This is a genomic window from Facklamia sp. P12937, assembly GCF_050409505.1.
Classification (GTDB): Bacteria; Bacillota; Bacilli; order Lactobacillales; family Aerococcaceae; genus Facklamia.
In genome coordinates this window covers 1-45053 of the sequence record NZ_JBNUPI010000015.1, presented here as the reverse complement: position 1 = coordinate 45053, position 45053 = coordinate 1, and the positions used below count along the sequence as shown (strand labels likewise).

Below are 45053 nucleotides of genomic sequence, written 5' to 3'. Positions count from 1 at the left end.
GAATTAGCTCAGCTGGGAGAGCGTCTGCCTTACAAGCAGGATGTCGGCGGTTCGATCCCGTCATTCCCCACTCTTGACTCGTTAGCTCAGTCGGTAGAGCAACTGACTTTTAATCAGTGGGTCGCAGGTTCGAATCCTGCACGGGTCATATTCCTAAATGAAAACATCAAGGAATTTTAATTTGCGGGTGTGGCGGAATTGGCAGACGCACCAGATTTAGGATCTGGCGCCTTCGGGCGTGGGGGTTCAAGTCCCTTCACCCGCACTTGCATTTTGATCACTTATGATTTATAATTGGAAATCCTAAGTTATATTATGCCGGCTTAGCTCAGTTGGTAGAGCATCTGATTTGTAATCAGAGGGTCGAGGGTTCAAGTCCTTTAGCCGGCACTTTTGCGGAAGTAGTTCAGTGGTAGAACACCACCTTGCCAAGGTGGGGGTCGCGGGTTCGAACCCCGTCTTCCGCTTTGCCAAGATACATTTAGGCTTTTAAAGCCGGGGTGGCGGAATTGGCAGACGCACAGGACTTAAAATCCTGCGGTGAGTGATCACCGTGCCGGTTCGACTCCGGCCCTCGGCATTTCACTTTATTGTGAATGATAAAATATTTTGCACCCGTGGCTCAACTGGATAGAGTACCTGACTACGAATCAGGCGGTTGCAGGTTCGAATCCTGCCGGGTGTATTAGAGTAAAACGGGAAGTAGCTCAGCTTGGTAGAGCACTTGGTTTGGGACCAAGGGGTCGCAGGTTCGAATCCTGTCTTCCCGATTTGTTTATTCTTATATGGGGGATTAGCTCAGCTGGGAGAGCGCCTGCTTTGCACGCAGGAGGTCAGCGGTTCGATCCCGCTATTCTCCATTTTTTGGCGGTGTAGCTCAGCTGGCTAGAGCGTCCGGTTCATACCCGGGAGGTCATGGGTTCGATCCCCTTCGCCGCTATCTAAGGCCGGACCTTTAGCTCAGGTGGTTAGAGCTCCCCGCTCATAACGGGGTGGTCGTAGGTTCGAGTCCTACAAGGTCCATTATGCATTATGGATTTTGCCATTGGTTAACGGAGGATTACCCAAGTTCGGCTGAAGGGAACGGTCTTGAAAACCGTCAGGCGTGTAAGAGCGCGCGTGGGTTCGAATCCCACATCCTCCTTTGAGAATATGCGGGTGTAGTTTAGTGGTAAAACCACAGCCTTCCAAGCTGTTGTCGGGAGTTCGATTCTCCTCACCCGCTTTATTGATAATGGGCCTGTAGCTCAGCTGGTTAGAGCGCACCCCTGATAAGGGTGAGGTCGGTGGTTCGAGTCCACTCAGGCCCATAGCAATAATTAATTGTTATTTTGAATTGGCTCATGGGGAAGTACTCAAGTGGCTGAAGAGGCGCCCCTGCTAAGGGTGTAGGTCGGTTTATACCGGCGCGAGGGTTCAAATCCCTCCTTCTCCGTTATTCTTATATACTTGCCAATGAGTTTTGATATTGGCCCGTTGGTCAAGCGGTTAAGACACCGCCCTTTCACGGCGGTAACACGGGTTCGAGTCCCGTACGGGTCATTACAATTTAATGGAGGATTACCCAAGTCCGGCTGAAGGGAACGGTCTTGAAAACCGTCAGGCGTGTAAAAGCGCGCGTGGGTTCGAATCCCACATCCTCCTTTTTAATATTATCGCGGGGTGGAGAAGCTGGCATCTCGTCGGGCTCATAACCCGAAGGTCGTAGGTTCGAATCCTACCCCCGCAATTTTTTTACTTTTTATCTTGGTCCGGTGGTGTAGGGGTTAACATGCTTGCCTGTCACGCAGGAGATCGCGGGTTCAAATCCCGTCCGGACCGTATATTTGCGGGTGTAGTTTAGTGGTAAAACCACAGCCTTCCAAGCTGTTGTCGGGAGTTCGATTCTCCTCACCCGCTTACTCAGACTCTAAAGTCTTTTTTATGTCTAAAAAGAGTTTCTTTCTATTTTACTACTCCCCCTAATTCCGTATCCGGATTAAGGGGGTTTTTAGTCTCTATGGGCTCTATGTCCAATAGGGTTGATGCTATCCAAGGAGATTAAGCAATTAACGGTTGCTTAGTCTCCTTTTCTTTTCTTCCTGACACATATAATCTTGATATTAAAGGTATTCTATTTTTGAAATGGGAGTTGTTTTTATAGCCATAAGCATGGCGTTTAAGCACTTTAATCTTGTTATTAATCCCTTCAATAGGGCCATTAGTCAGTGTGTGATAATGAAAGGAATTCTTAATGTATTGTTTAAACTTAGTAACTATTCTTAAGACTCTCTTAAGCCTTGGTGCAAGCGATTGATTTGAAGGCTGATAAAGGGTAGTCATAAACATAAGAGGGTCTGATTGATCGAGAGAGAAACGAAGGTCTTGGACCGCACGATAGACGTTTTTAAGGACTTCTAAAACAAGCAATCTATTATAGAGAAAGGTTGAAAGTATTGAAGAATGAGCTGAAACGATTTAAGGATATATTGAATGTTACAAGCATTAAGAATTAAACTAAAATTAAACGGCTTGTCTCCTATCCGATACAGGTTACAAGCCGCTTAAAGATTATTTGATTAAAGTGACGTATTTATGGGTTCAGTACATTTTAAAAATAGAAGGGGGTTTTCTTTTTTTTACTCTAAAATAAATAACTAAGACTATAAAAAACAATGAAAATTATACTTATAGCACCCTGATAATTCAGCTTGTTTTGAATACGGTGATGTTTCTTGACAGGGATTAAGCTTGGTAAGTAAATAGCAAGTGTAACTACAAAGAATAGAATTTGAACGAGGTAGAAAGACTGAGTGGGTAGTGAGGTGTAAACTCCTGTAATACTCGCTAGTACTAGCATTGAAAAGACTATGTATGTAATCTTTACGGGTATTTTTCTTTCAAGTATCTTAAAATTATATATTCCTTTAAGAAACTGCTGATTTATTTCTAAAGCTGTCATCAATATAATAAGGGGTATAAAAGATATCATTGCTTTATTGTTTAAAGTATTCGCCTGTGAATAGTAGGCGATAATATTTAGTAAAAAGCCAGTAAAATAACTATTTAATAGTATATGATAAATGGTCTTAACTAAAGGGACAAATTGGTACTGAACCACTATTATGATAATGTATATAATTAACAAAATATTTATAATGTAGTGCTGGTTTATCATAAAGAACAAAGCGGCTGTCAGCAAGCCTATTAATAAAAGATAGTATATAATAGGTGATTTAGCCTTGGGATCTTTTAAAATATGATGATAATAATTGTAATGGTTAGTCATATTGCTTAAGATAACAACTAGTGCTAAAAGCCCAAGATCTAACCAGTCGACTTGCTTCACTGAATAAATAGCGGTAGTTAGTCCAAAACCAATCCACGACAAAGGATAGCCTACTAACTGCATCAAAGGATGTTTAAGTATGTTATTAATTGTGTTCATTGAGTTTCCTTTCAAGAGGATTTTATAATTGAAATTGTTTCTATTAGTATTCTAAGGTATAATTTACAACGTTACAACCAAAAGTTCCCGATAGGGTTCACGATTCATCGATTGTGAATTTGCCTTGTAACCAATATAAAAAATGGGGGAAGATAAATGAAAGCTTCAGAGAAAAGATTATTTACATCAGAGTCAGTTACAGAGGGACATCCAGACAAGATTGCAGATCAAATTTCTGATTCAATTTTGGATGCCATCTTGAAACAGGATCCGATGGCCAGAGTAGCCTGTGAAACAGCTGTTAACACTGGCTTAGTTATGGTGTTAGGAGAAGTTACTACGAGTGCCTATGTGGATATTCAAAAAATTGTTAGACAGAAGGTTGATGAAATTGGTTATAATCGTGGCAAATTTGGTTTCGACGCCGAAAACTTAGCCATTATTGTTTCTTTAGATGAACAATCAGCTGATATAGCTATGGGGGTTGATTCAGCTATTGAAACAAGAGAAAACCAAGAAAATGTACAAGAAATAGGAGCGGGTGACCAGGGATTGATGTTTGGTTATGCTTGTGATGAGACGCCAGAATTGATGCCTTTACCGATTTCTTTGGCGCACAAATTAACACGTAGACTGACTGAAGTAAGAAAATCTGGACAGTTGGACTATTTAAGACCGGACGGTAAGGCTCAGGTAACTGTAGAATACGACGAACAAGATCAACCCGTTAGATTAGAGGCAATAGTCGTTTCAACTCAGCATAGCGAGGAAGTGTCATTAGAAGAGCTTAGAGGAGCTATTTTAGACCTTGTTATTAAACCAACTATTCCAAACGAATTATTGGATGAAGAAACTAAGATTTATATTAACCCCACAGGACGTTTCATTATAGGCGGTCCAAAAGGAGATGCAGGCCTCACCGGACGCAAAATTATAGTGGATACATATGGAGGGTATGCTCGTCATGGAGGAGGCGCATTTTCAGGAAAGGACGCAACCAAAGTGGACCGATCAGCCTCCTATGCTGCACGCTATATTGCTAAGAATATAGTGGCTGCAGGAATTGCAAAAAAAATAGAAATTCAAATTGCTTATGCGATTGGAGTGGCTCAACCAGTATCTGTTAGTGTGAATACCTTTGAAAGCTCCGATCATTCAGATGCTGAAATTGTTCGGGCCATTCGTCAGGTTTTTAAACTTACACCTAAGGGAATTATTGATATGTTGGATTTGAGGAAGCCAGTTTTCGCCAAAACAGCAGCCTATGGCCATTTTGGCAGAGAAGAAGTTGGATTCACTTGGGAACGTACAGATAAGGTTGAAGAACTAAAGTCTTTACTAATGTAAGCTATTAGGTTGTACTTATCTATTATTTTTAGTAATATATGCTTAGTTAGAATAATTATAAATAACAATTCGGAGGGATTAGAATGAAGTATGTTGTAGTTGGAACATCACACTTTGGTTATGAGTCGGTTCAGACTTTATTAAAGCGTGACCCAGACGCTGAAATTCATTTATTTGAGGCGGGAGAAGAGTCATCCTTCATGGGGTGAGGTTCTCAATCATACCTGGAAGGTATATCTAAAGAGTTGTCAGAGTTACATTTTGCCAATAACGCCTCCTATAGTGAACAAGGTATTATCATGCATCCTGCCAGCCAAGTAATAGGAGTCAACCCAGAAGAAAAAACAGTAACGGTTAAGACAGAAGAAGGAGAGCATCAAGAGTCTTATGATAAGTTACTATTGAGTCCAGGTGGGTTTGCACCACTTCCTCAGTTTGAAGGATATGATTTAGAAAATGTTCACACTTTTAGAGGACCAGAAGATACGCAAGTAGTATACGATCGTATGAAAGAAACTAACCACTTAGTAGTGATTGGTTCTGGTTATATCGGAGTGGAAGTGGCAACGGCATATGCAGAAGCGGGTATAGATGTTACAGTTATTGATATGGAAGATCGTATTTTGCCTGCTTATTTAGATGAGAACATTTCAAAATTACTAGAAGCGCACGGTGCTGATAAAGGCTTACACTTTAAGGGTGGAGAAGCTGTTAAAAAACTATTAGGAGAAGGCAATAAAGTCAAAGCTGTTGTGACCGATAAGGGTGAATATCCTGCTGATACAGTTGTAGTAGCTGTAGGTGTTAAGCCAGCAACTGACTGGTTGAAAGGCACTCTGGAAATGGATGATCATGGCTTTATTCAAACAAACGAATACCTAGAAACATCCGCAAAAGACGTATACGCTGGTGGAGATGCAACTTATATTCCTTTTGCACCAACGGCTGATAAGACAAATATTGGTCTTGCTACCTTAGCGAGAAGACAAGGAATCGTAGCCGCTCTTAACGCCTCAGGAACTCAATTCAAGATGCCTAGTGTATCTGGAACTTCTGCCTTGAGATATTTTGACTATACGATTGCTTCAACTGGCTTATCAATGGTCAATAAAGATTTATATGAAGGTAAAGTAGCTTGGAAATATGTAGAAGAAAAAGTTTATCCTGATTTCATGCGTAAACCAGGCACTGTTCATATGATGATTTTCTATGATGAAGATAGCCATATCATTTTAGGTGGACAGCTAGTTTCTAAATTTGATGTAGCCGATTCAATTAATGTGCTTTCAACAGTCATTAATGCCAAATATACGCTTGAGCAACTAGCGTTGTTAGACTTCTTCTTCCAACCTAACTATGACCGTCCATGGCATTATTTAAATGTCTTAGCGATTGAAGCCTTAGGTAATACTGTTGGGGGAGCAGATAAATTACTGTTCTAATAATCATTAAAAAAACTAGTCCATGCTAAAATGGGCTAGTTTTTATTTTAAATTAAATTTCTTTAATATTTCTCTTATAATTTAAGAAGCCGTTGAAGAAAGCGTTTAATTTGTGTAAGATAGGAGTACAGAGATTGAAATTTAGTATATCTAGGAGGCAATCACATGGCTTATGATTTTAAAACGTGTGTCGATCGCACACAGCAAGGTTCTAAAAAATGGTTATTAATGAGAGAGTCTAATAAGAATATTCCTGAGGGGATCGCTCCGCTTTCAGTAGCAGATTTAGACTTCCCAATGGCACCCGGTATCATTGAAGGCTTAAAAAAAGATTTGGACGAACTTGTCTTAGGCTACACCGTACCGAATCAAGCCTATTATGAAGCCGTTAAGAAATGGATGAAAGACCAGCACCAATGGGATGTTAAAGAAGAGTGGATGGTTACCGCACCTGGAGTTGTTCCAGCAATTAATGTTTTCGTTAATGCTTTTACACAAAAAGGCGATGGTATCATTATTTTAGAGCCTGTTTATGGACCTTTTACGGCAGCTATTGAAAATAATGAGCGTAAGAAGATTAATGTTGAGTTAATTAATAATGAAGGATACTACACCATAGATTTTGAAGCATTAGAATCAGCAGCAAAAGAGGCTAAAGCAATGATTTTCTGTAGCCCTCACAATCCAGTCGGGCGTGTATGGAAGAAAGAAGAACTGGAAAAAGTTGCTAAAATTTGTAAGGAAAATGACCTATATCTATTTTCAGACGAAATTCATTTTGATCTAGCCCATAAAAATTTCAAACATAATGTCTTTGCTAATTTATCTGACGATATTGCACAGCGTGTAGTCGTGGCTACTGCGCCTTCTAAAACGTTTAACTTAGCGGGTTTACAGACATCAAATATCTTCATCGTGAATCCTGAATGGCGTCAACGATATATCGAAACAGCTGAAAAAATGAATTTGCTTTCTGTTCCAGTCTTAGGTCTTTATGCCTGTAAACATGCCTATAATGATTGTTTAGATTGGAAAGAAGCATTAGTAGAATTAATCGAAGAAAACTATCAAATGGCAAAAGCGATGATTGAAGATCAGCTGCCTGAAATTGTAGTAACACCAATGGAGGCTTCCTATTTATTATGGTTGGATTTAACTCCATTAAATATGGAATGTGAGAAAATTATTAGGCTGTTAGAAGCACATCATGTTTATATCAATAATGGTGTGATGTTTGGCTCTTGTGGTGAAGGTTTTATTCGTATTCATTTAGCCCTACCTAAGGAAATAGTCAAAGAGAGTATCGAACGGTTTATTGAAGCCATTAAGAGCAGATAGATTATAAGCTTAAATTGAAATTAAACTAATAAAGATAAAACAAAGAAGCAGTCATTCATGATTGCTTCTTTATTTCTTTTCGATAGTAATTAAAAGAGGAGGGTGATTTCTTTGATTTAAAAAATCAAGAATAGAGATTGTAAACTGATCTTGCGACCATAGCGTTAATTGTTTTATTAATTCTTCTTTTTCAATCGCTCCCTCTTTATGTCCTGAATAAACAACAATAAATATTTTCCCTTTTGAAACTAAGCGCTGAGCAATTTGATTGAGTGCTTGTAAGGTTGTGGAAGCTTTAGTAGTGATTTGATGGCTGGCTCCAGGTAAATAGCCTAAATTAAAAATAGCTCCATGAACTTTAGCTAAGGTTGAAAAACTGAGAACTTGATCAAAATGCTGGTGTCCATTGTTAAAAAGTTGGAAAGAATCGGATGAAAAGATTTTTAGCTTTTGTTGAGCTATTTCCAGTGCTTGAACTTGAATATCGAAAGCAAAAAGTTTTCCAGAAAAAGCCGGGTGGCTTAATATAAAAAAACTGTCATTTCCTTTTCCGAGAGTAGCGTCAATATAATTTCCAGCAGGGAATCTTTCAATTAATTTTCCTAAAGCATCATGACTAGACTGTAAGGCATTCTTCATTATTCCACTCTTTCTAATAAAAGTTGACTGCCATCTGAGGAAGTGAGTATGGTAGTCGTACCCTTAAACTTTATTTCATATTGCTTTGCTTGGTGCGCTGATTGAATAAGATTTAAATAGTTTCCTTCTAAATAATAACGCGCTGTAAAATTTAACTCCTCTTTTTTATCAATCAGCAAATCCCTTGTTTCTTGTAGAGATAAATCCAACTCTTGTTCGGCTTGTTCTAGGAAATTATCTTCATTCAGTTGAAAGTGAACAAGCTCATCTTGAAAATCTACTTGATAAATAAGTGAATCATTTAAAGTAACTTGCCAACAGTGATTTTCAAGTTTTTTTTCATTTAAGAAAGAACATCCTGACAGAAGAACAAATGAAAGGATGAGTATATGTTTTAAATAGGACTTCAAAAAAATCGCTCCTCTATATTGTGGCCATTTATTCATACTATACTCGCTAATGTATTTAATTAAAAGTAGTCAAACCAATATTGATATATTTCATTTATGTTACTTATGTTAAAAATCCAATAAAAGTAACGATAAAGGAACATTTTTTATTAGAGATGGCATATAATACAGTATGTATCCGTATGGAAATTTATTTAATTTGGAGGCTGAAGGATGATTCAACAGCGAAATCGGAGAATGCGTCAGCAAGAAAAAATCCAAAGACGCAAACTATTTAAGAAAATTTTCACCAATATTAATGTTGGTGTAATGTTACTGTCAACAAGTGTGTTAACACAAGTTCAATCTGAAAATGCCATTGTTCATGCTCAGAAATCTCAAAAGAAATTCTCTCCACAAGAATTTATCAATAGTATCGGGCAATCTGCGAAAGAAATTGCTGCTAAAAATGATTTATATGCTTCTGTTATGATAGCCCAAGCAGCGTTAGAGTCCGGCTGGGGAAGTTCAACACTTGCTCAAGCACCTAACTATAATCTGTTTGGAGTCAAGGCAGGAAAAAAGGATAAAAAAGTGGAAATGGATACTCTAGAAGATGATGGGACAGGATCTTATTATCAAATTAAAGATAACTTTAGAAAGTATGATTCTTATGCTGATTCATTATTGGATTATGCTAGAGTATTAACTGGTGAAGGATCTGCTTGGAGAAAAAGCTATTATCAAGGAGCTTTAAAATCCAATACAACTTCGTATCAAGAGGCAACAGAACATTTAACTGGACGTTATGCAACAGATACACGCTATGGCGGAAAATTAAACCAAATAATTAGCCAATATCAATTGGATCAATTTGATGGCCCCAATCAGTCCACTACAATTAAACCTACTACATCACCAGAAACAAGCATTGTAGACGAAACTGTTTCAAGTGAAATCGTTTCAACCAATGGAAGCTATAAAGTCCAGCCGGGTGACGGATTTTATAAAATAGCCAAGAAATTAGGCGTAAATGTTGATGACTTAATAAAAGTTAATGGAATGACGATTCAATCAGTTATCCATCCCAATCAAGTTTTAAGGATACCTGGTCAAACTCAAGTTACTAGTCAAGTAAATAAATTATCTATCAGCAAGCCTTCTGCAAGCAAGCCGGTTGAAAATACGAATGAACCTGTTGATAAGAACACTGTAAGCTCAACAACTAAAGGGCTTTACACTATTAAAGCGGGCGATTCTTTATATGCTATTGCGAAAAAGCATGGTGTGCGTATTAACGACTTATTATTAGCTAACGGCATTCACTTAAATACTGTTATCCATCCCAATCAAAAATTGATAATTCCTGGAAGCAATATGGGTGAAGCGTCTTCTCATCTTGTTAATAAAAAGCCAGTATCTACGCCAAAAGAAAATCTAGTAGTTACAGATAAAACTCAAGAAATTAAACAAAATACAAGTGGGGATTATATAGTAAAAGCAGGTGACTCTTTATGGGCCATTGCAAATCGCCATGGAATAACATTAGCTAGCTTATTAGAAGCAAACAATCTACAAGTTAACAGTCTAATTATTCCAGGCCAAAAATTAAATATTTCCACTAAAACTTCATCAAGTCAAGCCCTAGCTCGTCAAGCAACGAAGTTAGAAACTAAAGTAGAAGTTATTAAGCAAGATGACGTTTCAATCGAATCTTCAGTAACTGTTTCTACTCCATTAAAGTCTGAAACGGTTAACTTAAGTCAAACAATTAATGAAGAATCAAATGAAAGCACTAATGAAGTAGTTTCAACGGGTTCTTATGTTGTAAAGGCTAATGATACTTTATATGCGATTGCACGTCGTAATGGCTTAGATGTTAATGATCTGATTGAAAAAAATGGTGGAACAACCATTTATATCGGACAAATTATTAATTTTTAAAAATTTAAAAATGTAGGACCTAGTAAATTGTGGATCATCTAAAGAGAACTTACATTTGGTGAAAGTAAGTGTTGAAAAGCTTTTGAACTCTTCCTTTTAATGCTCGAGCTAAGCGTAAAGTGTTAACTTGAGACGTTTGCTGCGTTAAAGCATAGAGCATTAGCTCTCAGCTAATGAAATAATAGGTGGTACCGCGCGATTGCGCCCTATGAAGTTGTCTTTGAGATGATTTCATAGGGCTTTTTTGTATAAAAGATTAGATAATTGGAGGAAAAGAATATGACATATCAGCATCGAGTAATTGAGAAAAAGTGGCAAGATTATTGGGATAAAAATGAAACTTTTAAAACTAAGGATAGAGCAGACCGAGAAAAATATTATGTATTAGACATGTTTCCATACCCTTCAGGTCAAGGACTACACGTAGGTCATCCAGAAGGTTACACTGCTACTGATATTATGGCCAGAATGAAAAGAGCACAAGGTTATGATGTTCTTCATCCAATGGGGTGGGATGCTTTTGGTTTACCAGCTGAACAATATGCCTTAGATACTGGTAACGATCCAGCAGATTTTACAGCAAAAAACATCGCCAACTTTAAACGTCAAATCAAATCTCTAGGCTTCTCTTATGACTGGGAGCGAGAATTTGCTACTACCGATCCATCCTATTACAAATGGACTCAATGGATTTTTACCAAACTTTATGAAAAAGGATTGGCTTATCAAGCGGATGTTACCGTTAATTGGTGTGAAGCTTTAGGAACAGTATTAGCTAACGAAGAAATTGTAGATGGTGTGTCAGAACGTGGCGGTTACCCTGTAGTCCGTCGTCCAATGAAGCAATGGGTATTAAAAATTACAGCCTATGCCCAGCGTTTACTTGATGATTTAGAAGATTTGGATTGGCCGGATTCAGTTAAAGAGATGCAACGCAATTGGATAGGCCGCTCTGAGGGAGCTTTAATTGATTTTGAAGTAAAAGATAGTCCTTCAATCATTACAACTTATACTACCCGTCCAGACACTTTGTTTGGTTTGTCTTATATCGTTTTAGCACCAGAGCACGAGCTCGTTAAAGACTTAACGAGTCCAGAACAAAAGACAGAAATAGAAAGCTATATTGCTGCTGCTTCGATTAAAACGGATTTAGACCGTACTGAACTTGCTAAAGATAAAACGGGTGTATTCACTGGCTCATACGCCATCCATCCTGTAACAGCTAAAGAGATACCTATTTGGATTGCAGACTATGTATTGGCTTCTTATGGAACAGGTGCGGTCATGGCGGTCCCAGCTCATGATCAAAGAGACTATGAGTTCTCACAAAAATATGATTTACCAAGATATGAAGTGATTAAATCCGAAGAAGGAATTCAAAATGAGGCATATGTAGAAGATGGAATGCATATTAATTCTGAATTTTTAGATGGTTTGAACATAGAAGCAGCCAATCAAAAAATGATTGAGTGGTTAGAAGCTAATGCTAAAGGACAAAGAAAAGTTAACTTCCGCTTAAGAGACTGGGTCTTCTCTAGACAAAGATATTGGGGAGAGCCTATTCCAGTTATACATTGGGAAGATGGTACAAGCACAGCGATTGCTGAAGAAGAACTACCTTTACTTTTACCTAAGACAGACCGCATTAAACCTTCTGGAACAGGCGAATCTCCATTAGCCAATGTTAAAGATTGGCTGGAAGTTGAAGATCCCAAAACAGGCATGAAGGGCCGAAGAGAAACAAATACTATGCCACAATGGGCAGGTTCTTCCTGGTATTTTTTACGTTACATGGATCCAAATAATACTGAAGCGATTGCTTCTGAAAAGGCATTAAACAAATGGCAAAATGTCGATCTCTATATAGGTGGAGCGGAACATGCTGTTTTACATCTTCTTTATGCCCGTTTTTGGCATAAGTTTCTTTATGATTTGGGGGTCGTTCCTACTAAAGAACCTTTCCAAAAACTCTACAATCAAGGAATGATTTTGGGTGAAAACAATGAAAAAATGTCTAAATCGAAGGGAAATGTGGTTAATCCAGACGATGTAGTTAATGAATATGGCGCAGATACATTGAGAGTATATGAAATGTTCATGGGCCCCTTAGACGCATCGATCGCTTGGTCAGAAAATGGCTTGGAAGGTTCAAGACGTTTCTTGGATCGCGTATGGCGTTTATTTATTGAGGAAACGACGGGTCAAATAAGTTCAGCTATTCAAGAGTCTGAAGATGATCAATTGACTAAGATTTACCATCAAACAGTCAAAAAAGTGACAGAAGATTTTGAGCAGTTACATTTTAATACAGCTATTTCTCAACTAATGATTTTCTTAAATGAAGCTAGAAGCGTCGATGTATTGCCTAAGAAATATGCCAAAGGCTTTGTTCAGTTGTTAGCTCCAATTGCACCGCACTTAATGGAAGAGTTGTGGCAAAAATTAGGGCACTCTGAATCATTATCAGAAGCAAGCTGGCCAGAATATGATGAGTCACTCATTAAAGATGAAGTTGTTGAAATTGTCATCCAAATTAACGGTAAAGTTAAAGCAAAACTCGATATAGCTTTGGATTTAGAAAAAGAGGCTATGGAAGAGTTAGCTCTTGCAGAAGCAAGCATAAAAAAAGAGTTGGATGGTAAAACAGTTCGTAAAATCATTGCTATTCCTAACCGTTTGGTTAACATAGTGGCTAACTAGTTAAAGTGCTAAGAAATCGTTCTTGATATAGATACATGTTATATTAGAGACGAAATATCAATAAAAGGGGTGTAGTAAGTGTCTGATAATCAATTTGATGATAAAAATCAGGGATTTAAAAATGATTACGACCGTTTTGATACACTAGAATTTACAGAAGAAGATCTCGAAAAACTGAGACATTCTAATCCTCGGCCAATGGATTCAGATTATTTTGACCGAGAGATAAAAGCTGATCCTAATACAAATCAACCGATCGAAAATTTAGTAGATCATCAATTGACAGAAAATGAAAAAGAGTCAGCCATTAACAATCAACCTACTGAAGAACAAGCAGGAGAATTACTTGAGCAATTTGAAGATAATTCAGAGGAAGTAATTGAAGCCGAGGAAGAAATCGCAGACAATCAAATTGAAGTTAGTTCTCTAAGTTCAATTGAGGATACTGATAAAGAAAGGGAATTCTCACAGTTAACTCAAAAAGTTGAAATTATGAAAGATCCAGCTAATCATCTTAAGGAAACACTGGAATTAGAAATAGAACCAGATCTTTTTACTCGTCATGATTTTGAAAAACAAGATGGTCATGGAAATGAAAATGAGAACCCCTTCCAGTATCGATCGATTGAGGAAAGCCTAAGAAAAGAGCATCGAAACAAGCGAGCTGCTAATGTTAGACCTGGATTCTTTCAAAGAGTTTTCCAGATAGTTTTTTCAACGCGTGATGAATTTGAACCCCTTACTTCTGAAGAACGAGAAGATGAAGAAGTTGTGCATGAGTCTCTCAACACCAATACTTTTGAAGTTGAATCCTATGATTCAGACGAAGCATTGATTGATAATTCTTTAGCGAGTGAGGAAGCAGTTAGTCTAGAACAAGAGTCTCTTAACGAATTGGACGTAATTAATAATAGCCATCCAGCTGAAGATATTGAGGATAATAGTCAAGCTGAAACTGAAAGTCTCTCTCAAACTCCTAATTCAAGTTTAAAGAGTAGTTCAAATTCTCTTGAGGAAGCATTGACTGATGGGGAATCGGCAGAAAGTTCACAAGCTGAAAATATAGACGAAGGGAGGGAAGATAAGGAGTTTGAGTCACAATCTTTATCGCAAGAAAAGACTCAAGATAGTAACAATCGTCAATCTCAAGAAGAGCAGAATTCTTCCTCTGTCGAACCTGCTTTTTCTAAAGTTAATTTCAATTCCAAGACCAATGAAAGTTCTTCTGATGAAAAAGATTTAGAATCGCAAAAGTCATCGCAAACTCAAATGTATAATGATGAAGAAATAGAAGCTTTAGCATGGGACATCTTGCCTGAAGATCATTATAAACAAGAGCAAATAACTCCTAAAAAAGGATCTAATTTATTAGATAAGGTTAAAGTCAATTCACGCAATGCCTGGGCTAAAATTGCAGCTAATTCTACAAAGCTGTTAGAGAAAACCAAGCAGTCAACCAGTCAAATGCTACAAACGGTTCAAAATCATGATGATAAAGACAGTGAAGTTGAAGGAGAAAAAGAGACACCAACTGAAAAACAAGCGCCTTTAGATGCGATTCTTGAACAGGAATCTTCTGATGAAAATGAACAAGCTGCAATCATTAATAATGATGACCAAGAGTCAATAAATGAAGAAGAAAAACCCAAGGATAGGGATAATTTATCTGAAGAAGAGTCCATTGCAGAAGAAATTTCGCAAAAAACTTCTTATTACGAAGCGCCAATTTTAACGGATGTCCTTCTTGAAGACACCTTAGATGCTAATCTTTTTGAAGCAGAAAAAGCTCAGCAAGAACTGAGTGAACAAGGCCATTCTGAAGATAAATCTAAATTTGTTGTTGGTGCTGCTTGGTTGTCAATGGGACAAATACTATCCCGAATTATTGGGGCTTTATATATTATTCCATGGGCAGCTTGGCTAGGGGCAGAATATTCTCAAGCAAACTCTCTTTATGCTGTTGGATATAATCCATACGTATTTTTCTTATCAATTGCAGTAGCTGGTTTTCCTGCGGCGGTTGCTAAGCAGATAGCCTTTTACAGCACTAAGAAAGAATTTAAAGTGGTCGACAAGCTCTTTAAATATTCACTGGGAATTATGGCCTTCTCAGGTATCTTAATTGCTGCAATCTTTTATTTAATCGCACCTGTATTAGTAGCTAATTCACCAACAGATAACCAAGAAGCGGCAATCATTGTCGTTCGTTCATTAGCACCGGCTCTCTTGATTTTACCTACTTTAAGCCTATTTAAAGGATATTTCCAAGGTTATAGTCAAATGATACCGCTAGCCCTTTCTGAGGTTCTGGAACAAATTATGCGAGTTCTTTATATCTTAGGTGCTACTTACCTGATTATGATGGTTTACGAGGGATCGATTACAGACGCGGTTGCTCATTCAACTTTTGCAGCCTTTGTTGGAGCCTTAATTGCCTTGCTCTTCTTGGTTGGTGCTTATATTATTCATAATCGAAAAATGAAAAGTATTAAAGAGACATCCTTAAATAAGATGGATATCGATTTCATGGATAGCCTAAAAATTATGCTACGTGATTCGATTCCTTTCATCTTGCTTGGCTCAGGTATAATTTTTGCACAAAATATTGATACCTATACCTTTAAACAAATCCTTGTTCGTACCAGTGTGTTATTAAATTCAGAAATTGCTGAATTATTTGGAGCGATGAGCTTAGATGTTAATAAATTAGTGATGATTATTGTTTCATTTGCTGTAGCTATTGCGGCTTCATCAATCCCAGCTGTTTCAAGTAAGTACGCTGAAGGAAATATTAATAAAACCAGTGAATTAATCAAAAATATTGTTCTTTTATTCACCTTTATCATGCTGCCAGCCTCAATCGGAATGGCGATTATAGCTGACAATGTCTATCCTTTCTTCTATCCAGCAGGTATTTCTGCAGGACCGGGTTTATTAACGACAGGATCATTTACAGCTATTGTATTAGGAGCATATACTGTTTTTGCAACCATTCTTCAATCAATGGATTATCGTCGGTTTGCAATCACTTATTTACTGGTAGGTTTAGCAATTAAGCTTGTTCTACAATTTCCAATGGTAGCGTTATTCCAAGCTCACGGTGCTTTACTGGCGACCTTCTTTGGCTTTGCTGTGGCTGCTGTTTTAATGTGGATGAAGATTTGGCGTGTAATCAAAATTCGTGATCGTTATTTTGTAGGTGATATTGTGCGCATTGTGATTGCGACAACCATTATGGCAATTGGTACTTACGGTTGGAATCGTTTAATCAATCTGATGATGGATCCAGTAGGACGAGGCTTAACTTTAGTTCAAATCATTATAGTCGTTTTGATTGCCATTCTTATCTATAGTGGGACTATGGCCCTATTCGGTATGTTGCCGATTATTATCGGTGATTACCGTGCGGATTTACAAAAGAAATTGAGTATCCACCGATGAGATTAGATAAATTATTAAGTCATATGAATTTCGGCTCTAGAAAAGAAGTCAAGTCTTTAATTTCAACAGGAAGTGTTCGAGTCAATGGTGAACAAATTATAAAAGCAAACTTTCAAGTAGACGAAAACAAGGACTTGATAGAAGTAGATGGACAACAAATTATTTACCACAAGTTCATCTATTGGCTCTTGAATAAACCGCAAGGCGTTATCTCTGCCACTGAAGACGGACACCATGATACGGTTATCGATTGTCTACATCCGGATGATTATCGTTTTGATCTCTTTCCGGTAGGGAGACTAGATATTGACACCACTGGTCTCTTATTAATTACCAATAATGGTCAAATGGCTCATCAGTTAACTTCTCCAAAAAAACAAGTTTATAAAACCTATCAAGCTTTAATTGAAGGAAATGTTACGAAAGAAACGGTAGCAGCGTTTAAAGCAGGCTTGGATTTAGGAGAATTTATAAGTAAACCCGCTCAATTATGGATTGATGAAGTAGATTTTGAAAAGAGTCTATCTAAAATTCGCGTTTCCATTAGTGAGGGTAAATTTCACCAAGTAAAAAGAATGTTTCAAGCTTGTCAGATGGAAGTTCTTCAACTTCACCGTTTATCAATGGGACCTCTCCAGCTTGAAGATGACTTAGCTCTTGGAGATTATCGTCAATTAACTCAAGCTGAAATAGAAGCTCTAAAGCCATTGGGTTATGAATAGTAAAAATGCTATTCTCAGAGAAGAAGTCTTATTAAAAAAAAGACTTAAATTTAAAGTAGAGATATAGGGTTGGATAAATTTATATGATATAATGGGAACGGATTCATTTGATGGCAATAGTTTATTAAAGTCAGAATGATTTTGAAATTCTATATTTTATGGAGGTAGAAAGATGGAAAATTTAGACAATATTAATTGGTTAGATGAAGTCACTAAACGTCAAGAAGACTTATTAGAAGATCTTTTTCGGATGATTCGCATTCGTTCAGTTCGTGAAGATGATTTAGCAACAGCAGAGGCTCCTGTTGGACCTGGACCTAAAAAAGCTTTAGAAGAATTCTTAAAAATGGCCCAAGAAGATGGTTTTGAAACGAAGCAATTTGGGCCTTTGGTGGGCCGTGTTGAAATTGGAGAAGGCGATCAAACCTTAGGTATTTTAGGTCACCTGGATGTTGTTCCTGAAGGAACTGGTTGGGACACTGACCCTTATGAGCCAGTAATCAAAGATGGACGCATTTATGCGCGTGGTTCTTCTGATGATAAAGGACCAACAATTGGTGCTTACTTTGCCATTAAATTATTACGTGAATTAGGCGCAGAGTTTAATCAAAAGATTCATCTGATTGTTGGAACAGATGAAGAATCTGGCTGGATGTGTATGGATCATTATGCTAAAGTTGAAAAAATGCCAGACTATGGTTTTTCACCAGATGCTCAATTCCCGATTATCAACGGTGAAAAAGGAAATGTTTCTGCTCAATTTAAATTTGATGCTAAGCAAACAGTGGAAGCTAATCATAAATTGCTTGATTTCCATGCAGGTCTTCGTGCAAATATGGTTCCTCAAGAAGCTTATGCGAGTGTAAAAACTGATCAAGCAGACCAAATAAAAGCTGATTTCCAAGCCTTTTTAGAAGATCAACCTGTATCAGGTAAAGTTTCCCAAGCGTCTGGTCAATTACGTTTTGAACTAACAGGTAAGGCGGCTCACGGATCTACTCCAGAAAAAGGCCATAATGCGGGAACTTACTTAGCTGCTTTCTTAAGTAAGTATACATTTGATAAAAAAGAAGCCAATGACTTCTTAACTCTAGTAGGCGATAAGTTACACCTTGATTTTGAAGGTGAAAAAATCGGTGTCGCTATAGTCGATGATATTATGGGAGCCTTGTCTATGAATATTGGTATTATCAATTTTGATGATGCTGAAGGTGGATTAGTAGATGCTAACTTTAGATACCCTAAAGGAACCGACAAAGATCAAATTCAATCAGCTATTATCAAAAATGTTGCTAACTTAGCAGTGAAAGTGGAAATGAATGGTAATAAAGACCCTCATTATCTTTCACCAGAAGATCCAATGGTTAAAACTTTACTGGATGTATATGCTAAACAAACTGGCAATGAAGTTTATGAAAAAACAATTGGTGGAGGAACTTATGGCCGCTTAATGGAGCGTGGAGTTTCATTTGGTGTCTTATTCCCAGATTCAATTGATACTATGCATCAAGCCAATGAGTTCCTTGCGATGGATGACTTATTAAGAGCTACTGCTATTTATGCAGAATCTATCTATCGCTTAACACGCTAATTGACCATTTAAGCAAACTTTCTAGCCAATTTGCTAGAAAGTTTGCTTTTTTTTATATATTCAAGTAACCTTCAATTCATGAAGAAAAAAGGTGAAATATTATGGAAATTATTCAATCAAAGCAAAATCAAAGAATAAAAGACTACCGCAAATTGCATTTAGCTAAGAATCGCAAAAAGACAGAAACTTATTTAATCGAGGGTGAACATCTTATTGAAGAAGCCATCACTTATCAAGCAGCCATTGAAGTAGTTTTAATGACGCCAAGTTATCATGAAAATCATATACAGACTATTGAACAAATCAAACAAGCTCAAATCGAAGTGTTGATTTTAAGTGAAGAAGTGATGAAGACAGTCGCACTCACTCAACATACCCAAGGAGTGATGGCTGTCATTAAGAAAAAAGAAAGTAATTTAGCTAAAAAAAATATAAATGGTAGCCACTATCTTTTATGTGACGGGGTACAAGACCCGGGCAATTTAGGAACCATGATTCGAACCGCTGATGCAGCAGGTTTTGATGGTGTATTCTTAGCTGAAGGCTGTGTAGACCTCTACAATGATAAAGTCATAAGAGCGAGTCAAGGATCTTTATGGCACTTGCCTATCTATGAAGCTTCAAACGCTCAAATATTTAAAGCCATTCAAGCGAGTGAACTTCCTCTTTACTGTACAGCCGTCAATCAAGAAGCTGAAGATTATCGTAAATTAATCGCTAACCACTGTGTCTTGGTTTTGGGCAATGAAGGGCAAGGTGTTGGGCCTTTTTGGATGGAAAAAGCAGATAAATCAGTCTTTATACCTATGCCAGGAAAAGCAGAATCCCTTAATGTATCTATAGCAGCAGGTATTTTAATGTTTGCCTGGAAACAATGGTCGAATTAGTTAATAAATATTAGCTTTATTAAACTTTTACATAGAATTTACATAAACTTCATATTTGTGGAGTATACTAGAGTTAGATTAAAGAAGGGACGTGGATAAATGGCAATAGCTTGGCAAGATAACCAAGAATATGTGGCAATTGTTAAAGATTTGATGGAGAATGAAAAAGTTCAATCTCTAGAAAAATTTGTCCATCATAAATATACCAATCGTTTAGCACATTCTATTTCAGTGTCTTATCGTTCATACCTTTGGGCTAAACGTTTTAAGCTCGATGCGATCGCTACAGCCAGAGCAGCCCTTCTGCACGATTTGTTTTTCTACGATTCTTGCTCAAAGGATTGCGTAGGCGGAAAAGGCCATAATTATGAGCATCCACGTATCGCTTTAAAGAATGCATTAGAAATCACTGATTTATCAGACAAAGAAAAAGATATAATTTTAAAACATATGTGTGGCGCTACTTTAGATATCCCACGCTATGGCGAGTCATTAATTGTGACTTTAATGGATAAGCAATCAGCTGTATGCGAATTAGTAGAAGGTTTAAAAAGGTGGCTAAAAGCCTCTCTAGATAAGAAAGAGCAGACCATTGGATTTAGCGAATAGTGAGGGTGAAATGACTTTTCACTAAAGAGCAAGATTGACGAAAAACTATTTACAGGCTATACTTGATAAAGATAACTAAAGACTATGATTAGGACCTAATTGAAAGGTACATAAACAGGGAAATTTGTCACCGACTGAGAGCAGATGATGTCACTTTTCAATTATTTTCATCCTAGGAGTCGATCCTTAAATAGTTTGAAACTAGAAAAAGATACCTTCATTGGGGTTAACAATGATTTGAGTGCTTGAAATTATTCAAGAATAAGGGTGGTACCACGGTAGCGCGTCCCTTTTAGGGACGGGCTATTTTTGTTGGATGGAATATTAAAGTGCTAATTGCTAGGAGGATTATGATGAATGATAAATTACAAGTCATTAAAGAACAAGTCGATGGTTTAGTTGCAAAGGCAATTGAAGAAATCAAGCAAGCGGAATCAAGTAAAATGATTCAGGATATTCGCGTGAAATATACCGGTAAAAAAGGTGAATTGACGCAAATTTCAAAACAAATGAAAGATTTAGAAAAAGATGAAAAGCCGATTTTAGGTCAGCTAATTAATCAATTCCATCAATCGTTTAATGACCATATTGAGAAAAAACAAGAGCAAGTAAAGCAGAAAGAATTAGCTGCTCAACTGGCTAGTGAAACAATCGATATTAGCTTGCCTGGAAGACGGCAGAACTTTGGTAGTCGCCACTTATTAACTCAAACGCGTGAAGAATTAGAAGATCTTTTCTTAGGGATGGGTTATCAAATTATTGAAGGACCAGAAGTAGAGTTAGACTCTTATAACTTTGAAAAAATGAATTTGCCTAAAAATCATCCTGCTCGGGATATGCAAGATACCTTTTATATCTCTGAAGAAGTTTTATTAAGAACACACACTTCGCCTGTGCAAGCTCGGACAATGGAAAAGCATGACTTTGAAAAAGATGGCCCTTTAAAGATGGTTTCACCCGGGAAGGTTTTTAGAAGAGATAATGATGATGCGACTCATTCTCATCAGTTTCATCAAATGGAAGGCTTAGTAGTTGCTGAAAAGATTACTATGGCAGATCTGAAAGGAACGCTCTTACAATTTGCTAAAGCCTTCTTTGGCGAAGAACGTGAGATTCGATTAAGACCTTCCTTCTTCTCATTCACAGAGCCTTCTGTTGAAGTGGATGTGTCCTGTTTCAAATGCGGAGGGCAAGGTTGTGGTATTTGTAAAGGTACCGGATGGATTGAAGTCTTAGGAGCAGGACTCGTTCATCCAAATGTACTAGAAATGTCAGGCATTGATTCAAATAAATATAGCGGCTTTGCATTTGGTGTGGGAATTGACCGTGTAGCCATGTTAAAGCATAACGTTGATGACATCCGTCATTTTTACCAAAATGATTTACGCTTCTTGACACAATTCAAAGGAGGTCAAAACTAATGTATGTTTCATATAATTGGTTAAATGAATTATTAGATTTAAATAAAATGCCTGCCGAGGAATTAGCAGAGAAAATGTCTCGAACGGGTATTGAAATTGAAGGAGTCGAAAATCTGGCCGATTCTATTCAAGGTCCTCTAGTAGTTGGATTAGTTGAAGAATTAGAGGACCATCCTGATTCCGATCATTTAAAAATTGCTCAAGTCAATGTAGCAGATTACGGCAAAAAGCAAATCGTATGTGGTGCGTCTAATGTTAAGCAAGGTGCTAAAGTAATCACTGCTTTAGAAGGCTGTATTTTACCTGGAGATTTAAGAATCAAAGAGTCAAAACTTAGAGGTCAAGTTTCTCAAGGAATGCTATGTTCATTACAAGAGTTGGGATTTGCTGATAAGGTGGTACCGAAGGAATTTGTGGATGGCATATATCTCTTAGCAGAGGATGCTCCAATCGGTCAAAATATCGTTGAATACATGGAGCTTGATGATCCGATTTTAGAATTATCCATTACACCTAATCGTGCAGATGCTTTATCGATGCGTGGAGTAGCTCACGAGGTGGGAGCGATTGTTTCTCAGACTCCACATTTTGAAGCTTTAAAAATCAGTGAAAGTCAATTAGTTTCAATTGATGAATTACAAAATTTAGAATTGGATATGACAGAACATGATTTAAGTAGTCACTATCAGTTAAGAGTGTTGAAAAGCATTCAAGTAAAGCCAAGCCCGATTCAAATGCAAAGCCGTTTGATGAAAGCTAATATTCGTCCTATTAATAACCTAGTGGATGTGACCAATTACTATTTGATGCTATATGGTCAACCTATGCATGCTTTTGATTTGGATCAATTACCAGGCAAAAAGATTGGTGTGCGCTATGCCAAAGAAAATGAAAAGCTTACGACTTTAGACGAAATCGAAAGAAATCTAACAGAAAAAGATATAGTGATTACTTCTGACGATCAACCAATTGCTCTAGCAGGTGTCATGGGTGGGCTAGATAGCCATGTAACCGAAAAGACGCAAAATGTCTTATTAGAAACAGCTGTTTTTAACCCTCAGGCCATTCGTTCAACTTCTCGACGTCTTGGCTTAAGATCAGAATCATCTGCCCGCTTTGAAAAAGGAATTAATCCAGCAACTCTTTCAGAAGCAGGGGACCAAGCTGCTATTTTGATGGCGCAATTAACACAGGGTAAAATCGAAAAGGGAGTCTTAGAAGTAAAAGCCGATGATGTGCATGATCAAGTGGTAGAACTGCCTATGCAAATGATTGAAGAAAAATTAGGCATTCAAGTGAATCAATCGCAGCTTCAAGCCATTTTTGACCGCTTAGGTTTTGGAGTCGCTTTTGAAAATGACCAGATGAGAGTATCGATTCCCCCACGTCGTTGGGATATTACTATTCCAGCTGATATTTTAGAAGAAGTGGCTCGTATTTATGGCTATGATCAAATTCCTGTTACTCTACCTGCGGTTCCTAATCGTCCCGCCCAATTAGATAGCCGACAAAAATTAAAAAGAGCAACACGCTCTTTAGCTGAAGGGTTAGGCTTAAATGAAACAGTGTCTTATGTTCTAATCTCACCTGAGTTTGCAAAATTAAATGCAAATAAAGATCGCTATGTTTCATTACTTTTACCAATGTCTGAGGAAAGATCACTCTTAAGACAATCAATGTTACCGTCTTTCTTGGAGATTGCTCGCTACAATAAAGCCCGTCACAATAAGACCATAGCTTTCTATGAAATGGGCAAAGTTTTCTTAGCGACTGAAAGGAACCGTCAACCTGAAGAAAAAGAAATGCTTAGCTTCTTTGTTTCTGGTGAAAAGAGTCCATCCAATTGGGAAAGTGCAAGTCAAAATTATGATTTTTACGATCTCAAAGGTATCGTTGAACAAATTATGGACCAATTACGTTTAGGAAATCATTTATCATTTGAACGTATGGAAAATTTAGACTTTATGCATCCAGGACAAACAGCCAATATCTTATTAGACGGTCAAAAAATTGGTTTTATTGGGCAATTACATCCCCAATTATCGCAAGAGTTTGACTTAGATAAGGAGACTTTCTTTGCGGAATTAGATTTTGAGGCTTTAGTAGGATTTAACAGAGACTTATTGCTACAGACCCCTTTAGCAAAATATCCATCAACTTCTCGTGATATCGCTCTTTTAGTAGATCGATCAACCAGTCACCAAAGCTTGGTAGATTTAATCTATGAAAATGCTGGAGATAATTTGAAAAATGTCGAATTATTCGACCGATATACTGGCGAGAATATAGCAGCAGATAAACAATCTTTAGCTTATCACTTAACTTTCCAAAATCCAGATAAAACTTTAAAAGATGAAGAAGTGACAAAGGCAATGGATCAAGTGATTAAAGCTTTAGAAAAGGCAGAGAATGTAGAAATTCGTTAACATAAAAAATCACTACGCTAAAGATAGCGTAGTGATTTTTATTTGTTTTAAACGAGTTTCCACTTAGCAAAGGCAGTTAGATAACGTTCATTAATCACTGTCGTATCAGTCAGCATATCTAATGGGTGCTGATGTTTGCTTGTGAAGATAAGGATGACGGCAATAAATGGTACATAGTAGAAAATAACACGACCAAAAAATTCACGCATTAATAAAGTGGATATATTTAATTTATTCGATTGGGTATTAATCGGCACAACTCTTAAATTAAATAAAATTTTTCCGGGTGTTTGGCCATTCAGACCGAAAGTCATTAGGAAAAAGTAAAGGCAAAATACAGCTAAGTTAAAGAACATAGGTAAAACACCCCACAATAAGTCTTTATTCATTTCTCCTACAATGTTCGTTATAAGGTTAGTCAGGAGAAGAATGAATAGGTAATCTACCATATAAGCTGCTAAACGAAGCCAGAACCCAGCATAAACCTCCTTAGGAAGATAGTCGTAGCCATTTTCTCTCAGTTGTTGGTCAGCAATTTTCATTTGAATAGGATCAATGTCAGACTGCTTAGTCTCTTTGAAAGCTTCCTCTCTTGCTGCATGATTGCTGAATGGATTGAGTCCGGAATGATTTGCTTGACTAGAATTTAAAGAAGACGAGTTATTTTTTGTTATATTGTTGTCCTTAGAGTGGTCCGTTTGCTCTTCAATAATGACTGTACTATCTTGGGGAACTTCTTCAATAACTTTAGTTGAATCTTTTTTTTCTTCTTTTGAATGATTTAAAAGCGTCTTAAGTTCTTCTTTATCTAATTTAACTGATGTCATATTACTTACCACCTTCCCAGCGGTACTCAATCTGAGGAAGAACTTCTTCTTTTACACGGTTAAGAACTTGATCAAATTGTTTTGCATAATTATCTTCTGATTTCATAAATGTAGGGAAGAATGAGGCAAATTGGTCTTGAGGGGCTGCTTTTTCAAAAACTTGAGCATTTGCTAAGTCATTTTCTTCGCGAATAAGATCGATTACTTGACGATAGTATAGAATATCATCAACCAAGCCGTTTTCTTTAGCTTGCTTGGCGGTATAAATACGACCATCTGCTAGCTCACGCACCCGTTCTTCTGACATATCACGACCATCGACAACCACTTGAACGAAACGATCAAAGGCTTCATCAATATATTCTTGGAATACTTCCTCTTCTTCCTTAGTCATTTTACGTGCACTCGAGCCTAAATCCTTCATTTTTCCAGATTTAAAAACATAGGGTTCAACACCTATTTTGTCATAAAGCTCTCTCATATTGTAACCAGACATAATTACTCCAATTGAGCCAGTGATTGTTTCAGGAGTAGCATAAACTTTATCGGCTAACATGGCATAATAGAAGCCACCTGATGCGGCTACTTGCCCCATAGAAGCATAAACAGGAATCTTTCTTTCGGCAATCACTTCCTTAAATAAGTCATAAGCTTCACGGGTTTCGTATACTCCTCCACCTGGAGTATTTAATTCGAATAAAACAGCCTTAATAGATTCATCCATTCGAATCTGTTCGATGGTATCCATAATAAGTTGATGATCATAAGTAGGAGACGCTATTCCAATCACTCCTTCAATAGGGATAACTAGAATACGTTGATCTACAGAGCCATCTTCTCGAATTTCTTCTATATAATCTTGTCCAATGCCTAGCAAGGAGTTTAGTCTTTCATTCGCCCATTTTTCACTGTAGGTAATATCAGCGGGTTCATTATAAACTTTCGATAAGCTAGAAGCGACAATTAAAACAAGTGCAAAAGCGATTACTATCCATTTTTTTTTTGACATATAAGCCACCTTCCTTTGAGTTTAGTTTAACATTTTTAATGTCGGTTTGGAATGATAAGCTGTTTATAACTATAAAAAGCTGTTAGTTAGGTGTTTTCTATAATAAGTGTTGTTTTTCAAAAGCAATGAGTATTTCACGCGCTTGGATGGAATCCTCTGCTTCCATTAGTTGGACTCTTAATTCGTGTGCTCCTTTGAATTCTCTTAAATAGATTTTAAAAGACCTTCTTAAAGCAGGGAAAGGGTGGAGATCGTAATAATCAAAGAGATCCAAATGATAGCGAAAAAGATCAATCAATTCTTTAGCAGAATGATGACGAGGTTCTTTTTCAAAAGCAAATGGATTTTGAAAAACACCGCGGCCAATCATAATACCGTCCATCTCATAAGTATTGTATAACTCCATTCCTTGTTGCCGATCAGCAATATCCCCATTTACAGTTAAGAGGGTATGTGGGGCGTATTGGTCACGCAAATTTTTAATCTCCCCAATTAGTTCCCAATGAGCGGGCACTTTAGACATTTCTGTTTTTGTTCTTAAGTGTATGGAGAGGTTGGCAATACCTTGTTCAAATAAATGCTTCAGCCATTCTTTATATTCTTCCACTTGATGATGGCCTAAACGCGTTTTGACTGAAATAGGAAGGTTTGCTTTTTTACTGGCTTGGATTAATTGAGCAGCTAGTTGTGGTCTTAAAATTAAACCAGACCCACGACCATGTTTAAAGACGTTAGGTGCTGGACAGCCCATATTAATATCGACACCTGCGAAGCCTTCTTCTTCCATTCCATGCGCCATTTGTTCAAAGAATTCAGGCCGGTCACCCCATATATGGGCTACTATGGGTTGTTCATCTTCAGTTTTGATTAAACGACCTCGTACGGATTCTTTGCCTAGAGGATGGCAGTAGGATTCAGAATTAGTAAATTCAGTGAAGAAAACATCAGGTCTTCCAGCTTTAGCAATAACATGTCGGAAAGCAACATCGGTTACATCTTCCATAGGGGCTAAAACAAAAAAGGGTTTGGGTAAGTTTTGCCAGAAGTTTTGTGGCATAGTTTAGGACTCCTTTCGCTTATTTTTGTAAAAATAGAATCTTTAAAAGATTACCATAAATGAGGCTGGATGCAAATATAATACAGGAATCCTCTATTAATTCTTTAGGAAAAACAACTAGCCCTATCTGTATGCTATAATTTTACTGAAAATAATTTAGGAGGATAAAAATGAAAGCAAAATTTTCCAAAAAATATTCTGTAAAGAATGAACATTCAGCTGCTAAAATTGGATCAGGTGCTTTAGAAGTCTTATCGACACCTTCGATGATTGCTTATATGGAAAATGCAGCTTATGAGCTTTGTCAGAAAAATATTGAAGATACAACTTTAGAAACCACAGTAGGTATCTTTCTTGAAGTCAAACATTTAAAAGCGAGTTCGACTATGAGCGAAATTGAGATTATTATTACAAAATGTAAAAGAGAAGGAAGAGTATTCACTTTAGATATGGAAGCTTATGATAAAGAACAATTAATTGGTCAAGCAACTCATCAAAGAATTGTTGTGAATATCGAGCGTTTTATGGCAAAGCTTAAGAAATAATATTTTCATTGATCGATGCCTTGAAAGTGTTTGAAAGATATTCAGTTTGCAAACCAACTATGTTAAGATGAGGGGGTTAATAAAAAGGTATAGGGAGGATCATTAATGGCAACTTTTTTTGAGATGCTGAGCATCCAATTAGTTCTAATTGTTTATGTCTTAGCAGGTGTGCTAGCCTATAGAAAAAGAATGATTACGGATCAGAATCGTCCAGCTTTAATTAAATTAATTGTTGAGATACTTGTTCCCGCACTTATTTTTAAGTCGTTTTTTAATATAACTTGGAACATTATTGAGCTAAGCTTTCAAACTTTAATCATTGCTACTATTATTTATACAACGATAACCCTTTTCGGCGGCTTCTTTTTTCGGGATTTGCCGGAAAAACAAGCTAAAATTTTACATTATGCGACCCTTTGTAACAGTGCCGGTTTTGCTGGATTACCCATCGTTACATCCTTATTTGGTGAATTAGGCGCTATTTTAGCCGCCGTTTATTTAATACCTCACCGCATTTTTACCTATACAATTGGTATTTCTTTATTAGTAAAACAAGAAAAGAGTTTTAAAGAGACGCTTCTTTCTTTTATAAAAAACCCAATGATTTTGGCAGTTATCTTTGGATTGGTGCTGGGTTTAAGCCAAATTCCTATACCAAGCTTTATCATGAATAGTTTTGATGGTTTGAGTCGCACAGTTACTCCTTTATCCATGATTACCATCGGTTCAATTATTGGTTCGGTTAAAATGGAGGCTCTTTTTGAGAAAGCGGTTATACGGTTTGTAGGTGTTAGAATGCTCCTTATACCCTTAATCGTTTTGCTGAGCTTAAAATTTCTGCAAGTAGATGAGCAAATAGCAGGTATGTGTGTGGTGATGGCGACCATGCCCGCCGGGGCTACCACGCCTATTTTAGCGGCTAAATACGATTTAGATGTCGCTTTGGCTTCTAAACTAACTTTTGTATCAATTATTTTATCCCTCTTTTTAAGTCCAGCCTTTTTGGCTTTCGTTTAATTTGAAGACAGAGGAGGAGAAATTTTCATGCCAGCCATACATAAAAAAACTAACAAAAAAAGATCTGCATAATGTACTGACCCCCTAAAGTTGGATTTCATGGTCCAACTTTAGGGGGTCAGTACATTGAGCTAGCTCTTTTTCTGCTTATGCAGTGACTGTTTCGATAATTTGATGGCCCTTAACCATAACTGGTTGACAGTTTCCTTTTTTTAATTCTTGAGCAAGTTCATGGATAGTTGAAACCTGGTTAGGAAAATATGTCGCGTAAACGCCTACTTGGCCAAAATGATGAGAATCACTTCCACCAACACATTGTAGACCGTGTTCTTTGGCTGTAATAAAGGCTTGTTGATTTTCTTCTAAAGTTGAATTGCCATTTAACACTTCAACTGCATGAAGGCCTTTAACTTTATAAATATGGTCACCAAGGCCTCGGTTATTATTACGATAGGGATGAGCGGCTGTACAAGCTCCACCTTTTTTATTCACGTAATCAATGAATTCTTGAGCTGATAGGCCCGGCTCAGGCAATTCGTCAATTCCATAGGCTAAGACATCGCCTTCAGTAGTTAGATATTCCACCCCCACAAAGATTGGAAAATCGAGACGTTGTTGAGCCTCTTCAACTAAAGTCATGAAACCAATTGAGTCGTGGTCTGTAATACAAACGGCATCAAGTCCGATTAGTTTGGCTCTTTCGACAATCTGCTCAATTTTCATAAAGCTATCGGGTGAAAATGTCTTCTCATGCATATGTAGGTCGATTAACATATTGGATAATCCTCTCTTATAAGTTTGTAACATTAAATATTGTTCAACATCCCTATTTTACGTAAGCTTACCTCGCTATTCAAATTGAAAAACAATCTTAAAAATTTATTTATAGTCTTTATTAATACATTTGTATCAATGATTTAGCAAGTTTAGCTTTAAATTTATTAGAAAAAATAATAAATAATGACAGAACAATTTAATAAACAAAATGATTTTATTAAAAGATAATAAGAAAGAAAAATTTTAATGGAAAAACGTTTACAAAACTGGTAGGATAGCATTAAATGCTTCGGAGGCGCTTTTATGAAATTGTTAAAAGACACAAGAATAAGAATAGCTTTAATCTCAATCTTAATTTTCTTGTTTGCCTATCAAAATGTGGATCGATACTTGCAGCAGATGGACGAACAGAGACAAAATAATTTGGAAACGGTTACTTTAATTGCTAGGGCTTATGGTTATGACGGAGAAGAGGAATCAGATCCTGTACTAGAGTTTATTGATAAGCAACCGTCAAAAAATTTCACCTATGATCAAGAAGCTAAAATTGATTTGGCTCATTATTTTCATGGGGTCTCCAAAGAACAAATTATTTTGAAACGTGGTGGGATTCTTATATCAATGTTAATAATTCCATATCTACTTTTTGAGTTTATAATAAGTAAATCGGGCTTTTTATTCTAATAGCTGTTTAAAAATATGAAAGAGTAGCAATAAGGAGGAGAAAAATGAAATATTTTTCAAATTTTAAGATTCGAGCTTTATTCTTTTTTATAATAATCAGTACACTTGCGTATTTACTAGTAAAACCGATATATGATTCTTATATTATTTATAAGGAGAACGATTATTCAACCGTGTCTGTGCTGTCTAAAATACATGGTTATGAGGGTGAAGATGATATTGATTCAAAATTAGATTATATGGAACAATTGCCAGAGAATAAATTAAATAATATAGAGAAAGGGATAGTTAGTCGAGCGCGTTATTATAGAACGGATCCTGAAGTGAAAATTGTACTTAAAAAGGGAGCTATTATTGTAATAAGCTTATTCACTTTTTATTTAGTCGTCGAATACGCTTTAACGCGAACTTATTCAATTTAAAAATTGAAAACCACTAAATGAGTATCGAGAATTAAATCTACCTCTATTTTTAATAGAGGTCGTTTTAATTTGTCTAGTGAAAGTATATGAGAACTTTCTTAGGGACTTTTCATTCAAATTTAAGAGATATTTGATTAAATAATAGTATACTTATAAGTGAGCGCGTTTCAGTATTTTTAATACGTAATCTTATTTTTAAAAGCATTCGAGAAAACGCTTACAAATGCTCTGCGTTTCAGTCTCAAATAAAGATGTGTTTAAGGAGATAAAGATGATAAAATACGAAATTCCAGGTAATGGAGTGATCAAAATTTCTAATGTGATTATTGATTTTAACGGCACCATCGCTGAAGACGGGAAATTAATTGAAGGAGTGGAAGAACTTCTTTCGAGTCTTTCAGAAAATGTTAAAATTTTTATCGCCACTGCTGATACCTATGGAACTGTTAAACAACAGTGTCAAAAACTTCCAGTTGAACTGGCTACCTTTCCTTCGAGTAAAGCAGCTATCTCCAAGAAACTACTGCTTGAAGAATTAGATTCTAAAAGCTGTGCCTGTATAGGCAATGGCTATAACGATGGAGAAATGATGAGTGTAGCTGCTTTATCAATAGCTGTTATAGGAAATGAAGGGCTATCCACTGTTAGTATTCGTAATGCCGATATTATTGCACCTAATATTCATTCAGCGCTTAACATCTTGCTTAAGCCTGAGCGTATTAAAGCTACTTTACGTCATTAAGTTAAAGGAGTTAGAAAATGGATAAAAAACATTGGAGATATGCCTTTGAAAAGACATTGCCAATTGGTATCGTTTATCTCATGCTAGCCTTAGGTTTTGGTATTATGATGCAGGCTAAAGGCTTTGGTTGGATTTGGGCATTATGCTTGAGCTTTTTTGTCTACTCAGGGTCTATCCAGTTTTTAGCACCAGTCATTCTTTCTTCATCCACTGGCTTATTTGCTACAGTTATTTTAACCTTTATGGTTAATTTTCGCTTATTATTTTATGGTATTAGTCAGTTGGAAAGATACAAAAAGATAAAAGGTTGGCGCAAACTCTATTTAATTCATGGCCTTACGGATGAAACTTTTTCTTTGGTATGTACAGACCACTTACCTGAAGGAATTGAACGTGAGAAGTATTCCCTTTATGTCACAGTACTCAATCATATGTATTGGACTCTTGGTAGTGTAGCGGGTAGTTTAGTAGGGAATCTCTTACCTTTTTCAACGGAGGGCATTGATTTTGCTCTAACAGCATTGTTTTTTGTCGTCGTTCTCAATCAGTGGGAAGCTACCAATAATCACAAGCCTGCTCTTTTAGGGATGACTGTTGGGTTTATATTTTTCATAATATTTGGACCAGATAATTTTATGCTGCCGTCAATGCTTGTTGTCATTGCTTTTCTACTAATTGAAAATAGACTTAAAGGAGGCCAACCAGATTATGTCTAACCTTCATTCTATCATGTTGATTGTCGTTATGGTCATTGTGACAATCACTATTAGAGCTACTCCCTTTATTATTTTCAAAAGGAAAACTCCTATTTGGATTATTTATTTGGGGCAAGTTTTTCCTTATGCCATTATGACAATCTTATTGATTTATTCATTTAAAGATATTGCCTATACTTCTCAGCGAACGATAGCGGCTATAATATCTTGCTTTTTGGTATTCGTTTTACATAAATGGCGACATTCTACTGTCTTTTCCATTTTGGGAGGAACAGTTTTGTATATGGTATTGGTGCAAACTATTTTTCAATAAATTTTCATTATGCTTAAAAAGCCAGAGCAAATGCCTCTGGCTTTTTAATATATTTTAAAAACCGATCGAAGCAATCTAACACCTTACCGGCAAAGGCCATACCTGGATCACCATCCATAAGAATAGCAATATTGTCTAAATCCGATAATTGCTCGTAATTTCCTCCTGCTTTTATGTATTGATCAACATGAACAGCAATACATGGCTCACAGCGTTGATTAATAGCAACAGCAAGAATAATTAACTCTTTAGTAACTGCATCTGGAGCCGAGGGCTTTGCTAAGATGGCAGCAAGCTGATTATAATGTTGAAGGTATTCAGGATTAAGTTCTGTTAAAAATTGTGTATTGGCACCCACTTCTTCTAAACCTTTACGATAATCAGTCCTATAAAGATTCCTTCTGCAAAGTTATTCTCTATTAGTATAGCTTTTTTATATGAAAGTATGTTCAAAAAAATTATATATATAAATTTTTCATAAATGACGGTTATTTATTTAATAATCTAATTTAATATTTAAAATTTTATCGAGTATACTAAGTTTATAAATAAACAAAAAGGAGATTAATCACATGTCAAAAGCTTATGATATCGTTCTACGTGGTACTGGTATGGGTGAAGGTGAAAAACCTCTAACAGAAAATTTGATGAAAGGTTTTTTAAATACGCTAGCTAACACTGATAAAGCGCCAAAGCATATCCTTTTATATGGTGAAGCTGTTAAGTTAGCTTGCAAGGGCTCAGACTCAATTGAAGATTTGAAAGCAATGGAAGATAAAGGAACCAAAGTTCTTTCATGCGGTATTTGCACTGAGTACTATGAAGTAGAAAAGTATATTATGGTTGGTCAAATTACAACAATGCGTGAAGTTGTTGATATTTTAACTGAAAGTGAATTAGTAATTGAACCTTAAAAAAGAATGTGAGGTAAAATAATGGAAACGACCTTTAAGCCGTTTACAACGACATTAATTGGATCGATGCCACGGTCGCCTCAATTACTCGCTGCCAAGGAAGCTTGTCAACATTTTGGTGAGTGTGATAAATACAATCAGCTGGTTCATGACGAAACTAAAGAGGTCATAGACCTCTTTAAGCGTGCGGGCATTGATGTAGTTGTAAGTGGAGAAATTTCAAGAGATAATTTTATGTCTTATGTTGCTGAAAAAGTTGAAGGTATCGAACTTTTTTCTACAGAGGAAATTAATGACTTGCTTGGAAATAATGAGGATTATGTGCAATCCTTAGAAGAGATGGATGCTTCAGATAACTCAATGAATAGTCCAGTCTGTGTCGGTAAGCTCGATTTGGAAGCCGATTTATGTACTCAAGAGCAGGAGTTAATTAAAAGCTTAACTAATAAACCTTATAAAATCACTCTTCCTAGTCCATACCTTTTAACCCGATCAATGTGGGTAGAAGGAGTAAGTGATCAAGCTTATGCGAGTAGACGTCAATTGGGTAAAGATGTTGTTGAATTATTGAAAAACACCATTCATCGTTTATATGATAATGGGGCGCGCGTCATCCAAATTGATGAACCGATTCTTTCAGAGGTAGTTTTTCAAAGAGCCCAAGGGGATACCTCCTTCTACTGAGGAACCTTATCTGCAAAGGTCAAGGTTGACCAAGAATTAATGTTTGCTCAGTCTCTTATTCAACCTGTTCTAGATGAAATAAATAGTTTGGAAGGTTGCTTATCAGCTGTCCATGTTTGTCGAGGAAATTGGACAAAAGATGAGAGTGTATTATTAGAGGGAGCGTACGATAAATTAGGTAGCTTCTTTAATAAATTAACTGTCGACATGTTGGCTCTTGAGTTTTCAACCCCAAGAGCTGGTGAAATATCCAAGTTATTTTATAATAACTTTTTAGATGAGAAAATTATACTAGGCTTAGGTGTCATTAATCCGCGATCAGATGAGGTTGAATCAGTTGAAAAAATTATGGCTCTAGCTGAAGAAGCGTTAGAGTTCTTGCCACCAGAGAGAATTTGGCTGAATCCGGATTGTGGCTTTGCAACATTTGCCAATCGTCCGTTAAATCCTGAAGAAATAATCGAAGCCAAATTAACAAATATGTCTAAAGCCGCTCAACAATTACGTCAGAATCACTGTCAATAATTCTTTTTGCAACTAGCATAGGCTAGTTGCTTTTTTGTCTAGCTTTATAAATAAAATTTATATGAAATATTGAAACAAAGGTAAAGTTTTTCTATAATGTAAACATTAATCAGGAAACGCTTACTTAAAGCAACTTTAAAATTTTGTTCGTTAACTAATAAATTTTTAAGGGGGGAGTCTATGAATTACACTATAACCTTTAATCCAGCCCTCGATTATTTTATAGAGACCAGGGACTTCAAGGAAGGAGCATTAAATCGTATAGATTCAGAAACCTATCTTATTGGAGGTAAGGGTTTAAATGTCTCACTATTATTGTCAGAGTTTGGAATAGCTTCTTGTGCCTTGGGATTTATGGGTGGGTTCACTGGGAATTATTTAACCAATTTATTAAAAAAACATTCGATTGCACATGATTTTATTGAAGTGAATGGTCAAACACGTATCAATGTGAAGCTGAAAAGTAAGAAAGAAACAGAACTAAATGCCAAAGGTCCTAAAATATTGAGACCTCAATATGAGGCGTTCTTTAGTCAATTAAAGCAAAAATTAAAAAAAGGTGATACCGTATTTTTATCAGGGAATTTAGCTCCAGGTATGGAAGCGAAAGATTACGAAAGGATAGGCGAACTGTGCCAAAAAACCCAGGTCAATTTCATATTAGATTCAAACCGGGAATTAGTAACATCATGCTTAACCTATCGTCCCTTTTTAATTAAACCCAATCAACAAGAATTGGCTGATATTTTCAATTCAGTTATTCACACGGACAAGGATGTCATAAAATATGCCAAACGTTTACAGCAACAAGGTGCTCAAAATGTATTAGTATCCCTAGGGGCTGACGGAGCTATATTGTTAACTAGCGATAGTAAAATTTATCGATCCAAGTCAGCTCCAGGAAAATTGGTTAATTCTGTGGGAGCAGGCGATTCGATGTTAGCAGGCTTTATGGCTGAATACCAATCTTCAAAGTCGTTTAAGAATGCCTTAAAGGTGGGAACGGCTGCTGGTGCGGCAACAGCTTTTTCTTTAGGTATAGCTGAGCGAAAGTTAATGGACTCTTTAGTGGATAAAATCAAAATACAAGAACTTTAGGAGGAAAAGTTATGCAGCTATCAGAATTATTAAATATTGAAGTGATGGATCTTGATCTAATTGTTCGTAATAAATCAGAGGCTTTAAAGAGTCTTGTTAATAATTTCGATCAAGTCGGAGGAGTAACGGATCCAAAAGAATTATTTCAATCGCTACAAGCAAGAGAGCAACTCTCAACCACTGGAGTTGGTAACGGTGTGGCCATGCCGCATGCTCAATCATCAACGGTAAAAACGCCAATTATTATTTTTGCGCGTTCCCAAGCAGGCATTAATTGGCAAGCTTTAGATGAAAAAGATGTTCACTTAATTTTTATGATTTTAATGCCAAAAAACTCATCAAATGAGCATCTGAAGGCAATTGCTTCCTTGTCAAAAAAATTGATGGAAGAAGGAATGATTGATCAACTGATGTCTGTTAAGAATGCCCATGAAGTGGTTGATTTATTTTCTGAAGAAGCAGATTTAAAAGAAACTGCTCAAGCTAAAAGTGAAAAAAATATAATTTCTGAATCATCAGATACTTATATTTTAGCAGTTACCGCTTGTCCAACAGGGATAGCACACACCTTTATGGCTGAAGAAAAGTTAAAAGAAGCAGCTAAAAAAGCTGGGATCAGTATTAAAGTGGAAACAAACGGGCAAGCCGGTATCGGTAACAAACTTAATCAAGCGGATATTAAAAAGGCCGATGCAATTATCGTAGCGGCAGATAAACAGGTTGAAATGAATCGATTTGATGGCAAGCCGGTTATCATTACTAAAGTTTCAGATGGAATTAATAAGGCCGATGAATTAATAAATAGGGCCGTTCGTCTCGACGCTCCTATCTTTCACGCTAAGGGAGAAAAGGTAAATGAGATAGAAGATTCTGGTGAGAAAGAATCAATCGGTCGTCAATTCTACAAACATTTAATGAATGGCGTTTCTCATATGCTTCCATTCGTTGTGGCCGGTGGGATTTTGATTGCACTTTCTTTCTTCTGGGGTATAAATTCTGCTGACCCAAGTAGTTCAGACTATAGTGTATTTGCTCAAATACTAAAAACAATTGGTGGAATGTCTTTTGCCATGATGCTACCAATTTTATCTGGATTTATCGGTCAATCAATTGCAGATCGTCCAGGACTAATAGTTGGATTAATGGGTGGGATTTTTGCTAATCCTGGTGTTTTAGCTGCTTATGCACCACAAGGCATTTTTGAAAATCTAGTACCCTCTGGTTTTCTTGGCGCTCTGATAGCGGGTTTCTTAGCAGGCGCTATTATAAGAGGGCTGCAAATTGCCTTCAAGTGGATGCCTAAAACCCTTGAGGGTATGAAGGCAATCTTCATATTCCCAGTTCTGGGTATTCTAATGATAGGTCTGCTAATGCTATTTGTAGTGAATGGTCCGATGGGTGCGGTGATGACGGGATTAATGAATGCGATTGAATCAATTCCAAGAGAATGGGGCATTGTATTAGGATTTGCAGTAGCAGCTATGATGTCTATTGATATGGGAGGCCCCATTAATAAGGCTGCTTATGTTACAGGAACAGCTCTAGTCACTCAAGCTCAAGGGGCGGGTTCAGATGTTATGGCGGCAGTAATGGTTGGTGGAATGGTTCCGCCTATGGCTATTGCCTTAGCCGCTACGATTAAACCAAAAGTGTGGTCAAAACAAGAAAGATCTTCGGCCTATGTGAATTATGCCATGGGAGCTAGCTTTATTACCGAGGGAGCAATACCTTTTGCAGCGGCTGACCCTTTACGCGTTATTCCTTGTCTAGCCTTAGGTGCAGGTTTAGCCGGTGCACTTTCAATGGCTTTTGAATGTGTTAGCTTAGTTCCTCATGGAGGTGTTTTTGCGATAGCAGCAGGTGGGGTAAGCAACCCAATCATGTATATTCTATCTTGGTTAATAGGTAGTATAGTATCAGCCTTTTTACTAAACTACACCCGTCAATTAAAGAAGGGGTAATAACCCAATAGGTATATTATTAACTAAATTTTGATAAATTATATAATTATAGTTATTAGTTTATTGCTTTGTGAGAATATATAGATAGTAAAGTTTGATTAATCGCTAACCATCGCTAATCTTAGTTGAGATTATTAGAAGATGCAGCGCTTTTCAAATCAAATTCTAATCAAACTAATATGGAAATTGTTTGGAAGATTGTTTAATATTAAGGACAGGAGTGAGAAAACGATAACATTTTCTACACCCTCTTAGGAATGATTAGAAAGAATCAACCGTTCTAGTTTTGCTCTTTCTATTTCATACTAAAACAAAGTAAACTGACTTACAATCGCTGCAAGACTTAAACTTTAAAATCAAATGGCTTGACAGCGTTTTCACTAATTGGTAAAATGTAAGCAATTACAGTTTTTGAAAGTGAGGGAAGTATACTCAGAAAAACTTTATTGTTTGTCGCTTTGTACATTTTTAAGGAGGAAAATTAATGAAGAAATCGTTAAGAAAAGTAGTTGTTTCTTTTGTAACTGCTTTGACGCTAGGTTCCGCAGTATCACCATTATTGGCTTCAGCACAAGATGAAATTGTTGGTGATTTAGTTCCAGAATATAAAGCTACTTATTTAGGGGATCCTACTTCACTGGACTATACATTCTCTATGCGTGATTCAAATACAAGTCATACAGTTAACTTCATCGATGGATTATACGAAAACGACCAATTCGGTAACTACATCCCATCAGTTGCAGAGTCTCATGAAGTTTCAGAAGATGGCTTAGTCTATACTTATAAAATCCGTCCAGGAGTTATGTGGTTTGATAACAACGGTAACGAAGTGGCTGAGACAACTGCTCACGATTTTGTTACTGGTTTAAAACACGCTGTAGAGGTTCAATCAGAAATGTTACCAATCGTACAATCATCTATTAAAGGTCTTAACGACTATGTAAATGGTAAAATTACTGATTTTGCTGAAGTAGGGGTCAAAGCGATTGATGATTATACCCTTGAATATACTCTCGAAGAACCAGAACCATATTTCAACTCAAAAACAACTTATGGTATTTTATATCCAATCAATCAAGAGTTTCTAGATTCTGTTGGAGATGATTTCGGTTCATTAACTCCAGACTCAATTTTATACAATGGAGCTTTCCTACTTTCTAACTTAACTGCTAAATCTGAAATTGAATACACTAAGAACGAAAATTATTGGGATGCTGATAATGTATTCTTAGACACAGTTCAATTTACTTACAATGATGGTTCTGATCCAGAAGTATTCTACCGTCTATACAAAGATGGAGCTGTATCGTTCTTTACAGTAAATCCTACTTTACCAATCTATGACGATGTTAAAGCAGAATTCGACGGTTATATCACACAACAACAACGTCAAGGATCTTCATTCTTATTACAGTTTAACTTAAACCGTTTGAAGCATGAAGCAACTGGTAAAACTACTGAAAAGCAACATGAAGACACTCACCAAGCACTTTTAAATAAAGCTTTCCGTCAAGCAATTATGTTTGCTTTCGATAAACACACTTACATGACACAAAAATTCGGTGAAGAATTTGCTGATACAGATATTCGTAACTTATTAGTTGCACCAGAATTTGTTATGTTAGAAGAAGAGTCATTTGGAGAAGCAGTAGCACGTCACCTTGAAGAAATGAATCCGGAACTTTATGAAGGAATCAACTTGGAAGATGGACAAGATGCATTCTTCAATCCAGAAAAAGCTCAAAAATTAATTGAACAAGCAAAATCTGAATTAGAAGGCGTAGACTACCCAATTCAATTAGATATTCCAGTTCTAGAAACAGTTCCTGTGGCTGTCAACTTTGCTAAGTCTTTAAAAGCTTCTTTTGAAGAAGTTTTAGGTTCTGAAAATGTTGTAGTTAATCCAGTTCTTCTAAACCAAGATACATATTTAAACGCAACATTCAACGCTACTGTTGCTGCAGAAGTTGATTATGATATGACTAATGAATCTGGTTGGATTCCTGACTACTTAGACCCATCAACATTCTTAGATATTTATTTACCTACTAATGGTACTTTCTTAGTTCCAATTGGTTTTGATCCAATTCTTAAAGAAGGACAAGAAGATCCATATGCAGAAGCACGTGAAGCTTCAGGATTATACGAATATGCTGAATTGGTCAAAGCAGCTGATGCTATTAATGATGATTTAGATGCTCGTTACGATGCTTATGCTAAGGCACAAGCTTGGTTAACAGATTCTGCAATCGCAATTCCATTTAACACTTTAGGATCACACCTACGAGTTACTAATATTGTTCCGTTCTCTGGTCCTTACTCATTTGCAGGTACTGGTCAACGTAGATTCAAGTTCTTGAAAGTTCAATCTGAACCTGTTTCATATGAACAATGGCAAGCGGCTTACGATAATTGGTCAGCTAATAAGTTAGACGGATCAAGTGTTTCAAGTGAAGTTGGTGGAAGCAAAACTGATGAGTCTGCTTCTAAAGAAGAAACTGAAGAAGAAATGATGGACGAGTCAGCTGAAGAAACTGAAGAAACTGAAGAAATGAAAGATGAATCAGCTGAAGAAACTGAAGAAGCGGCTGAATAGTCAAAAGAAAATGTAATCTTAGATGAAAAAGGCTGAGAAATTGGCCTTTTTCATTTATTATAGGAGGATTCAAATGAAAAAATACTTATTCAAAAGAATTCTTCGGTCACTATTTTCGATTTTTATGGTTACTACTTTAGTGTATTTAGCCATTTTTTCACTGGTGCCGAGAAATTCAATCTTCAAAGATGACCCTGCAATTGCTAAATTAAAGTCACAACCCGATCAACTTTTAGAGTATCAAAATAGCGCTTTTGACCGAATGGGGTATATTAATTATTTAAATCAACGTGACTTTCAAAAGGAAGTTCAAAAAGACTATCCAGAATTTACAAATCAAGAAAGTCCCGAGAATCAAGCAATTATAGACAAATGGCAAGAAAATAACCAAAATTGGGAAGTAGGTCAACTTCCGATAAGCGGAGGCTATTTTGCTACCGATGAAGTTTCAATTGGTGCAAGGGTCTTAAATTTTTATAAAAATTTGATTGAGTTTGATCACCCTTGGCGTATTAAAGACCCGGAAAATCCTGATCTAAAGCGTGGATATAAAATCACTCACGACGCAACAGCTGGTTGGGCATTAACTGGTTCAGGTACAAAATATTACTACCAAATCTACTTCAATAATAAATTCCCATTTATCCACCAAAATTTCCTTAAAATTAATTTAGGAGTTTCATACCCTACTTTTGCAGGGAAGCCTGTTGTGGATGTTATTACGGACAAACAAGGACGTTCAGTAACAGAAGAAATTACTATGCCAGATGGTAAAACCTTTAAATCTGCCATTAATCCTTACACACGTTACTACAAACCAACAGCTGAACTTTCTTTAACAGAAAAACGTATGTTTGAAGGTTCAAACTATGCAGGGGCTGATTCTAATAACGAAGATCCATCTATGATGATGATTTCATTTAGAAACGGCATTGCCTCAATTATTTTAATGTATACTATTGCTATACCAATGGCTATGGCTATGGCAAGATACAAAGGTCAATTGGTAGATAAGTTAGGAACTGCAATTATCACACTCTTAATCTCAGTACCTTCAGTTGCTTTCATTTTCTTTGGACGATATATTGGTAATAAGTTCTTTGGGCTACCTGATTTATTCCCAATTTTTGGACCTGGGAATATTAAATCCTATATAATGCCTGTTATTGTTTTAGCTTTATTAGCTCTATCTGGTTCTGTAATGTGGATTCGACGCTATATGGTCGATCAGCAGTCATCTGATTATGTTAAATTTGCTAAAGCGAAAGGTTTAAGTCAATCAGAAATATCTCGCAAACATATATTCAGGAACGCGATTATACCAATTGTGAACGGTGTTCCTGGAGCAATTATTTTCTCAATTGCTGGAGCCACAATCACTGAACAAGTATTTGCCATTCCTGGAATGGGTAAAATGTTGCCAGATGCAATTCTTTCTCATAATAACCCAATCACTGTTGGATTAATCTTTATATTCTCAGTTTTAGGGGTTGTCTCTATCATGTTAGGCGATATTGCGATGACTCTTGTGGATCCACGTATCCGCCTAGAAGTGAAGGAGGATAAATAATGGAAGTACAACCTAATATTAATGATGCTTCTTTTCGTTTTGTAGAAACAAATGAAAAAGAAGCTGAAAAAATTAATTCACCAAAATACTCTTATTGGCAATCGGTTTGGAGAACTTTTGGTAAAAATAAGATTGCTATTTTCTTCTTATTTCTTATGACAGCAATCATTTTAATGTCATTTATCCAACCTATTTTCTCTGGTTATGATCCAATGGATACTGCTAAAATTAATGATTTATCAGCACGCTATATTGAACCGAGTGCAAAGCACTGGTTTGGTACAGATGCTAATGGACAATCATTATTTGATGCTACTTGGTCTGGAGCAAAAACATCCATTTCAATCACAGTTTTAGCGACTTTGGTCACTACGACGGTTGGTGTAGTAGTTGGTGCATTCTGGGGAATGTCACAAAAAATAGACGTTTTCATGCTAGAGGTTTATAATGTTTTTGCTAATATTCCACCGTTATTAATTATTATGGTATTAGCCTATTCATTAGGGAATGGTTTTTGGAATTTACTTTTTGCAATGACCCTCACTTCATGGATTTTTACGGCATACTTTATTCGTGTACAAGTAATGATTATGCGTGATCGAGAGTATAATTTAGCATCAAGAACTCTCGGAACACCAGCAAGACGAATGATTTTTAAAAACATTTTGCCTTATTTAACATCAATCATTACTACAGACGTTTCCAGAGTTTTACCAGGATTTATTGCGACTGAAACTTTCCTATCCTTTATTGGAGTTGGTTTATCAGCTGATATTGTTTCTTTAGGTGGATTAATTCAGAAGTATTCCACAAATATCGCTTCAAAACCGTACTTATTCTGGATTCCTGTATCTGTTCTTGCTTTGATTTCAGTTTCTCTTTACATTGTGGGTCAAGCATTAGCTGATGCAACTGATCCTAAGAATCACATATAGGAGGCAATTGAAATGACAGAAAAGAAAAAGATATTAGAAATAAGAGATCTGGTTGTTAAATTCCAGGTGCGTGACTCTGAATTGACTGCTATTCGTGGTATCGATTTAGACCTTTATGAAGGTGAGGTTCTTGCTTTAGTAGGGGAATCTGGATCAGGAAAGTCAGTTTTAACGAAAACATTTACAGGAATGCTTGAAAAAAATGGTAGTATTCCAGAAGGTAAAGTTATCTATAAAGGCGATGAGTTACAAAATTTTACTTCAGATAAACAATGGTTAAAATATCGTGGTAAAGAAATGGCAACAATTTTCCAAGATCCAATGACTTCTTTGAATCCAGTCTTAACAATTGGAACTCAAATAACAGAGGTTATTACTAAGCATCGTAATGCTTCGCAAAAAGAAGCAAAAGAGGTAGCGATTGATTTAATGGAGCGTGTTGGTATTCGTGACGCTGAAAAACGTTTTGATGATTATCCGTTTGAATATTCAGGTGGAATGCGTCAACGTATTGTCATTGCAATTGCATTGGCATGTCGTCCTAAAGTATTGATTTGTGATGAACCAACGACTGCTTTGGATGTTACTATTCAAGCTCAAATTCTAAGATTACTAAAAGAATTACAAAAAGAATATGAATTTACAACTATATTTATTACTCATGACTTGGGTGTAGTGGCTCAAATTGCAGACCGTGTTGCAGTAATGTATGCGGGACAAGTCATTGAAACAGGAACAGTAGAAGATATCTTCTATGACCCAAGACATCCTTACACATGGGCACTTTTATCATCATTACCACAATTATCAAATCCGGAAGAAGATCTATTCTCAATTGCAGGTACACCACCTTCTCTTTATACAAAAATTGAAGGAGATGCTTTTGCTCCACGTAGTCCTTATGCAATGCAAATTGACTATGAAGCTGAACCACCTATGTTTAAAGTTTCAGACACTCACTACGCTAAAACATGGTTACTAGATCCTCGAGCACCGGAAGCTGAAAAACCATCTGTTATTCATAACCTTCATGAAAAATTGAAGAAAGTTCATGGTGCAGATGCAGCTCTTAGAGAGGAGTTAGCAAATGGAGAAAAATAGAGAAAAATTAGTTGAAGTAAACGACCTTGAAATCACTTTTGGTGAAGGCAAAGACAAGTTCGTTGCTGTTAAAGATGCCACTTTCCATGTATTTAAAGGAGAAACCTTATCATTAGTAGGTGAGTCTGGATCTGGTAAAACAACTATTGGTCGTGCAATTAATGGTATTAATAAAACTTCAGGAGGAGAAATTCTCTTTAAAGGTAAAAGAATTAATACTAAATTATCTGAAAAAGAGCGTAAAGAGCTAATTGGAAGCATTCAAATGGTCTTTCAAGATCCCTCTGCCTCTTTGAATGACCGTGCAACAGTAGAGTATATTATCTCAGAAGGCCTTTATAACTTTAATTTATTTAAAGATGAAGAAGATCGCTTGCAAAAAGTTGAGAATATGCTTAAAGAAGTTGGACTTTTATCTGAGCATATGTATCGTTATCCTCATGAGTTCTCAGGTGGACAACGTCAACGTATTGGGATTGCTCGAGCCCTTATTATGGAACCAGAACTTGTTATTGCAGATGAGCCGATCTCATCTTTAGATGTTTCTGTTCGGGCGCAAGTTCTTAACTTACTCCGTAAATTCCAACGTGAAAATGGCTTAACTTATATTTTTATTGCTCATGACTTATCAGTCGTACGTTATATTTCTGATAGAATAGCAGTAATTCGTAATGGTCGTATTCTTGAAGTTGCGGAAACTGAAGAATTATTCCGTAATCCAATTCATCCTTATACACAAGCTTTACTTTCTGCTGTACCTATTCCAGACCCAGAGCTTGCTCGTAAAGTTAAATTGAAAGTTTATGATCCTGAAATGCATGATTATTCAACTGATATACCAAAAGTACGTGAAGTACTCCCAGAACACTACATTTATTGTAATGAAGCTGAATTGGCTAAATATCAGGAAATGTATCATTAAGAGTTTAAGTCGAGGTTTTAATCTCGGCTTTTCTTTTATTATAAGTTAGTGTAAAATTAATATATCATTTAGAAATGAGGTAGAAAAATGTTACCACAAACAGGCGAAATGGCTACTTGGTTTTTGATTGTGATCGCAGCGATTGCTTTAATCGGTGGTATTGCAATGGTATACAAAGGCAATAAAAATAAGCGTTAAGCTTATTTTCAGACATCCTGCATCCCTTAGGTAGTTTAGGGGTGTATTTTTAAGCAGATTTCTGTCAACCGTAAATGAAAATGTCCTGAAATTTTAAAAATTTGCGGGATAAAA

The 45053-nt window shown here is 36.5% G+C and carries 39 protein-coding genes, 20 tRNA genes, 1 pseudogene, 1 riboswitch and 1 other annotated feature; of the genes and pseudogenes, 51 read left to right on the top strand and 9 right to left on the bottom strand.

Annotated features, from left to right (window positions below):
* The 20 genes from ACQV2R_RS06760 (at position 1) to ACQV2R_RS06665 (ending at position 1899) form a co-directional block, all read left to right on the top strand.
* A tRNA-Val gene (locus tag ACQV2R_RS06760) sits at positions 1 to 70 on the top strand.
* Between the two features lie 5 nt (positions 71 to 75).
* Positions 76 to 148, top strand: a tRNA-Lys gene (locus ACQV2R_RS06755).
* 35 nt (positions 149 to 183) lie between these two features.
* Positions 184 to 265: transfer RNA gene (locus tag ACQV2R_RS06750), tRNA-Leu, on the top strand.
* A 52-nt stretch (positions 266 to 317) separates the two neighbouring features.
* Positions 318 to 390 (top strand) — tRNA-Thr (locus ACQV2R_RS06745).
* 5 nt (positions 391 to 395) lie between these two features.
* Positions 396 to 467 (top strand) — tRNA-Gly (locus ACQV2R_RS06740).
* Positions 468 to 494: 27 nt separating this feature from the next.
* Positions 495 to 580 (top strand) — tRNA-Leu (locus ACQV2R_RS06735).
* 31 nt (positions 581 to 611) lie between these two features.
* Positions 612 to 685, top strand: a tRNA-Arg gene (locus tag ACQV2R_RS06730).
* A gap of 11 nt (positions 686 to 696) precedes the next feature.
* Positions 697 to 770, top strand: a tRNA-Pro gene (locus ACQV2R_RS06725).
* Positions 771 to 787: 17 nt separating this feature from the next.
* A tRNA-Ala gene (locus ACQV2R_RS06720) sits at positions 788 to 860 on the top strand.
* Positions 861 to 866: 6 nt separating this feature from the next.
* Positions 867 to 940, top strand: a tRNA-Met gene (locus tag ACQV2R_RS06715).
* 9 nt (positions 941 to 949) lie between these two features.
* Positions 950 to 1023 (top strand) — tRNA-Ile (locus ACQV2R_RS06710).
* A gap of 31 nt (positions 1024 to 1054) precedes the next feature.
* Positions 1055 to 1144, top strand: a tRNA-Ser gene (locus ACQV2R_RS06705).
* A gap of 10 nt (positions 1145 to 1154) precedes the next feature.
* Positions 1155 to 1225: transfer RNA gene (locus ACQV2R_RS06700), tRNA-Gly, on the top strand.
* Positions 1226 to 1236: 11 nt separating this feature from the next.
* Positions 1237 to 1310, top strand: a tRNA-Ile gene (locus tag ACQV2R_RS06695).
* Between the two features lie 35 nt (positions 1311 to 1345).
* Positions 1346 to 1435, top strand: a tRNA-Ser gene (locus tag ACQV2R_RS06690).
* Positions 1436 to 1470: 35 nt separating this feature from the next.
* Positions 1471 to 1542: transfer RNA gene (locus ACQV2R_RS06685), tRNA-Glu, on the top strand.
* A 12-nt stretch (positions 1543 to 1554) separates the two neighbouring features.
* A tRNA-Ser gene (locus tag ACQV2R_RS06680) sits at positions 1555 to 1644 on the top strand.
* A gap of 12 nt (positions 1645 to 1656) precedes the next feature.
* Positions 1657 to 1729: transfer RNA gene (locus ACQV2R_RS06675), tRNA-Met, on the top strand.
* A 19-nt stretch (positions 1730 to 1748) separates the two neighbouring features.
* A tRNA-Asp gene (locus tag ACQV2R_RS06670) sits at positions 1749 to 1821 on the top strand.
* Positions 1822 to 1828: 7 nt separating this feature from the next.
* Positions 1829 to 1899 (top strand) — tRNA-Gly (locus ACQV2R_RS06665).
* Between the two features lie 141 nt (positions 1900 to 2040).
* On the opposite strand, the gene ACQV2R_RS06660 is transcribed toward ACQV2R_RS06665, so the two are convergent.
* Positions 2041 to 2409 carry a transposase gene (locus ACQV2R_RS06660; RefSeq protein ID WP_428891993.1) on the bottom strand — a complete coding sequence of 123 codons (369 nt, stop codon included), beginning with the start codon at positions 2407 to 2409 and terminating at the stop codon, positions 2041 to 2043.
* Positions 2410 to 2464: 55 nt separating this feature from the next.
* On the opposite strand from ACQV2R_RS06660, the pseudogene ACQV2R_RS06655 reads away from it, so the two are divergent.
* Positions 2465 to 2547 (top strand): annotated as a pseudogene (locus ACQV2R_RS06655) (IS3 family transposase); the annotation flags it as partial.
* A 76-nt stretch (positions 2548 to 2623) separates the two neighbouring features.
* On the opposite strand, the gene ACQV2R_RS06650 reads toward ACQV2R_RS06655, so the two are convergent.
* Positions 2624 to 3427, bottom strand: a complete 804-nt coding sequence (locus ACQV2R_RS06650; RefSeq protein WP_428874328.1) for a hypothetical protein — start codon at positions 3425 to 3427, stop codon at positions 2624 to 2626.
* A gap of 66 nt (positions 3428 to 3493) precedes the next feature.
* Positions 3494 to 3586, top strand: a riboswitch (SMK box riboswitch).
* Here ACQV2R_RS06650 and metK point away from each other — a divergent pair.
* From metK to ACQV2R_RS06630, 4 genes are all read left to right on the top strand, one after another.
* Positions 3584 to 4774, top strand: coding sequence for a methionine adenosyltransferase (gene metK, locus ACQV2R_RS06645; RefSeq protein WP_428891992.1), 1191 nt, complete (start codon positions 3584 to 3586; stop codon positions 4772 to 4774). Its footprint overlaps the riboswitch before it by 3 nt.
* An 83-nt stretch (positions 4775 to 4857) precedes the next feature.
* A complete protein-coding gene (locus ACQV2R_RS06640; RefSeq protein WP_428874331.1) occupies positions 4858 to 4983 on the top strand; it encodes an NADH peroxidase in 126 nt (41 codons plus the stop codon).
* 36 nt (positions 4984 to 5019) lie between these two features.
* Positions 5020 to 6216 carry an FAD-dependent oxidoreductase gene (locus tag ACQV2R_RS06635; protein ID WP_428874333.1) on the top strand — a complete coding sequence of 399 codons (1197 nt, stop codon included), beginning with the start codon at positions 5020 to 5022 and terminating at the stop codon, positions 6214 to 6216.
* 165 nt (positions 6217 to 6381) lie between these two features.
* The gene (locus ACQV2R_RS06630; RefSeq protein ID WP_428891991.1) at positions 6382 to 7554 is read left to right on the top strand and encodes a MalY/PatB family protein; all 1173 of its coding nucleotides are present in this window, start codon (positions 6382 to 6384) and stop codon (positions 7552 to 7554) included.
* A gap of 69 nt (positions 7555 to 7623) precedes the next feature.
* Here ACQV2R_RS06630 and ACQV2R_RS06625 read toward each other — a convergent pair whose 3' ends face one another.
* Complete coding sequence (locus ACQV2R_RS06625; protein ID WP_428885326.1) at positions 7624 to 8193, bottom strand: tRNA (mnm(5)s(2)U34)-methyltransferase; 570 nt, start codon at positions 8191 to 8193, stop codon at positions 7624 to 7626.
* Entirely contained in the window at positions 8193 to 8603 is a 411-nt protein-coding gene (locus tag ACQV2R_RS06620; protein WP_428874336.1) for a hypothetical protein, read from the bottom strand. The genes ACQV2R_RS06625 and ACQV2R_RS06620 overlap by 1 nt, the downstream gene beginning before the upstream one ends.
* 213 nt (positions 8604 to 8816) lie before the next feature.
* Here ACQV2R_RS06620 and ACQV2R_RS06615 point away from each other — a divergent pair, with 213 nt between their 5' ends.
* From ACQV2R_RS06615 to pheT, 9 genes are all read left to right on the top strand, one after another.
* Positions 8817 to 10526, top strand: a complete 1710-nt coding sequence (locus ACQV2R_RS06615; protein WP_428891990.1) for a LysM peptidoglycan-binding domain-containing protein — start codon at positions 8817 to 8819, stop codon at positions 10524 to 10526.
* Positions 10525 to 10738 (top strand) — a binding site (T-box leader). Its footprint overlaps the gene before it by 2 nt.
* Positions 10739 to 10805: 67 nt before the next feature.
* A complete protein-coding gene (leuS, locus tag ACQV2R_RS06610) occupies positions 10806 to 13226 on the top strand; it encodes a leucine--tRNA ligase (RefSeq protein WP_428874339.1) in 2421 nt (806 codons plus the stop codon).
* Between the two features lie 78 nt (positions 13227 to 13304).
* Positions 13305 to 16667 (top strand): polysaccharide biosynthesis C-terminal domain-containing protein, encoded by a 3363-nt coding sequence (locus ACQV2R_RS06605; protein WP_428891989.1) that lies wholly within the window; start codon positions 13305 to 13307, stop codon positions 16665 to 16667.
* Positions 16664 to 17389: a pseudouridine synthase gene (locus ACQV2R_RS06600; RefSeq protein ID WP_428874341.1), complete on the top strand. Its 726-nt coding sequence runs from the start codon at positions 16664 to 16666 to the stop codon at positions 17387 to 17389. The genes ACQV2R_RS06605 and ACQV2R_RS06600 overlap by 4 nt, the downstream gene beginning before the upstream one ends.
* Positions 17390 to 17561: 172 nt before the next feature.
* Positions 17562 to 18980, top strand: coding sequence for a dipeptidase PepV (pepV, locus tag ACQV2R_RS06595; RefSeq protein WP_428875413.1), 1419 nt, complete (start codon positions 17562 to 17564; stop codon positions 18978 to 18980).
* Positions 18981 to 19081: 101 nt separating this feature from the next.
* Complete coding sequence (locus ACQV2R_RS06590) at positions 19082 to 19867, top strand: TrmH family RNA methyltransferase (RefSeq protein WP_428885330.1); 786 nt, start codon at positions 19082 to 19084, stop codon at positions 19865 to 19867.
* 99 nt (positions 19868 to 19966) lie between these two features.
* The gene (locus tag ACQV2R_RS06585; RefSeq protein WP_428891988.1) at positions 19967 to 20476 is read left to right on the top strand and encodes a phosphohydrolase; all 510 of its coding nucleotides are present in this window, start codon (positions 19967 to 19969) and stop codon (positions 20474 to 20476) included.
* Positions 20477 to 20829: 353 nt separating this feature from the next.
* Entirely contained in the window at positions 20830 to 21897 is a 1068-nt protein-coding gene (gene pheS, locus ACQV2R_RS06580) for a phenylalanine--tRNA ligase subunit alpha (RefSeq protein ID WP_428875415.1), read from the top strand.
* Entirely contained in the window at positions 21897 to 24323 is a 2427-nt protein-coding gene (gene pheT, locus ACQV2R_RS06575) for a phenylalanine--tRNA ligase subunit beta (protein ID WP_428882070.1), read from the top strand. Before pheS ends, pheT begins: the two co-directional genes overlap by 1 nt.
* 47 nt (positions 24324 to 24370) lie before the next feature.
* On the opposite strand, the gene ACQV2R_RS06570 is transcribed toward pheT, so the two are convergent.
* The 3 genes from ACQV2R_RS06570 to ACQV2R_RS06560 all read right to left on the bottom strand — a co-directional run bounded on the left by ACQV2R_RS06570 (position 24371) and on the right by ACQV2R_RS06560 (position 27216).
* Positions 24371 to 25150, bottom strand: coding sequence for an RDD family protein (locus tag ACQV2R_RS06570; RefSeq protein WP_428874523.1), 780 nt, complete (start codon positions 25148 to 25150; stop codon positions 24371 to 24373).
* 1 nt (position 25151) lies between these two features.
* Positions 25152 to 26159, bottom strand: a complete 1008-nt coding sequence (gene sppA / locus ACQV2R_RS06565; RefSeq protein WP_428891987.1) for a signal peptide peptidase SppA — start codon at positions 26157 to 26159, stop codon at positions 25152 to 25154.
* Between the two features lie 97 nt (positions 26160 to 26256).
* Positions 26257 to 27216 (bottom strand): tRNA dihydrouridine synthase, encoded by a 960-nt coding sequence (locus ACQV2R_RS06560; protein ID WP_428874525.1) that lies wholly within the window; start codon positions 27214 to 27216, stop codon positions 26257 to 26259.
* 170 nt (positions 27217 to 27386) lie between these two features.
* Here ACQV2R_RS06560 and ACQV2R_RS06555 point away from each other — a divergent pair, with 170 nt between their 5' ends.
* A complete protein-coding gene (locus ACQV2R_RS06555; RefSeq protein ID WP_428874947.1) occupies positions 27387 to 27761 on the top strand; it encodes a thioesterase family protein in 375 nt (124 codons plus the stop codon).
* 105 nt (positions 27762 to 27866) lie between these two features.
* Entirely contained in the window at positions 27867 to 28778 is a 912-nt protein-coding gene (locus tag ACQV2R_RS06550) for an AEC family transporter (protein ID WP_428874527.1), read from the top strand.
* A gap of 147 nt (positions 28779 to 28925) precedes the next feature.
* Here ACQV2R_RS06550 and ACQV2R_RS06545 read toward each other — a convergent pair whose 3' ends face one another.
* On the bottom strand, positions 28926 to 29552 hold the full coding sequence (locus ACQV2R_RS06545) for a PHP domain-containing protein (RefSeq protein ID WP_428891986.1): 627 nt from the start codon (positions 29550 to 29552) through the stop codon (positions 28926 to 28928).
* 306 nt (positions 29553 to 29858) lie between these two features.
* Here ACQV2R_RS06545 and ACQV2R_RS06540 point away from each other — a divergent pair, with 306 nt between their 5' ends.
* From ACQV2R_RS06540 to ACQV2R_RS06520, 5 genes are all read left to right on the top strand, one after another.
* On the top strand, positions 29859 to 30239 hold the full coding sequence (locus ACQV2R_RS06540) for a hypothetical protein (protein WP_428874529.1): 381 nt from the start codon (positions 29859 to 29861) through the stop codon (positions 30237 to 30239).
* Between the two features lie 44 nt (positions 30240 to 30283).
* Positions 30284 to 30661, top strand: coding sequence for a hypothetical protein (locus tag ACQV2R_RS06535; protein WP_428874952.1), 378 nt, complete (start codon positions 30284 to 30286; stop codon positions 30659 to 30661).
* A gap of 271 nt (positions 30662 to 30932) precedes the next feature.
* The gene (locus tag ACQV2R_RS06530; RefSeq protein WP_428874531.1) at positions 30933 to 31403 is read left to right on the top strand and encodes an HAD family hydrolase; all 471 of its coding nucleotides are present in this window, start codon (positions 30933 to 30935) and stop codon (positions 31401 to 31403) included.
* 17 nt (positions 31404 to 31420) lie between these two features.
* Complete coding sequence (locus ACQV2R_RS06525) at positions 31421 to 32119, top strand: AzlC family ABC transporter permease (protein WP_428874532.1); 699 nt, start codon at positions 31421 to 31423, stop codon at positions 32117 to 32119.
* Positions 32112 to 32432 (top strand): branched-chain amino acid transporter permease, encoded by a 321-nt coding sequence (locus tag ACQV2R_RS06520; protein WP_428874533.1) that lies wholly within the window; start codon positions 32112 to 32114, stop codon positions 32430 to 32432. Before ACQV2R_RS06525 ends, ACQV2R_RS06520 begins: the two co-directional genes overlap by 8 nt.
* Before the next feature lie 13 nt (positions 32433 to 32445).
* Here the strand turns inward: ACQV2R_RS06520 and ACQV2R_RS06515 are convergent, their stop codons facing one another.
* Complete coding sequence (locus tag ACQV2R_RS06515; RefSeq protein WP_428875985.1) at positions 32446 to 32790, bottom strand: carboxymuconolactone decarboxylase family protein; 345 nt, start codon at positions 32788 to 32790, stop codon at positions 32446 to 32448.
* Positions 32791 to 33004: 214 nt separating this feature from the next.
* On the opposite strand from ACQV2R_RS06515, the gene yedF reads away from it, so the two are divergent.
* From yedF to ACQV2R_RS06465, 10 genes are all read left to right on the top strand, one after another.
* Positions 33005 to 33346: a sulfurtransferase-like selenium metabolism protein YedF gene (gene yedF, locus ACQV2R_RS06510; protein ID WP_428874535.1), complete on the top strand. Its 342-nt coding sequence runs from the start codon at positions 33005 to 33007 to the stop codon at positions 33344 to 33346.
* A 21-nt stretch (positions 33347 to 33367) separates the two neighbouring features.
* Positions 33368 to 34555 carry a cobalamin-independent methionine synthase II family protein gene (locus ACQV2R_RS06505; RefSeq protein ID WP_428891985.1) on the top strand — a complete coding sequence of 396 codons (1188 nt, stop codon included), beginning with the start codon at positions 33368 to 33370 and terminating at the stop codon, positions 34553 to 34555.
* 180 nt (positions 34556 to 34735) lie between these two features.
* The gene (pfkB, locus tag ACQV2R_RS06500) at positions 34736 to 35653 is read left to right on the top strand and encodes a 1-phosphofructokinase (RefSeq protein WP_428874444.1); all 918 of its coding nucleotides are present in this window, start codon (positions 34736 to 34738) and stop codon (positions 35651 to 35653) included.
* Between the two features lie 11 nt (positions 35654 to 35664).
* Entirely contained in the window at positions 35665 to 37614 is a 1950-nt protein-coding gene (locus ACQV2R_RS06495; RefSeq protein WP_428891984.1) for a PTS fructose transporter subunit IIABC, read from the top strand.
* Positions 37615 to 38098: 484 nt separating this feature from the next.
* Positions 38099 to 40213, top strand: coding sequence for a peptide ABC transporter substrate-binding protein (locus ACQV2R_RS06490; protein WP_428874955.1), 2115 nt, complete (start codon positions 38099 to 38101; stop codon positions 40211 to 40213).
* Between the two features lie 73 nt (positions 40214 to 40286).
* Positions 40287 to 41783: an ABC transporter permease gene (locus ACQV2R_RS06485; protein ID WP_428882082.1), complete on the top strand. Its 1497-nt coding sequence runs from the start codon at positions 40287 to 40289 to the stop codon at positions 41781 to 41783.
* Positions 41783 to 42718, top strand: a complete 936-nt coding sequence (gene oppC, locus ACQV2R_RS06480; RefSeq protein ID WP_428874957.1) for an oligopeptide ABC transporter permease OppC — start codon at positions 41783 to 41785, stop codon at positions 42716 to 42718. The genes ACQV2R_RS06485 and oppC overlap by 1 nt, the downstream gene beginning before the upstream one ends.
* Positions 42719 to 42730: 12 nt before the next feature.
* A complete protein-coding gene (locus tag ACQV2R_RS06475) occupies positions 42731 to 43819 on the top strand; it encodes an ABC transporter ATP-binding protein (RefSeq protein WP_428882083.1) in 1089 nt (362 codons plus the stop codon).
* On the top strand, positions 43806 to 44741 hold the full coding sequence (locus tag ACQV2R_RS06470; RefSeq protein WP_428874958.1) for an ATP-binding cassette domain-containing protein: 936 nt from the start codon (positions 43806 to 43808) through the stop codon (positions 44739 to 44741). The genes ACQV2R_RS06475 and ACQV2R_RS06470 overlap by 14 nt, the downstream gene beginning before the upstream one ends.
* Before the next feature lie 87 nt (positions 44742 to 44828).
* Positions 44829 to 44939 (top strand): LPXTG cell wall anchor domain-containing protein, encoded by a 111-nt coding sequence (locus ACQV2R_RS06465; RefSeq protein WP_428874437.1) that lies wholly within the window; start codon positions 44829 to 44831, stop codon positions 44937 to 44939.
* Positions 44940 to 45053: the final 114 nt, after the last annotated feature.

Excerpts from the sequence above, each read along its gene's own strand:
- ACQV2R_RS06555 (WP_428874947.1), top strand. The coding sequence starts at position 27,387 with ATGAAAGCAAAATTTTCCAAAAAATATTCTGTAAAGAATGAACATTCA.
- ACQV2R_RS06570 (WP_428874523.1), bottom strand. The coding sequence starts at position 25,150 with ATGACATCAGTTAAATTAGATAAAGAAGAACTTAAGACGCTTTTAAAT.
- pheT (WP_428882070.1), top strand. The coding sequence starts at position 21,897 with ATGTATGTTTCATATAATTGGTTAAATGAATTATTAGATTTAAATAAA.
- ACQV2R_RS06615 (WP_428891990.1), top strand. The coding sequence starts at position 8,817 with ATGATTCAACAGCGAAATCGGAGAATGCGTCAGCAAGAAAAAATCCAA.
- pheS (WP_428875415.1), top strand. The coding sequence starts at position 20,830 with ATGAATGATAAATTACAAGTCATTAAAGAACAAGTCGATGGTTTAGTT.
- ACQV2R_RS06630 (WP_428891991.1), top strand. The coding sequence starts at position 6,382 with ATGGCTTATGATTTTAAAACGTGTGTCGATCGCACACAGCAAGGTTCT.
- ACQV2R_RS06485 (WP_428882082.1), top strand. The coding sequence starts at position 40,287 with ATGAAAAAATACTTATTCAAAAGAATTCTTCGGTCACTATTTTCGATT.
- pfkB (WP_428874444.1), top strand. The coding sequence starts at position 34,736 with ATGAATTACACTATAACCTTTAATCCAGCCCTCGATTATTTTATAGAG.
- ACQV2R_RS06585 (WP_428891988.1), top strand. The coding sequence starts at position 19,967 with ATGGCAATAGCTTGGCAAGATAACCAAGAATATGTGGCAATTGTTAAA.
- ACQV2R_RS06495 (WP_428891984.1), top strand. The coding sequence starts at position 35,665 with ATGCAGCTATCAGAATTATTAAATATTGAAGTGATGGATCTTGATCTA.
- ACQV2R_RS06475 (WP_428882083.1), top strand. The coding sequence starts at position 42,731 with ATGACAGAAAAGAAAAAGATATTAGAAATAAGAGATCTGGTTGTTAAA.
- ACQV2R_RS06600 (WP_428874341.1), top strand. The coding sequence starts at position 16,664 with ATGAGATTAGATAAATTATTAAGTCATATGAATTTCGGCTCTAGAAAA.
- ACQV2R_RS06540 (WP_428874529.1), top strand. The coding sequence starts at position 29,859 with ATGAAATTGTTAAAAGACACAAGAATAAGAATAGCTTTAATCTCAATC.
- leuS (WP_428874339.1), top strand. The coding sequence starts at position 10,806 with ATGACATATCAGCATCGAGTAATTGAGAAAAAGTGGCAAGATTATTGG.
- ACQV2R_RS06465 (WP_428874437.1), top strand. The coding sequence starts at position 44,829 with ATGTTACCACAAACAGGCGAAATGGCTACTTGGTTTTTGATTGTGATC.
- ACQV2R_RS06640 (WP_428874331.1), top strand. The coding sequence starts at position 4,858 with ATGAAGTATGTTGTAGTTGGAACATCACACTTTGGTTATGAGTCGGTT.
- ACQV2R_RS06525 (WP_428874532.1), top strand. The coding sequence starts at position 31,421 with ATGGATAAAAAACATTGGAGATATGCCTTTGAAAAGACATTGCCAATT.
- yedF (WP_428874535.1), top strand. The coding sequence starts at position 33,005 with ATGTCAAAAGCTTATGATATCGTTCTACGTGGTACTGGTATGGGTGAA.
- ACQV2R_RS06530 (WP_428874531.1), top strand. The coding sequence starts at position 30,933 with ATGATAAAATACGAAATTCCAGGTAATGGAGTGATCAAAATTTCTAAT.
- metK (WP_428891992.1), top strand. The coding sequence starts at position 3,584 with ATGAAAGCTTCAGAGAAAAGATTATTTACATCAGAGTCAGTTACAGAG.
- ACQV2R_RS06625 (WP_428885326.1), bottom strand. The coding sequence starts at position 8,193 with ATGAAGAATGCCTTACAGTCTAGTCATGATGCTTTAGGAAAATTAATT.
- ACQV2R_RS06590 (WP_428885330.1), top strand. The coding sequence starts at position 19,082 with ATGGAAATTATTCAATCAAAGCAAAATCAAAGAATAAAAGACTACCGC.
- ACQV2R_RS06650 (WP_428874328.1), bottom strand. The coding sequence starts at position 3,427 with ATGAACACAATTAATAACATACTTAAACATCCTTTGATGCAGTTAGTA.
- pepV (WP_428875413.1), top strand. The coding sequence starts at position 17,562 with ATGGAAAATTTAGACAATATTAATTGGTTAGATGAAGTCACTAAACGT.
- ACQV2R_RS06470 (WP_428874958.1), top strand. The coding sequence starts at position 43,806 with ATGGAGAAAAATAGAGAAAAATTAGTTGAAGTAAACGACCTTGAAATC.
- ACQV2R_RS06545 (WP_428891986.1), bottom strand. The coding sequence starts at position 29,552 with ATGTTAATCGACCTACATATGCATGAGAAGACATTTTCACCCGATAGC.
- ACQV2R_RS06560 (WP_428874525.1), bottom strand. The coding sequence starts at position 27,216 with ATGCCACAAAACTTCTGGCAAAACTTACCCAAACCCTTTTTTGTTTTA.
- ACQV2R_RS06490 (WP_428874955.1), top strand. The coding sequence starts at position 38,099 with ATGAAGAAATCGTTAAGAAAAGTAGTTGTTTCTTTTGTAACTGCTTTG.
- ACQV2R_RS06520 (WP_428874533.1), top strand. The coding sequence starts at position 32,112 with ATGTCTAACCTTCATTCTATCATGTTGATTGTCGTTATGGTCATTGTG.
- ACQV2R_RS06535 (WP_428874952.1), top strand. The coding sequence starts at position 30,284 with ATGAAATATTTTTCAAATTTTAAGATTCGAGCTTTATTCTTTTTTATA.
- oppC (WP_428874957.1), top strand. The coding sequence starts at position 41,783 with ATGGAAGTACAACCTAATATTAATGATGCTTCTTTTCGTTTTGTAGAA.
- sppA (WP_428891987.1), bottom strand. The coding sequence starts at position 26,159 with ATGTCAAAAAAAAAATGGATAGTAATCGCTTTTGCACTTGTTTTAATT.
- ACQV2R_RS06550 (WP_428874527.1), top strand. The coding sequence starts at position 27,867 with ATGGCAACTTTTTTTGAGATGCTGAGCATCCAATTAGTTCTAATTGTT.